The 55,051-nt window shown below is 62.8% G+C and carries 61 protein-coding genes (1 of these 61 cut by a window edge); 20 read left to right on the top strand and 41 right to left on the bottom strand.

Annotated features, from left to right (window positions below; genetic code table 11):
- The 5 genes from Q1J79_RS17670 to Q1J79_RS17650 all read left to right on the top strand — a co-directional run.
- Positions 1–394, top strand: the 3' portion of a protein-coding gene (locus tag Q1J79_RS17670) for a cytochrome b N-terminal domain-containing protein (protein ID WP_300302973.1). Its footprint begins 830 nt before the window's first position; 394 of the gene's 1,224 nt are visible here — the last part of the coding sequence; the start codon falls outside the window, past its left edge; it ends in the stop codon at positions 392–394.
- Between the two features lie 22 nt (positions 395–416).
- Positions 417–1,175, top strand: coding sequence for a cytochrome c1 (locus Q1J79_RS17665; RefSeq protein WP_367183008.1), 759 nt, complete (start codon positions 417–419; stop codon positions 1,173–1,175).
- 138 nt (positions 1,176–1,313) lie between these two features.
- Entirely contained in the window at positions 1,314–2,426 is a 1,113-nt protein-coding gene (locus Q1J79_RS17660; protein WP_300302970.1) for an S-methyl-5'-thioadenosine phosphorylase, read from the top strand.
- Between the two features lie 23 nt (positions 2,427–2,449).
- A complete protein-coding gene (locus Q1J79_RS17655; protein WP_300302968.1) occupies positions 2,450–2,980 on the top strand; it encodes an adenine phosphoribosyltransferase in 531 nt (176 codons plus the stop codon).
- A 1-nt stretch (position 2,981) separates the two neighbouring features.
- The gene (locus tag Q1J79_RS17650; RefSeq protein WP_300302966.1) at positions 2,982–3,836 is read left to right on the top strand and encodes a VOC family protein; all 855 of its coding nucleotides are present in this window, start codon (positions 2,982–2,984) and stop codon (positions 3,834–3,836) included.
- A gap of 9 nt (positions 3,837–3,845) precedes the next feature.
- Here Q1J79_RS17650 and Q1J79_RS17645 read toward each other — a convergent pair whose 3' ends face one another.
- The 12 genes from Q1J79_RS17645 to lysS form a co-directional block, all read right to left on the bottom strand.
- Complete coding sequence (locus Q1J79_RS17645) at positions 3,846–4,511, bottom strand: dienelactone hydrolase family protein (protein WP_300302964.1); 666 nt, start codon at positions 4,509–4,511, stop codon at positions 3,846–3,848.
- Between the two features lie 10 nt (positions 4,512–4,521).
- Complete coding sequence (locus Q1J79_RS17640) at positions 4,522–4,968, bottom strand: MaoC family dehydratase (protein WP_300302962.1); 447 nt, start codon at positions 4,966–4,968, stop codon at positions 4,522–4,524.
- Positions 4,969–4,979: 11 nt separating this feature from the next.
- Positions 4,980–5,429 (bottom strand): MaoC family dehydratase, encoded by a 450-nt coding sequence (locus Q1J79_RS17635; protein ID WP_300302960.1) that lies wholly within the window; start codon positions 5,427–5,429, stop codon positions 4,980–4,982.
- A gap of 8 nt (positions 5,430–5,437) precedes the next feature.
- A complete protein-coding gene (ychF, locus tag Q1J79_RS17630; RefSeq protein WP_300302958.1) occupies positions 5,438–6,538 on the bottom strand; it encodes a redox-regulated ATPase YchF in 1,101 nt (366 codons plus the stop codon).
- A 1-nt stretch (position 6,539) separates the two neighbouring features.
- Positions 6,540–7,133 carry an aminoacyl-tRNA hydrolase gene (gene pth / locus Q1J79_RS17625; protein WP_300302956.1) on the bottom strand — a complete coding sequence of 198 codons (594 nt, stop codon included), beginning with the start codon at positions 7,131–7,133 and terminating at the stop codon, positions 6,540–6,542.
- Between the two features lie 84 nt (positions 7,134–7,217).
- Positions 7,218–7,898 carry a 50S ribosomal protein L25/general stress protein Ctc gene (locus Q1J79_RS17620; protein WP_300302954.1) on the bottom strand — a complete coding sequence of 227 codons (681 nt, stop codon included), beginning with the start codon at positions 7,896–7,898 and terminating at the stop codon, positions 7,218–7,220.
- A 94-nt stretch (positions 7,899–7,992) separates the two neighbouring features.
- Positions 7,993–8,925 carry a ribose-phosphate pyrophosphokinase gene (locus Q1J79_RS17615; protein ID WP_300302952.1) on the bottom strand — a complete coding sequence of 311 codons (933 nt, stop codon included), beginning with the start codon at positions 8,923–8,925 and terminating at the stop codon, positions 7,993–7,995.
- 96 nt (positions 8,926–9,021) lie between these two features.
- Positions 9,022–9,906, bottom strand: coding sequence for a hypothetical protein (locus Q1J79_RS17610; RefSeq protein ID WP_300302950.1), 885 nt, complete (start codon positions 9,904–9,906; stop codon positions 9,022–9,024).
- Positions 9,907–9,980: 74 nt separating this feature from the next.
- Positions 9,981–10,751 carry a peptidoglycan editing factor PgeF gene (gene pgeF / locus Q1J79_RS17605; RefSeq protein ID WP_300302948.1) on the bottom strand — a complete coding sequence of 257 codons (771 nt, stop codon included), beginning with the start codon at positions 10,749–10,751 and terminating at the stop codon, positions 9,981–9,983.
- 20 nt (positions 10,752–10,771) lie between these two features.
- A complete protein-coding gene (locus Q1J79_RS17600; RefSeq protein WP_300302946.1) occupies positions 10,772–11,884 on the bottom strand; it encodes an SAM-dependent methyltransferase in 1,113 nt (370 codons plus the stop codon).
- Positions 11,857–12,669, bottom strand: coding sequence for a prolipoprotein diacylglyceryl transferase (lgt, locus tag Q1J79_RS17595; RefSeq protein ID WP_300303116.1), 813 nt, complete (start codon positions 12,667–12,669; stop codon positions 11,857–11,859). Before lgt ends, Q1J79_RS17600 begins: the two co-directional genes overlap by 28 nt.
- The gene (gene lysS, locus Q1J79_RS17590) at positions 12,669–14,192 is read right to left on the bottom strand and encodes a lysine--tRNA ligase (RefSeq protein WP_300302944.1); all 1,524 of its coding nucleotides are present in this window, start codon (positions 14,190–14,192) and stop codon (positions 12,669–12,671) included. The genes lgt and lysS overlap by 1 nt, the downstream gene beginning before the upstream one ends.
- A 191-nt stretch (positions 14,193–14,383) precedes the next feature.
- On the opposite strand from lysS, the gene Q1J79_RS17585 reads away from it, so the two are divergent.
- From Q1J79_RS17585 to Q1J79_RS17555, 7 genes are all read left to right on the top strand, one after another.
- Positions 14,384–14,632: an accessory factor UbiK family protein gene (locus Q1J79_RS17585; RefSeq protein WP_300302942.1), complete on the top strand. Its 249-nt coding sequence runs from the start codon at positions 14,384–14,386 to the stop codon at positions 14,630–14,632.
- Between the two features lie 266 nt (positions 14,633–14,898).
- Positions 14,899–15,402 (top strand): YbjN domain-containing protein, encoded by a 504-nt coding sequence (locus Q1J79_RS17580; RefSeq protein WP_300302940.1) that lies wholly within the window; start codon positions 14,899–14,901, stop codon positions 15,400–15,402.
- Positions 15,403–15,499: 97 nt separating this feature from the next.
- A complete protein-coding gene (gene proC, locus Q1J79_RS17575; RefSeq protein ID WP_300302938.1) occupies positions 15,500–16,303 on the top strand; it encodes a pyrroline-5-carboxylate reductase in 804 nt (267 codons plus the stop codon).
- Positions 16,304–16,365: 62 nt separating this feature from the next.
- A complete protein-coding gene (locus Q1J79_RS17570; RefSeq protein ID WP_300302936.1) occupies positions 16,366–17,037 on the top strand; it encodes a TetR/AcrR family transcriptional regulator in 672 nt (223 codons plus the stop codon).
- Positions 17,038–17,162: 125 nt separating this feature from the next.
- Entirely contained in the window at positions 17,163–17,579 is a 417-nt protein-coding gene (locus Q1J79_RS17565) for a phasin family protein (RefSeq protein WP_300302934.1), read from the top strand.
- Between the two features lie 94 nt (positions 17,580–17,673).
- The gene (locus tag Q1J79_RS17560) at positions 17,674–18,012 is read left to right on the top strand and encodes a tRNA-binding protein (RefSeq protein ID WP_300302932.1); all 339 of its coding nucleotides are present in this window, start codon (positions 17,674–17,676) and stop codon (positions 18,010–18,012) included.
- A 61-nt stretch (positions 18,013–18,073) separates the two neighbouring features.
- Positions 18,074–18,505 carry a DUF2914 domain-containing protein gene (locus Q1J79_RS17555; RefSeq protein ID WP_300302930.1) on the top strand — a complete coding sequence of 144 codons (432 nt, stop codon included), beginning with the start codon at positions 18,074–18,076 and terminating at the stop codon, positions 18,503–18,505.
- Positions 18,506–18,514: 9 nt separating this feature from the next.
- On the opposite strand, the gene Q1J79_RS17550 is transcribed toward Q1J79_RS17555, so the two are convergent.
- The 3 genes from Q1J79_RS17550 to Q1J79_RS17540 are packed head-to-tail and all read right to left on the bottom strand — an operon-like array spanning position 18,515 to position 21,039.
- On the bottom strand, positions 18,515–19,825 hold the full coding sequence (locus Q1J79_RS17550; protein ID WP_300302929.1) for an ATP-binding protein: 1,311 nt from the start codon (positions 19,823–19,825) through the stop codon (positions 18,515–18,517).
- Positions 19,826–19,844: 19 nt separating this feature from the next.
- Positions 19,845–20,534: a response regulator gene (locus Q1J79_RS17545; RefSeq protein ID WP_300302927.1), complete on the bottom strand. Its 690-nt coding sequence runs from the start codon at positions 20,532–20,534 to the stop codon at positions 19,845–19,847.
- A 10-nt stretch (positions 20,535–20,544) separates the two neighbouring features.
- Positions 20,545–21,039, bottom strand: a complete 495-nt coding sequence (locus tag Q1J79_RS17540) for a MarR family transcriptional regulator (RefSeq protein ID WP_300302925.1) — start codon at positions 21,037–21,039, stop codon at positions 20,545–20,547.
- A 189-nt stretch (positions 21,040–21,228) separates the two neighbouring features.
- Here Q1J79_RS17540 and Q1J79_RS17535 point away from each other — a divergent pair, with 189 nt between their 5' ends.
- Positions 21,229–22,113, top strand: a complete 885-nt coding sequence (locus tag Q1J79_RS17535) for a branched-chain amino acid aminotransferase (RefSeq protein ID WP_300302923.1) — start codon at positions 21,229–21,231, stop codon at positions 22,111–22,113.
- A gap of 36 nt (positions 22,114–22,149) precedes the next feature.
- Here Q1J79_RS17535 and Q1J79_RS17530 read toward each other — a convergent pair whose 3' ends face one another.
- From Q1J79_RS17530 to uvrB, 8 genes are all read right to left on the bottom strand, one after another.
- Entirely contained in the window at positions 22,150–22,719 is a 570-nt protein-coding gene (locus Q1J79_RS17530; protein ID WP_300302921.1) for a PAS domain-containing protein, read from the bottom strand.
- Between the two features lie 142 nt (positions 22,720–22,861).
- Positions 22,862–23,323, bottom strand: coding sequence for a molybdenum cofactor biosynthesis protein MoaE (locus tag Q1J79_RS17525; protein ID WP_300302919.1), 462 nt, complete (start codon positions 23,321–23,323; stop codon positions 22,862–22,864).
- 3 nt (positions 23,324–23,326) lie between these two features.
- Positions 23,327–23,578 (bottom strand): molybdopterin converting factor subunit 1, encoded by a 252-nt coding sequence (moaD, locus tag Q1J79_RS17520; RefSeq protein ID WP_300302917.1) that lies wholly within the window; start codon positions 23,576–23,578, stop codon positions 23,327–23,329.
- Positions 23,578–24,183, bottom strand: coding sequence for a CDP-diacylglycerol--glycerol-3-phosphate 3-phosphatidyltransferase (pgsA, locus tag Q1J79_RS17515; protein ID WP_300302915.1), 606 nt, complete (start codon positions 24,181–24,183; stop codon positions 23,578–23,580). Before pgsA ends, moaD begins: the two co-directional genes overlap by 1 nt.
- Positions 24,184–24,236: 53 nt before the next feature.
- Complete coding sequence (gene uvrC / locus Q1J79_RS17510; protein WP_300302913.1) at positions 24,237–26,132, bottom strand: excinuclease ABC subunit UvrC; 1,896 nt, start codon at positions 26,130–26,132, stop codon at positions 24,237–24,239.
- Between the two features lie 325 nt (positions 26,133–26,457).
- On the bottom strand, positions 26,458–26,886 hold the full coding sequence (folB, locus tag Q1J79_RS17505) for a dihydroneopterin aldolase (protein WP_300302910.1): 429 nt from the start codon (positions 26,884–26,886) through the stop codon (positions 26,458–26,460).
- Between the two features lies 1 nt (position 26,887).
- On the bottom strand, positions 26,888–27,679 hold the full coding sequence (locus Q1J79_RS17500) for an SDR family oxidoreductase (protein WP_300302908.1): 792 nt from the start codon (positions 27,677–27,679) through the stop codon (positions 26,888–26,890).
- Positions 27,679–29,913 (bottom strand): excinuclease ABC subunit UvrB, encoded by a 2,235-nt coding sequence (uvrB, locus tag Q1J79_RS17495; protein WP_300302906.1) that lies wholly within the window; start codon positions 29,911–29,913, stop codon positions 27,679–27,681. The genes Q1J79_RS17500 and uvrB overlap by 1 nt, the downstream gene beginning before the upstream one ends.
- 148 nt (positions 29,914–30,061) lie before the next feature.
- On the opposite strand from uvrB, the gene rfbB reads away from it, so the two are divergent.
- A complete protein-coding gene (gene rfbB, locus Q1J79_RS17490) occupies positions 30,062–31,132 on the top strand; it encodes a dTDP-glucose 4,6-dehydratase (RefSeq protein WP_300302904.1) in 1,071 nt (356 codons plus the stop codon).
- Between the two features lie 16 nt (positions 31,133–31,148).
- On the opposite strand, the gene Q1J79_RS17485 is transcribed toward rfbB, so the two are convergent.
- The 6 genes from Q1J79_RS17485 to Q1J79_RS17460 form a co-directional block, all read right to left on the bottom strand.
- Positions 31,149–32,099, bottom strand: a complete 951-nt coding sequence (locus Q1J79_RS17485; protein WP_300303114.1) for a branched-chain amino acid ABC transporter permease — start codon at positions 32,097–32,099, stop codon at positions 31,149–31,151.
- 13 nt (positions 32,100–32,112) lie between these two features.
- Positions 32,113–32,994, bottom strand: coding sequence for a branched-chain amino acid ABC transporter permease (locus Q1J79_RS17480; protein ID WP_300302903.1), 882 nt, complete (start codon positions 32,992–32,994; stop codon positions 32,113–32,115).
- A 145-nt stretch (positions 32,995–33,139) separates the two neighbouring features.
- Positions 33,140–34,351 (bottom strand): ABC transporter substrate-binding protein, encoded by a 1,212-nt coding sequence (locus Q1J79_RS17475; protein ID WP_300302900.1) that lies wholly within the window; start codon positions 34,349–34,351, stop codon positions 33,140–33,142.
- A 22-nt stretch (positions 34,352–34,373) separates the two neighbouring features.
- Complete coding sequence (locus Q1J79_RS17470) at positions 34,374–35,084, bottom strand: ABC transporter ATP-binding protein (protein WP_300302898.1); 711 nt, start codon at positions 35,082–35,084, stop codon at positions 34,374–34,376.
- On the bottom strand, positions 35,077–35,832 hold the full coding sequence (locus Q1J79_RS17465; protein WP_300302896.1) for an ABC transporter ATP-binding protein: 756 nt from the start codon (positions 35,830–35,832) through the stop codon (positions 35,077–35,079). The genes Q1J79_RS17470 and Q1J79_RS17465 overlap by 8 nt, the downstream gene beginning before the upstream one ends.
- 130 nt (positions 35,833–35,962) lie before the next feature.
- A complete protein-coding gene (locus tag Q1J79_RS17460; RefSeq protein ID WP_300302894.1) occupies positions 35,963–36,910 on the bottom strand; it encodes a DMT family transporter in 948 nt (315 codons plus the stop codon).
- Between the two features lie 63 nt (positions 36,911–36,973).
- Here Q1J79_RS17460 and hrpB point away from each other — a divergent pair, with 63 nt between their 5' ends.
- Complete coding sequence (hrpB, locus tag Q1J79_RS17455) at positions 36,974–39,505, top strand: ATP-dependent helicase HrpB (protein ID WP_300302892.1); 2,532 nt, start codon at positions 36,974–36,976, stop codon at positions 39,503–39,505.
- 43 nt (positions 39,506–39,548) lie between these two features.
- Positions 39,549–40,538: a response regulator gene (locus tag Q1J79_RS17450; protein ID WP_300302890.1), complete on the top strand. Its 990-nt coding sequence runs from the start codon at positions 39,549–39,551 to the stop codon at positions 40,536–40,538.
- 3 nt (positions 40,539–40,541) lie between these two features.
- Here the strand turns inward: Q1J79_RS17450 and Q1J79_RS17445 are convergent, their stop codons facing one another.
- From Q1J79_RS17445 to Q1J79_RS17395, 11 genes are all read right to left on the bottom strand, one after another.
- Positions 40,542–42,086: a fused MFS/spermidine synthase gene (locus tag Q1J79_RS17445; RefSeq protein WP_300302888.1), complete on the bottom strand. Its 1,545-nt coding sequence runs from the start codon at positions 42,084–42,086 to the stop codon at positions 40,542–40,544.
- Between the two features lie 9 nt (positions 42,087–42,095).
- Entirely contained in the window at positions 42,096–42,701 is a 606-nt protein-coding gene (locus tag Q1J79_RS17440) for a thioredoxin family protein (protein ID WP_300302886.1), read from the bottom strand.
- A gap of 14 nt (positions 42,702–42,715) precedes the next feature.
- The gene (locus Q1J79_RS17435; protein ID WP_300302884.1) at positions 42,716–43,174 is read right to left on the bottom strand and encodes a DsrE family protein; all 459 of its coding nucleotides are present in this window, start codon (positions 43,172–43,174) and stop codon (positions 42,716–42,718) included.
- Positions 43,175–43,176: 2 nt separating this feature from the next.
- Positions 43,177–43,836 carry a cytochrome c gene (locus Q1J79_RS17430; RefSeq protein ID WP_300302882.1) on the bottom strand — a complete coding sequence of 220 codons (660 nt, stop codon included), beginning with the start codon at positions 43,834–43,836 and terminating at the stop codon, positions 43,177–43,179.
- A complete protein-coding gene (soxC, locus tag Q1J79_RS17425; RefSeq protein WP_300302880.1) occupies positions 43,820–45,097 on the bottom strand; it encodes a sulfite dehydrogenase in 1,278 nt (425 codons plus the stop codon). Before soxC ends, Q1J79_RS17430 begins: the two co-directional genes overlap by 17 nt.
- Before the next feature lie 25 nt (positions 45,098–45,122).
- Positions 45,123–46,832, bottom strand: coding sequence for a thiosulfohydrolase SoxB (soxB, locus tag Q1J79_RS17420; RefSeq protein WP_300302878.1), 1,710 nt, complete (start codon positions 46,830–46,832; stop codon positions 45,123–45,125).
- A gap of 102 nt (positions 46,833–46,934) precedes the next feature.
- Complete coding sequence (soxA, locus tag Q1J79_RS17415) at positions 46,935–47,801, bottom strand: sulfur oxidation c-type cytochrome SoxA (RefSeq protein WP_300302876.1); 867 nt, start codon at positions 47,799–47,801, stop codon at positions 46,935–46,937.
- Between the two features lie 10 nt (positions 47,802–47,811).
- Positions 47,812–48,141 (bottom strand): thiosulfate oxidation carrier complex protein SoxZ, encoded by a 330-nt coding sequence (gene soxZ / locus Q1J79_RS17410; RefSeq protein WP_300302874.1) that lies wholly within the window; start codon positions 48,139–48,141, stop codon positions 47,812–47,814.
- A gap of 45 nt (positions 48,142–48,186) precedes the next feature.
- Entirely contained in the window at positions 48,187–48,663 is a 477-nt protein-coding gene (gene soxY, locus Q1J79_RS17405) for a thiosulfate oxidation carrier protein SoxY (RefSeq protein ID WP_300302872.1), read from the bottom strand.
- A gap of 32 nt (positions 48,664–48,695) precedes the next feature.
- Positions 48,696–49,160: a sulfur oxidation c-type cytochrome SoxX gene (soxX, locus tag Q1J79_RS17400; RefSeq protein WP_300302870.1), complete on the bottom strand. Its 465-nt coding sequence runs from the start codon at positions 49,158–49,160 to the stop codon at positions 48,696–48,698.
- 127 nt (positions 49,161–49,287) lie between these two features.
- Positions 49,288–49,587 (bottom strand): thioredoxin family protein, encoded by a 300-nt coding sequence (locus Q1J79_RS17395; RefSeq protein ID WP_300302868.1) that lies wholly within the window; start codon positions 49,585–49,587, stop codon positions 49,288–49,290.
- Between the two features lie 157 nt (positions 49,588–49,744).
- Here Q1J79_RS17395 and Q1J79_RS17390 point away from each other — a divergent pair, with 157 nt between their 5' ends.
- Positions 49,745–50,659, top strand: a complete 915-nt coding sequence (locus tag Q1J79_RS17390) for an alpha/beta fold hydrolase (protein WP_300302866.1) — start codon at positions 49,745–49,747, stop codon at positions 50,657–50,659.
- 3 nt (positions 50,660–50,662) lie between these two features.
- On the opposite strand, the gene Q1J79_RS17385 is transcribed toward Q1J79_RS17390, so the two are convergent.
- Positions 50,663–51,319: a TerC family protein gene (locus Q1J79_RS17385; RefSeq protein ID WP_300302864.1), complete on the bottom strand. Its 657-nt coding sequence runs from the start codon at positions 51,317–51,319 to the stop codon at positions 50,663–50,665.
- 199 nt (positions 51,320–51,518) lie between these two features.
- On the opposite strand from Q1J79_RS17385, the gene hutG reads away from it, so the two are divergent.
- From hutG to pstS, 3 genes are all read left to right on the top strand, one after another.
- Positions 51,519–52,331 (top strand): N-formylglutamate deformylase, encoded by an 813-nt coding sequence (gene hutG / locus Q1J79_RS17380; RefSeq protein WP_300302862.1) that lies wholly within the window; start codon positions 51,519–51,521, stop codon positions 52,329–52,331.
- A 72-nt stretch (positions 52,332–52,403) separates the two neighbouring features.
- Positions 52,404–53,792 carry an ATP-binding protein gene (locus tag Q1J79_RS17375; protein ID WP_300302860.1) on the top strand — a complete coding sequence of 463 codons (1,389 nt, stop codon included), beginning with the start codon at positions 52,404–52,406 and terminating at the stop codon, positions 53,790–53,792.
- 387 nt (positions 53,793–54,179) lie between these two features.
- A partial coding sequence (gene pstS / locus Q1J79_RS17370) for a phosphate ABC transporter substrate-binding protein PstS (protein ID WP_300302858.1) occupies positions 54,180–55,051 on the top strand: 872 nt, incomplete at its 3' end.

Raw genomic sequence — 55,051 nt, 5'->3', positions numbered from 1 at the left:
CAATCCGCTGGTGACCCCGGAGCATATTGTGCCGGAATGGTACTTCCTGCCGTTTTACGCGATCCTGCGCTCGGTGCCAGACAAGCTGGGCGGCGTGCTGCTGATGTTTGGTGCGATCCTGATCCTGTTCGTGCTGCCTTGGCTGGATACCAGCAAGGTGCGGTCGGCCAAGTTCCGCCCGATCTACAAGCAACTGTTCTGGGTTTTCCTGATCGCCTGCATTGGCCTGACCTATGCTGGCGGTCAGCCGCCGGAAGGCCTGGCGCTGGTGATCGGTCGCGCCTGCACGATCTATTACTTCGCCCATTTCATCATTCTGCTGCCGCTGGTCGGCTGGTTCGAGAAGCCGCTCAAGCTGCCGGCCTCGATCAGCGAACCGGTGCTGAAGGCTTAAGGCGGGGGATCGGACAATGAAAATGACAACCATGCGTGCGATCCTCGCAGCCCTGACGCTCGGCCTTGCCGCGCCGGCTTTTGCCGCCGGCGAACAGCCGGCGCCGCCGGCGGTGAAATGGAGCTTCAACGGCCCGTTCGGCACCTTTGATCGCGCGGAACTGCAGCGCGGCTATCAGGTCTACAAGGAAGTCTGTGCCGCCTGCCACGCCATGAAGTATGTGGCGTTCCGCAACCTGCGCGACCTTGGTTTCAGCGAAGCCGAGGTGAAGGCCCTGGCGGCCACCTTCCAGGTAAACGACGGCCCGAACGATGCCGGTGAAATGTTCCAGCGCGCCGGTCAGCCGCAGGACAAGTTCCCGTCGCCTTTCCCGAACGAGAAGGCGGCGCGGGCCTCCAATGGCGGTGCCTATCCGCTCGACCTGTCGCTGATTGCCAAGGCCCGTGCTCAGGGCCCGGACTACATCAAGGCGCTGCTGACTGGCTACAAGCCTGCCCCGGCCGGCTTCGCGCTGGGCGAGGGGTTGCAGTACAACGAGTATTTCGCCGGCCATCAGATCGCGATGCCGCAGCCGCTGAACGACGACCAGGTCACCTATGCCGACGGCACCAAGGCCAGCGTCGAGCAGATGGCGCATGACGTCTCGGCTTTCCTGATGTGGGCTGCCGAGCCGAAGCTGGAAGACCGCAAGCGGATGGGACTGAAAGTCATGATCTTCCTGATCGTGCTGACCGGCCTGTTCTTTGCCGCTAAGAAGCGCATCTGGCGCAAGCTGCACTGATCGGGATACCTCACCGACACCACGGAAAAGGCCGCCATTCCGGCGGCCTTTTTTGTTGCACCCCGACAGGCGGTTTGCTTAAGTCGCGCGCGGCATTCCGGCCCGTCAGGGCCTTTCCAATCAGCGGGAGCAGCGGTAATGGCGCTCAAGACGAAGAAATCTGGCAAGGCAAGGAAGAAGGCCGTGGCCCGCAAGCCGGCAGCCAAGGCGAAGCTGCCCATGAAAGCTAAAAAAGCGGTCAGGAGCAAGAAGCGCCGTCCTGTCGAACTGGAAGGCGCCAGCGCGGCGGCCATCGGCGTTGCCCGGGCGGCGGCGCGTTCGGTCCGTGGCGGCGCAAAGGCAGCCGGCATTCCCAAGCCCTATATCGTCAAGCATGGCGAGCCGGTGCGGATCGGCGTGCTGGGCGGCAGTGGCATCTATGGCATGGCTGGGTTGAAGAATACCAAGTGGCGCAAGGTCGCGACGCCGTGGGGTGACCCATCCGACGAATTGCTGTTTGGTTCGCTGGATGGCGCCGAACTGGTATTTCTGCCGCGTCATGGCCGGGGCCATGTCCATTCCCCCTCGGAAGTGAATTACCGCGCCAATATCGATGCTCTGAAACGCGTCGGCTGCCATGACGTGATTTCGGTTTCGGCCTGCGGTTCGTTCAAGGAAGCGCTGGCGCCGGGCACCTTCGTCATTGTTGACCAGTTCATCGACCGCACCTTCATGCGGCAGAAAAGCTTTTTCGGCACCGGTCTGGTGGCTCATGTCTCGGCGGCGCATCCGGTCTGCCACCGCCTGGGCGATGCGCTGGAGGCGGCCGCGAAAGATGCCGGCATCACCGTCCAGCGCGGTGGGACCTATCTGTGCATGGAAGGCCCGCAATTCTCCACCCAGGCGGAAAGCTTCCTGTACAAGAGCTGGGGCTGCGACGTGATCGGCATGACCAATGCACCTGAGGCCAAGCTGGCCCGCGAGGCCGAGCTCTGCTACGCCTCGGTCGCCATGGTCACCGATTACGATTGCTGGCACCCTGAACACGACCATGTCGATGTCGCGTCGGTGATCCGGGTGCTGCTCGACAATGCCGAGAAAGGCCAGAGCCTGGTCGCCAAGGCCGTGCCGTATCTGAAGCAGCGGCCCGAGCATTGCCCCCAGGGCTGTGACAGGGTGCTGGACACGGCGCTGATCACGGCGCCGGAAAAGCGTGATCCCGCGCTGCTGAAGAAACTCGACGCGGTCGCCAGCCGCATTCTCAAGGCCTGAGACGAAAAGGATTTCGAAACGCCATGCAGGGCATCAAGGACAAGATCCGCACCATCCCCGATTACCCCAAGCCGGGAATCATGTTCCGCGACATCACCACGTTGCTGCAGGATGCGCGCGGCTTCCGCAAGACCGTCGACGAGATGGTGCAGCCCTTTGCCGGCACCCGGATCGACAAGGTGGTGGGTATTGAGGCGCGCGGCTTTATCCTGGGTGGCGCCATCGCGCACCAGCTCTCAATCGGCTTCGTGCCCGTGCGCAAGCGCGGCAAGCTGCCGTCCAGGACGCTGTCGCAGGAATACCAGCTTGAATATGGTACCGATGCAATGGAAATCCATGTCGATGCCATTCAACCCGGCGAGCAGGTTCTGCTGGTGGACGACCTGATCGCCACTGGCGGCACGGCCGAGGCGGCGGTCAAACTGATCCGCGCCCATAAGGGCGAGGTGATCGGCTGCTCGTTCATCATCGACCTGCCCGAGCTCGGCGGCCGCAAACGCCTGGAAGCCCTGGATGTGAAAGTGTTGTCGCTGTGCGAGTTTGAGGGGCACTGATTTGGCGCACCGCATCACCGGCCTGGACCATACCGTTCACGCAGTCGCCGACCTTGAGGCGGCAAAAGCCAACTGGCAGCGGTTGGGCTTTACGCTCACGCCGCGTGGCCGGCATATCGGCTGGTCCACCGGCAATTACTGCATCATGTTTCCGCGCAACTACCACGAACTACTCGGTATTGCCGAGCCAGGCGGGTATACGGCCGGACTGGAAGATGCACTGAAGGCCCGGGGCGAGGGAATGCAGAAGGTGGCTTTCGCTACCGATGACGCCATGGCGGCGGCGGCCGAGATGAAGGTGTCGGGCCTCAATCCGCCCGAGCCGCAAAGCCTCAAGCGCGAACTGGAACTGCCCGAGGGCACAGTGTTGCCGTCCTTCACGCTGCTCATGCTGCCTGCCGAGGCATCGCCGCAACTCCCGACCTTCCTGTGCCAGCATCTGACGCCGGACCTGCTGCGCCGGCCGGAATGGCTGCTGCATCCCAACGGCGCGGAGCATGTCAGCGGCATCGTCGTGGTGACTGACGATCCGCCGGCGCTGGAACTGCCCTATGAAACCCTGATCGGCGCCGGCAGCGCCGTGCGCACCGACCGCATGTTGGCGGTGCGTACCGGCGACGAGTCGATCCTGTTTGTCACGCCTGACGATCTCGACACGCTGTTCCCCGATATCGAGCATCCGGTCCGGCCGACGCCGTATATCGCCGGGCTGCGCCTGCGCGTGCACAACACCGAGGCTGCCGCGGCCTATTTCAGCGCCGCGGGCATTGACCACGCACGCAGCATGGACGGCACCGTGCTGGTGCCGGCTGCGGCCGCCAATGGCTGCTTCCTGGAATTCTCCAGCCGGCCCTGAGCTGGAAGATCACAGAATCGCGTCAAAGAAGGCCAGCGTGCGGCGGCGGGCAATCGTGGCTGCGCGGGCATCATAGCTGGCGCGCTGGTCGCAATTGAAGCCGTGGTCGGCGTCGTAGATATGCGTCGTGATGGTCGGGTGCCGGGTTTTCATGCCATCGGCCAGGCTGAGCGGGATCATCGAATCCCGGGCGCCGAAATGCAGCAGGGCAGGGCAGAGCGGGGCACGTTCGATCAGCTCGGCCCAGGGGCCGCCATAATAGCCTACCGAAGCCGCCAGGCCGGGCACCAGGGCGGCCGCCAGCCAGGTTACGCCACCACCATAGCAATAGCCCACGGTGCCGACGCGGCCAGCGCTGCTGGCTGCCGTCACAGCAGCGGTGACATCCTTCATGCAGTCCGACCAGTTCATCTTGCCGCGCCATTCGCGGCCCTTGGCCACATCTTCAGGCGTATAACCCAGGTCGATGCCGGGCTGCAGACGGTCAAACAGAGCAGGCGCGATGCTGTAATAACCATCGGCGGCGAAGCCGTCAGTCACAGCCTTGATATGGCTGTTGACCCCGAAGATTTCTTGGATCACCACGATGCCACCCTTGGCCGTGCCTTTCGGCTCGGCGACATAAGCGCCGAAACGGTGGCCGTCGGCGGCGGTCAGGCTGGTCATTGTACCCATGGCGGTCTCCTCAGGCAGGATTGCGGAAGCGCATGATGCCGATGCTGGTGTAGCGCATCACCATCTCGTCATTCTGGTTGAAGGCTTCGACCAGGAAGCGGGCAGAGCCAATGCCGGGGCGGCTGCGCGAGGGCGCCTTGTCGAGGCAGGTCATGCGGGCACGGATGGTGTCGCCCGGCCGCACCGGTTTCAGCCAGGCTAGGTCATCGAAACCCGGTGAACCGAGGCTGGCATCCAGCTCGACGGCGGAATCCACCAGCAGCCGCATCACGGTGGCTGCCGTATGCCAGCCCGAGGCGATCAGGCCGCCGAAGGCCGAGCCTTTCGCAGCCACTGGATCGATATGGAAGGGCTGTGGATCGAACTGCTTCGCAAAGGCGATGATCGCCTGTTCGGTGAAGGTGTGGCTGCCGATATCGCGGACGGCGCCGATCTCGATATCCTCGAAATACTGCATGGCAGCGTTCCTCAGCCCTGCACCGGCCGGCGGCCATACATGCCCTTGGCCTGCATGGTCAGCACGATGTCGCCATTCTGGTTGCGCATTTCATAGCGCGAAGTGACCACGCCACGGTCGGGTTTGGACTGCGAGGGGCGGACGTCAAGGATTTCGCCGCGCAGATGCAGCGTGTCGCCCGGGAAAACCGGTTTGACCCAGCGCAACTGGTCAACACCGGGTGAGCCCATGCTCGCATATTTGCCGATCATGTTGTCAACCAGCATGCGCATCATCATGCCGGCGGTATGCCAGCCCGATGCGCAAAGGCCGCCAAACAGCGACTGCTTGGCGGCCTCCTTGTCGAGATGAAAGGGCTGCGGATCGTAATCGCGAGCGAAGGCGACGATCTCTTCCTCGCTGACCTGGCGGGGCGGGAAGTCCAGCGCCTGCCCGACGGCGAAATCTTCCAGATATTTCATGTCGTGTCTTATGTATTGAAGCGGAAATGCATGATGTCGCCATCCTGCACGATGTAATCCTTTCCTTCCAGCCGCAATTTTCCGGCATCACGGGCGCCGGCTTCGCCCTTGCCGGCGACATAATCGGCATAGGCAATGGTTTCGGCGCGGATGAAGCCTTTCTCGAAATCGGTATGGATCGCGCCGGCCGCTTCCGGCGCCTTGGCGCCCTTACGCACGGTCCAGGCGCGGGCTTCCTTGGGGCCAATGGTGAAGAAAGTAAGCAGTTCGAGCAGGCCGTAGCCGGCGCGGATGACCCGGGCCAGGCCGGTTTCTTTCAGGCCCAGATCGGCCAGGAAGGCCTGCTTTTCCTCATCAGAGTCAAGCTGCGCCACCTCGGCCTCAATGGCGGCCGAGATCACCACCATGGCCGCGCCCTCGGCATCGGCCTTGGCCTTCACGCGGGCCGAGAAGGCGTTGCCTTCCGCCGCGGAAGCTTCCTCGACATTGCAGACATAGAGCACCGGCTTGGCGGTAATCAGCATCAGCTCCTTGTAAAGCTTCTTCTCGTCCTCGGTTGGCACCACGGTGCGGGCAGGTTTGCCGTCGCGCAGGGCGGCCAGCACCTTTTCCATCACGGCCAGCCGGGCCTTTTCTTCCTCGTTGCCCTGCTTGGCGCGTTTGGCCGTCATGTCAACGCGGCGCTCCAGGCTTTCCAGGTCGGACAGCATCAGCTCGGTCTCGACCGTTTCGGCATCGGCGACCGGATCAACTCGGCCTTCCACATGGGTGATGTCGCCATCCTCGAAGCAGCGCAGCACATGGCAGATCGCGTCCACCTCGCGGATATGGGCGAGGAACTGGTTGCCGAGGCCTTCGCCCTTGGAGGCGCCACGCACCAGGCCGGCGATGTCGACGAAGGTCAGCTGGGTCGGGATGATCTTCTGCGAACCGGCGATCTGGGCCAGCACGTCCAGGCGATCATCCGGCACGCCGACCAAACCGGTATTCGGCTCGATCGTGCAGAAGGGGTAATTCGCCGCCTGAGCTGCCGCGGTCTGCGTCAGCGCATTGAACAGGGTCGACTTGCCGACATTGGGAAGGCCGACGATGCCGCACTTGAAACCCATTTTAACTTTCCTTCGTTTTCTCTGCTTTGGGCGGTTGCAGGCGCAGCGCCACCTTGGTCATGAAACCCGCGTCGTCATCGCGGGCCAGGAAGCCTGCCTCGGCGGCCATGGCGGCCAGCAACGGGTCGAGCCAGTCGTGTTCCTCGGCCGCGAAATTCTGCAGCACATAACCCAGCACGCGATCCTTGCCGGGATGGCCGATGCCGATGCGCAGGCGGCGGTAATTCGGGCCGATGGCGGCATCCACTGATCGCAGGCCGTTATGGCCGGCATGGCCGCCGCCGGTTTTCATGCGGATCTTGCCAGCGGCCAGATCCAGCTCGTCATGCACCACCACGATCTGGGCCGGTGGAAGCTTGAAGAAATGCGCCGCCTCGCCAACCGATTTGCCCGACAGGTTCATATAGGTCTGAGGCTTCAGGATCAGGGTTTTCGTGCCATTCAGCACGCCCTCAGCCAGTTCACCCTGGAAACGCTTCCGGTAGGGCTGGAAATTATGCTGCTCGGCAATGGCATCGACAGCCATGAAGCCGACATTGTGGCGCTGGCGCCTGTGTTCGCTGCCCGGGTTGCCCAGTCCGACGAGAAGCAGCATGGCGTTTCAGCGTCCGGAATGAAGTATCGTGAGTGGGCGGAAAGGGGCGGGCGGCGCACCAGCGATGCGCCGCCCGGGTCAGCGTTACTTCTTGGCGGCCGGCTTGGCCGCAGCAGCCGGGGCTGCCTTGGCGGCCGGGGCCGCAGCGCCAGCGGCCGGTGCCGCCGCAGCTTCGGCCTTCGGCGCGGTCTCGTCTTCCTTGGTCGGGGCCGCGATGGTCGCAACGGTGAAGTCGCGATCCTGGATCACCGCCTTGATGCTGGCAGGCAGCTCGAAAGCCGAGATGTGGATCGAGTGGCCGATTTCCATGCCGGCCAAGCTGATCGAGATGCTTTCCGGGATATTGTCCGGCTGGCAGAAGAACTCGACCTCGTGGCGCACCACGTTCAGCACGCCGCCCTTCTTGATGCCCGGGCTCTGATCCTGGTCCTGGAAGAGCACCGGAATGAAGATGCGGACCTTCGAGTCCTTGCCGATGCGCTGGAAGTCGACGTGGATCGGCCGGTCGCTGACCGGATCGAGCTGCACGTCGCGCGCCAGGACGCGCTCGGTCTTGCCGCCGATATCGATGGTGAACAGGCGCGAGAAGAAGCTGCCCTTGTGCATCTCCTTCAGCAGTTCGCGACTTTCGACCGAAATCAGTTCCGGGGTCTGCTTTTCGCCATAGATGACCCCCGGCACGCGACCCTTCAGTCGCGTTGCACGGGCGGTCCCCTTGCCAGCCCTCGACCTCGCCTCGGCGGCGATGGTGTTTACGTCACGCATGATTGCGCTCCTTGCTTAGATACGGCGCCGGCACCGTGCCAGCTCCGTTTCCGACGCCGGCCTCCAGGGGTGCCGCGCGCCGAAACTCTGAAACTTAATCGAACAGGCTCGAGACCGAGGTCTCCTCACTGATCCTGCGCATCGCTTCGCCGATCAGCGGCGCGATCGACACCTGACGGATATTGCGCGCCAGGCGGACCGCTTCGGTCGCCAGGATCGAGTCGGTGATGACCAGACCTTCCAACTGGCTGGCGGTGACGCGGGCGACCGCGCCGCCCGACAGCACGCCATGAGTCACATAGGCATAAACCGACTTGGCGCCGTGCTTCTTCAGCGCCTCGGCGGCGTTGCACAGGGTGCCGGCGGAATCGACGATGTCATCGACCAGGATGCAGCGGCGGCCTTCGACATCGCCAATAATGTTCATCACTTCCGACACGCCAGCCTTCTCGCGGCGTTTGTCGACGATGGCAAGGTCTGCTTCCAGGCGCTTGGCAATGTTGCGGGCGCGTACCACGCCACCGACGTCGGGCGAAACCACCATCAGGTCATCGCCCTGCAGATGCTGTTTGATGTCGGCGGTCAGCACCGGGCCGGCCATCAGGTTGTCAGTCGGAATGTCGAAGAAGCCCTGAATCTGGCCGGCATGCAGGTCCAGCGTCAGAACGCGGTTGGCGCCGGCGGCGGTGATCAGGTTGGCGACCAGCTTGGCCGAGATCGGCGTGCGCGGACCCGGCTTGCGGTCTTGCCGGGCGTAACCGAAATACGGCAGCACGGCAGTGATGCGGCGGGCCGACGAGCGCTTGAGCGCATCGATGCAGACCAGCAATTCCATCAGATGGTCGTTCGCCGGATAGGAGGTTGACTGGATCACGAAGACGTCCTCGCCGCGGACATTTTCATGTATCTCGACAAACACCTCCATGTCGGAGAAGCGGCGCACGCTGGCTTTGGCGAGCGGGACCGACAGATAAGCCGCAATGGCTTCCGCCAGCGGACGATTGGAATTACCCGCCAAAACTTTCATGACAGAGCTCTGTGGATGCGCCGGAGCAGGGGAGAAAAACCGCGCGGACTATAGCCGCCGGCCCGAGCGCTGTAAACCCGGAATTATCCTTTAATTTCAGGATTTTGTGGGTGGCAGTATGGGGCGGGCGCGGCGTCGGGTCTCGATGATCTCGCTCAGGCCCTGCCAGCCACCCTGGGCCACGATATGGGCGGTGTTGCCCCAGGCCTGGCTGAGTTGGCCCTTGGGGATGCGATTGGCCTGTTTCACCTCGCCCAGCCGGCTGCCGTCGCTCGCCAGCAGGGCCCATTCGATGGTCACCCGCTCTGACGCCGGGCCGTCGGCCCAGACCTGTACCTTGCAGGTGATGACGAAATCCGCCCCGGCCGGATCGGGCAGCGGCGGCTGGCCGCCCAGGATCAGCAATTCCCGCATGGCCTGGCGCAAGCTGCGGTTGCCGTCGCCAGGGGCGCCTTCGCATTCCTGCACGGCCAGTTTGGCGGGGCCGGCATTGGCTCCCTGGGCGGCGGCAATGGTGCTTTCATTCAGCCGGGCGGCAATCGCCGCAGCCATGGTTGTCGCGGCCTGTTTCATGGCACCGGCATCGCCGGCGGCCAGCCGGTCGGGTGAAATCCCCAGTGGTCGGCCGCCATCCTGCGGTTGGCCGCCATTGAACGAGCTTTCAGTCCAGCGCCACACCGTCTCGTTGCCGCGCGGCTCCACGACAACCGTCAGCACCGAGGACAGCCGGCTGCGCGCCGAAGCGCTGGCCGCTACTTCCTTCTCGGCAAGGGCATCGGCCAGAATGCTGGCCAGAGCGGTTCCCTGGCCAGCCGGCAGGCCGGCGACAGGTGGCACGAAGATGCTGGTCTCGCCGATCGGGCGGACCAGCGGGCTGCTCGCCTTGGTGCGGGAATCAGCCTGGAAGGGCTGCGGCAGCGGTTGGCAGGCGGCAAGGCCGGCCAGAATCAGCATCAGGGACAGGGCTTTAACCGAGGACACAGCTCACCATCATGGCCAGAATGAACATCGCGAGAAAAATAAACAAATGCGGCATGGCTGTTCAGCCAGAAGGATCAGACCGGCAAGGCAATGGCCGAAACCTGCCGACCGTAATCGGTCTCGCCCGCCAGCGTCATGCGGCGATAGCTGAAAAAACGAGCCGGATCGCTGCAGGTATCGAGGTCGAGATTCTCGGTGGTTATACCCGCGCGGCCCAGGCGTTGCAGCAGATAGCGCGGCAGATCGAACTGCCAATGGCCTTCCCGTTTCCCATCGGTGAAGAACCGCGCATTGTTCTTGTCGGCCTTCAGGAATTCCTCGTGGAACGGCGCGCTGACCTCGTAGGATGACTGGCTGATGCAGGGGCCGATCGCGGCGCGGATACGGCTACGGCTGGCGCCGAGCCGTTCCATCGCGGCCACCGTGGCATCGGTAATGCCGGCGAGGGCGCCGCGCCAGCCGGCATGGCAGGCGCCGATCACCGCCGCGTCGCTGTCCGCAAACAGTACCGGCGCGCAATCGGCCGACAGGATGCCGAGGGCAATGCCGCGCTGCGCGGTGACCATGCCATCGGCTTTCGGGCGGTGCATGATGTCATAGCCGGCATCGACGGTGACGACCTCATTGCCATGCACCTGATAGAGCGAAGCGAGGCCATGCGGGGCGATAAGGTGCATCGCCACGCGACGGCGGTTTTCCTGCACGGCGGCAGGGTCATCGCCCGAGCCCGGCCCGCAATTGAGCGAGGCGTACAGGCCGGTCGAAACGCCGCCGCGCCGGGTAAAGAAACCATGCGGCGTATCGCCCAGCGTCACGGCCGTAACGGGCGTGATATCGTCAGGCATTCCTTCTGACGCGGGGCGGATCATGCAAAACCTGCTGGTATCGGCGACTCGGGCGGCAGCAGTGCCAGTGCCTTGAACAGGGTGCCCATCGCTTCTGGCGCGGTCAACCGCTGCAGGGCGCGGTCGACGTCACCCTGTATCGCCGGATTCGCCTGTTTCAGCGTGGCCGCGCGCTGCCCGATGCCCAGGGCTTCGAGGAAGGCGCCCTGGCCGACCGGGCCATAGGCGGCAGCGCCGGCGCGAGTCGCCGCAAGTGCGAATGAGGCGAAATCGACATGCGTGGTGAGATCGGCCAGTCCCGGATCGCTTAATGGGTCGGCATAGGCGTGGCGATATACGGCCTGTAGGGTTTCACCAATGCCGGGCACGGCATAGCCGTAATCGACGAACAAGGCAGCGCCACCTTGCAGGCGCAAGCGTGCCGCGATGTCGGTGGCAACGGCGCGCACAGTAGGGCTCGATTCGACGATGGCGCCGGGCGGTGCGTCGCGCAAGGCCAGTGGCAGCAGGTCGTCGAAGGGCAGGGCGCGCGGATCGAGCAGGAAGCAGAGATTGCCGGAATCGTCGAGGCCGACGCATCGTTCATGCCACGCGCCGTCATCGCCACGCTGGAACTGGCGCACTGGCAAGGCATCGAGAAATTCATTGGCCAGAACAAAGATCGGCGCATCCTTCGGAATCGCGGCGAGACTCTCGTGCCAAACTGCGTCCTCGCCGACCAAAACTTCGGCCTGCATGCCGCGCAGCCGCGCCGAGGCCTCGATCAGCACCGGCTGTAATGCCTTGCGAAAAGGCGGCAGGGCGCGGATCGCGCGCAGGGCGTCGCGCATCAGGGTGCCACGGCCGGGGCCGAGTTCGACCAGATAGCATTTCGACGGACCACCCTGCTTTAGCCAGCAGTCGGCTGCCCACAGGCCGAGCAATTCGCCAAACATCTGGCTGATTTCCGGCGCGGTGGTGAAGTCGCCGCCCAGACCAATGGCCTGCTGGGTACGGTAATAGCCATGTTCAGGATGCAGCAGGCAGTCGGCCATGTAGGCCGCGACCGTAATCGGCCCCTCGGCGGCGATGCGCTGCCGCAGGATGTCGCGCAGCGGCGCGACGGTCATGCCACCCGAGGCCTGCGCGTCCACCAGACGACACCGATGCCGACCAGCACCATCGGCAGCGACAGCCACTGCCCCATCGTGGTGCCGCCGACGAGATAGCCGATCTGCGCATCGGGCTCGCGGAACAGTTCGCCGATGATGCGCGCCATGCCATAGCCGATCAGGAACAGGCCCGACAGCAGGCCGGGCCGATCCATCGCCTTGCTGTTCCAGCGCATCAGGTTGAGCAGCAGGAACAGCGCCACGCCTTCCATCGCCGCCTGGTAAAGCTGGCTGGGGTGGCGCGGCAGGGGGCCCCCGGTGGGAAACACCATGGCCCAGGCGACATCCGGCGCGACGCGGCCCCAGAGTTCGCCGTTGATGAAATTGGCAATGCGGCCGAAGAACAATCCGATTGGCGCGACGCAGGCAATTGCATCGGTGAAGGCGAGAAAGCGGATGCCGGTCCAGCGGCAATAGCCGATCATGGCGATGATCACGCCCAGCATGCCGCCATGGAAGGACATGCCGCCCTGCCAGACTGCGAAGATTTCGGCTGGATGCTGAATGTAGTAGCCGAAATTGTAGAACAGCACGTAGCCGATGCGGCCACCGAGTACGACGCCCAGCGTGGCCCAGAGCAGGAAACCGTCAATCTGTTCCGGTGCCACCGCGCTGCCCGGCCGCCTGGCGATCCGCATGGCCAGCCGCCAGCCCGCGACCAGACCAACGATATAGGCCAGAGCATACCAGCGCACCGCGAACGGCCCGATGGCGAAGATTACCGGGTCGATCACCGGAAAGGCGATGGCAGGCAGGGTGGCGAACATCATTCGTCCTGAGCTTCACCCGCTGCGCCCGCTTCATCGGCACGGGGGCGCAGCGTGGGGAAGGCGATTACCTCGCGGATGGTCGCCGAGTTGGTCAGCAGCATCACCAGACGGTCGATGCCGATGCCAAGTCCGCCCATCGGCATCATGCCGGCCGACTGCGCCTTCAGGAAATCCTCGTCGATGCGGTGCGCCTCGTCGTCGCCGCCGTCGCGTTGGCTTTGCTGATCCTCGAACCGGGCACGCTGCTCCAGCGGGTCGGCCAGCTCGGAAAACGCGTTGGCGATTTCCCAGGTGTTGCAGAAGGTTTCGAACCGCTCGGCGATCTCGGGGTTTGCATGGTTGGCCTTGGCCAGCGGCGAGATCGCCTTGGGCAAGGCCACCACGTGCGTTGGCTGGATCAGGTTGGGCTCGACGAAATGCTCGAAGCAGGCTTCCACCACCTTGCCCCAACTGACGCCATCGGCGATCGCGACGCCGGCCTTTTTCGCAGCTTCACGGGCCTGAGCATCGTCCAGGCCGTCCAGCTTCACTCCGCCGTGCTCCTCGATCAGGCCGAGCATGGTGGCGCGGCGGAAGGGCGGCGTGAAGTCGATTTCGTGTCCGCCGAATTTTACCTTGGTACTGCCGGTCGCCAGGATTGCCGCATTGGCAATGGTGCGTTCGGCGATATCCATCATGTCCTCGTAATCGGCATAGGCCTGATAGAGTTCCATGGTGGTGAATTCGGGATTATGGCGCGGTGAGATGCCTTCGTTGCGGAAGCAGCGGTTGATCTCGAACACCTTCTCGCTTAAGCCCCCGATCACCAGCCGCTTGAGATGCAGCTCGGGTGCGATGCGCATGTAGAGCGGAATATCGAGCGCGTTATGATGCGTCACGAAGGGCCGCGCGATGGCGCCGCCCGGGATCGTGTGCAGCATCGGCGTCTCGACTTCCAGGAAGCCTTCGCCGCTGAGGAAGTTGCGCACCGCCTGGATCACGCGGAAACGCGTGCGCAGGGTGACGCGGCTTTCGTCGTTACCGATCAGGTCGTATTCGCGGTGGCGGTAGCGCTGCTCGATATTCTTCAGGCCGTGCCATTTCTCCGGCGGCGGCTCCAGCGCCTTGGCCAGCACGACGATCTCCCTGGCATCCACCGTGATCTCGCCACGCTTGGTGCGGCGCACCATGCCGCGTACGCCGATAATGTCGCCCAGGTCCAGCGCCTTCATCACCGTGGCGAACTGGCCCTGCACGTCTTCCTTGGCGGAATAGACCTGCAGTTTCACGGTATCGTCGACCAGGTCGATGAACATGCCGCTGTTGCGGATCGCCATCACGCGGCCGGCAACCGCCACGCTGTCTTCGGTGCGCTCGTCTGGCTGCAGATGGGCATAGGCCTCATGCACCGCGGCATTCTTGTGTGATTTGGGGAATTTTGGCGCGGCATAGGGATCAAGGCCGATCTGGCGCAACTGCGCCAGCTTGGCTTCACGGTTGGCGCGTTCGCCGGACACGTCGACGGGTGTTTGCTCGGTCACGATAATTCTGCCGCTAAATCTGGACGTTGGGGGCGGAACCTAGCACCCGCCCCCCGGCTTTCCAACACTTCGGGGGCGGCCTTTCAGGGGCTTCCGGGGGTGGAATAGCTGTGGAAAAGCACGCCGGGTGCTTGCGGCTCCTGCCATCCCCCGCCATATCGGAAAGACTGCTTTTGCCACGGAGTCGCACCATGCAGACCGATAACCGCCTGCTCGACGATCTCAGCCGCATCGCCACCGGCGCGCTTGGGGCGTTGCAGGGGGTAAAAGGCGAGGTGGAGCAGGCGTTCCGCCAGAGGCTGGAAAAGGGGCTGGCCGAGATGGATCTGGTCACCCGCGAGGAGTTCGAGGCGGTGAAGGCCATGGCCGAGGCTGCCCGGGAAGAGAATATCCGCCTGGCTGAACGTCTGGCCGCGCTCGAATCCAAACAGAGTGGCTGATTCGGTGAGCTGTCCTAACTCTCGCCCGGATCAGGCGAATTTCATGAATTTTTCGTAAATCCACCCTTGCACAGTGGGATTCCACCGCATACTCTAAATCTATGGTGCCTACTGTTTCGCGACACCTATATATGGTCAGCCGAGAGGAGGGGGCTTACTCGGCCGGGGCGGTTTCCGCCTCCGCTTGGGGTCAAATTCCCAACCTTATCAGCCGTTTCGGGATACCTGCCGAGAACCGGCACGCCGCAGAGGGGGAGCGCTAGCGCATGCGGACACTGATCGAAGCCGAAACCACCAGCCGCCTCAACCCGCTCGACCTAGTCGAACAGATCGTCGGCGAGCATGAATGGCCATTCGACCGGCAGGGTTCCGATGAACTCACCGTCGGCGTTTCCGGCCGCTATTGCGAACAGCAGATGTGGTTTTCCTGGCGCGACGAACTTGGCGCGCTCAGCTTCACCTGCGCCTTCGACATGAAAGTGCCGGCCAATCGCCGGCGCGACCTGCATTCCCTGCTGGCCTATGTGAATGAGAAGGCCCTGATCGGCCATTTCGATTATTGGGTCGAAGAAGGCATGGTGGTGTTCCGCCAGGCCCTGCTGCTGCGCGGCGGGCATGGCGCCACCACCGAACAGATTGAAGACCTGATGGAAATCGGCCTGTCGGAATGCGAACGCTTCTATCCGGCCTTCCAGTTCCTGGTCTGGGGCGGGCGGACGCCGGAAGATGCGGTCGCGGCCGCCATGTTCGAGTGCGTCGGCGAAGCCTGATTTTCACGACCTGATTTTCAGGGCCAACCCTTAACCCGGCCCCGGCATCCGGCTACTTTCCTGCGGTGTTTCTGAGTATGCAGGCGAGGAGAGCAGGATGAGCCGGGGCATTCTTTTGGTTGGTTGCGGCAAAATGGGCAGTGCGCTGCTGACCGGCTGGCTGCGCCAGGGCGTTGCCGCCAGCGATATCGTTGTCGTTGAGCCCAACCCGGTTTCCGATCTGCCCGCCGGGATTCGTCAGGCGGCATCGGCCGATGCGGTTCCAGCCGGGTTCTCTCCCGCTCTCGTGATGCTGGCGGTCAAACCGCAGATCATGGACGCCGTGGCCCCGGCCTATGCCGCCTATGCCGGCAAAGGCGCCTGCATCCTGTCCATCGCCGCCGGCAAGACGATCGCCACGCTCAATCGCCTGCTGGGTGGCGGAGCTGCCATCGTGCGCGCGATGCCGAACACGCCGGCAGCCGTAGGAGCCGGCATCACCGTTTGCTGCGCCAATGCAGGCGTCACGGCGGAGCAACGCGCTTTCTGCGGCGATCTGCTTGCTGCCGTTGGCGAGGTCGCCTGGGTCGAGGATGAAAGCCTGATCGATGCCGTCACAGCCGTATCCGGCTCCGGACCGGCTTATGTGTTCTGGCTGGCCGAATGCCTGGCCGCGGCCGGAGAAAAAGCCGGCCTGGCTGCGGATCTGGCGGCCCGTCTGGCTTCGGCGACAGTCAGTGGCTCTGGCCTGTTGATGCGCCAGAGTACGGACGGCCCGACGCAATTGCGTAAGAATGTTACCAGTCCGAACGGCACGACCCAGGCGGCATTGGATGTTCTGATGGCTCCGGATGGCTTGGCGCCATTGATGGAGCGGGCCGTGGCGGCGGCGGCAAGGCGTTCGAAAGAACTGGCTGGCTGAACCAATCTTGTCGCCGGCGCGTTGCACACCAGATTAGAGCAATCCCAACCCGGGAGACGGTCATGGCCAAGGCAGCGAAACAGACGGCGAAAAAACACCCTGCAGGGAAACGCAGCCGCAGCATGATGGCCGGTGGAGATCCGGTGGATGTCATGCTGGCGCTGGTGACGGAACATGGCTGGCGCAGCGTCACCCTGGCGCAGATCGCCGAGGCCGGTGGCCTGTCCCTTGGCGCCCTGTACCAGAAATATACATCGAAAGCCGATATGTTGGCCGAGTTTGCCCACCGCATTGATGCGGCGATGCTGGCGGCCGTGGGGGAGGTCCCCCAGGACAATGGCGGCGAGGATGTCGCCGTTGCCAAAGACCGGTTGTTCGAGGCGATCATGGCCCGGCTTGACGCCCTGACCCCGCACAAAGCGGCGATTCGGGTGCTGATGCGGGAATTGCCGACCGACCCGCCGGCCCTGGCCTGCTTTCTGTATGGCGGCCTGCGGCGCGGCCTGGACTGGACGCTGGCCTCCGCCGGCCTGGATCGGCCGGGTTTCGCCGGCCTGCTGCGCCGAAAGGTGCTCGGCGCCATCTATCTGGATACCCTGCGGGTTTGGCTCAGGGACGAATTGCCCGACCTAGCGACTACCATGGCGCATCTGGACAAAAGGCTTGGCCAGGGAATGCGGTTTCTGGCGGCGCGAGGGCCCATCTCGCATTTGCGAGAAAAAACCGTTAGGTAAGCATATAATGTATTGATAAGTATTGATAATAATTAATTGTGCACTGCACAATAAATGCCTTGACGCCTGCCTTTGTCACGCGTACGCTTTAACCGATGTCATGACATGCAACCCCGGAGCCAGGTATGAGCAAGACCGCTGAAAATCCGTTCGCTGCTTTCGATCCGACCAAGATGTTCGCCGATCTCAAGCTGCCGGGCATTGACCCGATGGCGCTGGCGGCGACCCAGCAGAAGAATCTCGAGGCGATCAGCGCTGCCAATAAGCGGGCGCTGGAAGGCTATCAGGCTGTTGCCAAGCGTCAGGCCGAGATTTTCCAGCAGGCGGCCGCTGAAGCGGCGACGCTGATGAAGGGTGGCGTTTCGACAGGCATGCCTGATCCGACTGTGGCCAAGCAGGCGGTGGAAAAAGCCGTCGCCAACCTGCGTGAACTGGCCGAGATGATGTCGAAGACCAACAGCGAGGCCTTCGAGCTTATCAACCAGCGGATGAACGAGAACCTCGAGGAATTCCGCAAGGCGTTCTCGGCACCGAAAAAGTAAACCGGCGCCTCAACCGGCGATTTGCCAGACATGCAACGGGCGGGTACAAATCCCGCCCGTTTCGTGTTGAGCAATGGCCGTGAGGGCAGCAGGCGTGGGCGAGATATCGATAGACGATTTCCACCAGGTTGATATCCGGGTCGGGACCATTGTCCGCGCCGAACCTTTCCCGGAGGCTCGTAAGCCGGCCATAAAGTTGTGGGTCGATTTCGGCGCGTCGTTCGGGATCCGCAAATCCTCCGCCCAGATCACCCGCCATTACAATCCTGACAGTCTTCCGGGCCGGCAGGTCCTGGCCGTGGTGAATTTTCCGCCGCGCCAGATCGGCTCCTTCATGTCGGAAATCCTGGTTCTGGGCCTGCCCGACCCAGACGGCCAGGTTGTGCTGATCGGGCCGGACCAGCCGGTGCCGAATGGCGGCCGGATGTATTGATGCGCTGTGTATTGACCCTGGCGCGGCCCTCAGCCGACAATCCCGCGAACGGACCAGCCCAATGACAAAAAAAACCTGTTTCCTGGCCATCGCGCTGTTCGCGCCTCTGCTGACCATTACCCGGCCTGCTGTCGCGCAGGATCACGATTGTGTCGTGCGGCAATTCGCCATGACCCGCAACGTGATCAATCTTGAGCCGCAGGGACTGGTGGAGGGTGATTATCCGCCTGGCACCGAACGGGCTTATGCCTTTGCCCGGCTCGATTGCACCCAGGTCGGGGCTGGCGAAACCTTCTGGTTTCACTGGCTGCGTAATGACCAGGAGGTTGGCCGCTCCAAGGCACGCGTCGATGTCAGCCGCAATTGGCGCATCTGGTCCCAATCGCGCATTTTTCCGGGCGATTGGGCCGTGCTGCTGAAAGACGGCAGCGGCCGGCTGCAGGCCGAGCGCCGCTTCACCGTCGCCGATCCGAAAAAGCCGGCCGAGGATTAAGCCACAGGGTCAGCCAGGCAGGCGGATTGTGACCCGCAATCCACCAAGCGGGGATTTGTTCAGGGCAATCTCGCCGCCATGGGCCAGCACCGCATCGCGGGCGATGGTCAGGCCCAGCCCGACATTGCCGCTGCCATGTCGGGCCTGGTCGAGGCGATAGAATGGCCGGAACACCCGGTGGCGTTCCTTTTCCGGCAATCCGGGGCCGTCATCGTCGACATTGATCTCAACCCCTCTGGCGGTGCGAACCACACTGAGACGCACCTGACGTCCGAACCGTAGGGCATTTTCGATCAGATTGGCCAGCGCGCGTTTCAGACTGAGGCGGCGCAATGGCAGGGTCAGGTGTTCGGGCATCTCGACCTGCAATTCGCGCCCCCGCCGCCGCACGTCGTCGGCCAGTTCGCTGACCAGATGGCCCAGATCGGTCGGCTCTGCCGGCTGCTCGCTCTGGCCCCGCGCGAAAGCCAGATAGGCACTGACCATCTTGTCCATTTCATCGACATCGCGCTTCAATTCGTCGATTTCACCATTCGGTGGCATCAGCGACAATTGCAGTTTCATGCGCGTCAGCGGCGTGCGCAGGTCATGGCTCACACCGGCCAGCATATCGGTGCGTTCGCGGATATGGCGGCGGATACGGTCGCGCATCGCGAGAAAAGCATGGGCCGCGGCCCGAATCTCATTGGCGCCGCTGGGGCGGAAATCCTTGATCTCGCGCCCCTTGCCGAAAGCATCGGCAGCCTCTGCCAGACGGCGGATGGGCTTGATCTGGTTGCGCAGGAATAGCAGTGCGATGCCCAGCAGCAGCGCCGAAGCAGCTGTCATCCAGATCATGAAGGCATAGGTGCTGGCCGAGAAAACCCGGCTCTCCGGGGCAGTCACCGTTAGCAGCCCATCAGTCAGTTGCACATAGACCACCACAGTGCGGTCGCTGCGCTGCGCATCGATTTGGTAGGGCTGGCTAAGCCGCTCGCCCAGAGCTTGGATCAGCATGCGGTCAAGGATGGAAAAACGGCGCGGCGGCGGGATATTGAGGGGGAAATTCGCACCAGCCTCAAAACTGATATCCAGCTCCAAGGTGCGGGTCATCCGGATCGCCAGATCGGTCAGCGTTGCCGGATCGACACCGGCGTCGCGCATGTCGATCAGCAGAGCGATTTCGCCGGCAAGGCCCAGGCCCAGTCGCCGTGTCACCGTGTCCCAGTGCCGTTCATAGAAAATATAGGCCAACAGCGCCTGCAGCATGACCATCGGCGCCACGAGCAGCAGCAGCCAGCGGCCAAACAGACTGCGGGGCAGGAATCGCTTGAGCCACATGCAGATGGCCTATTGTGATCTATTCCGTCCAGAGCACATAGCCTTCGCCCCAAACGGTTTGCAGATAACGCGGGTTACGGGGATCAGCCTCGATCTTGCGGCGCAGACGGGTGATCTGAACGTCGACGGCGCGGCTTTCGCCGCCGCTGGCGGGATCGGCCAGGGCGGCGCGCGGCACGGTCGTGCCAGGACTGCGCGCCAGAATACGAAGCAACTGGGCTTCGCCGGTGGTCAGCGGGATGAGATCATCGCCGCGTTTCAACTCACCGCGGATGGCATCGAAGGAGAAATCGCCGAACCGGACCGCTGCGCTGGCCGGCACGGGTGCCGGCCGGGCCGCGCGTTTCAGAATGGCATTGATGCGCAGGGTCAGTTCGCGTGGCTCGAACGGTTTGGGCAGATAATCATCGGCACCGGTTTCCAGCCCCGCGATGCGGTCTTCCGCCTCGCCACGGGCGGTCAGCAGGATGACGGGGACGTGGTTTTGCTTGCGCCGCAACTCGGCCACGAATTCGAAACCGTTCTGGCCTGGCATCATGACGTCGACGATCAGCAGGTCGAAGCTCACCGAGGCAAGTTTGGCGGCGGCATCCGCGGCATCTTCGGCGCCAGTGACACGGAAATTCTGTCCGGCGAGATACCGCGTCAGCAGGCTGCGGATGCGCTCGTCGTCATCGACGATCAGGATGTGGGGTTCGGCGATATCCATGAGGAGCGGCTCAGCGGCGCTGGATGGCGCGCAGAATGGCCGGACGATCCTGTTCATCGATCAGGCCGGCCAGAACCTTGCGGTAGCCGGCGACCGCCTCGGCACCGGCCTCGCGATAGGCTTGGGCCACCTTGGCCTGCTGCAGCATGCTGATCTGCTTTTCCAGGTGCTTGCCCTGGTCGGTGAGAAAAAGCTGACGCTGACGCCGGTCGCGAGTGCCCTGCTGCTGACGCACGAAACCGCCCTCGATCAGAGCGGACAGCACACGCGACAGGCTCTGTTTGGTAATCCGCAGGATCGCCAGCAATTCTGCGACTGTGATGCCGGGATTGCCGCTGATGAAATGCAGGGCGCGGTGATGGGCGCGCCCGAAACCATAGCGCTCAAGAATCTCATCGGGGCCGCGGGTGAAATCACGGTAGGCGTAAAAAAGAAGCTCAATGCCCTGGCGAAGTTCGTCCTCGCGCAGGAACAGGGGATTAGCCAGCGATTTCAGGTCAGTCATGATGATCTATATGGCGCAAAGGGATAGCCGGCATCAAGGCAACCTTTTGCCCGGGGGGGCGGAAAGATTGCAGACCCCGGTGCGATAAATATGGCAGCAGTATTGACATATATTGATCACATTGTTACTTCTAAGGTCAGAAACGGGTAATAATAATACCTTGTTCCGTTTTCGCCACAGGAGCAGCCGATGTCACTCATCCCTTATGACGACCGTGACGGCCATATCTGGCTCGACGGTAAACTGGTCCCTTTCCGGGACGCCAAACTGCACGTCCTGACCCATGCTCTGCATTACGCATCCTGCGTTTTCGAGGGCGAGCGGGCTTATGATGGTGAAGTGTTTCGCCTGACCGAACACAGCCAGCGGCTCTACGACTCGGCCAAACTGATGGATTTCACCATCCCCTATTCGGTGGAAGAAATCGACCGGGCCACGCGGGAGACCATTGCCGCCAACAAGATGCCGAATTGCTATGTCCGTCCGGTCGCGTGGCGCGGTTCCGAAATGATGGGCGTATCGGCGCAGCAGAACAAAATCCACCTCGCCATCGCAGTGTGGGAATGGCCGAGCTATTTCTCACCCGAGGCCAAGATGAAGGGCCTGCGGTTGCAGATCAGCGACTGGCGCCGTCCCGCCCCGAACACCGCCCCGACCAAGGCAAAGGCAGCGGGCCTTTATATGATCTGCACGCTGTCCAAGCATAAGGCCGAGCGCGAGGGCTATCAGGATGCCCTGATGCTTGACTGGCGTGGCCAGGTCGCGGAGGCCACCGGCGCCAATATCTTCTTTGCCAAGGATGGTAAGCTGCATACGCCGACGCCGGATTGTTTCCTAGACGGCATCACCCGCCGGGCCGTGATCGCCATGGCCAAGGCGCGTGGCATCGAGGTGATCGAGCGCGCGATCATGCCGGAGGAAATGAGCGGATTCCAGGAATGCTTCCTGACTGGCACGGCTGCGGAGGTTACGCCGGTGTCGGAAATCGGCCCCTACATGTTCAAGCCGGGAAGTATCTGCCAGGCCTTGCTGGCTGATTTCGATGCCGCCACGCGGCGTAAGGCGGCCGCTTAAGCCGCATAAATCAGGAATTTCCATGCACGGCCGCGCTTAAAGCGCGGCCGTTTGCATGATGGAAGAGTAATAATCGTACTGGAAGCCGCAGATCTGTTCGTCACGCTGAATGCGCTCGCCCACCAGGCCGCCCAGCAGCATGTCGATGGATGCGCCATCGCTCGATAGCGGCAGCAGCAACGTCTCGAAAGCCAGCGTCCGTCCGTTTGGGGCTACGGTATACTGCCCGGTAGCATAGGCGGGTCCGCGACTGCTGAGTGGAATGCTGAAGAAGTTTTCGACATTTGGGGTGTTCGCACCGAACAGCGCCTCGTCAACGCTACGATTGGTGGTTTCACGCCCCATGGCGCTGACAATGCCAGTGCCAATCAGGCGGAACTGGAATCGCGGCGCCGTATTCTGCACGTTGATGAGTGCGACGAATGGCAGGAACGGTACCATTTCGTCAGGCTGCAGATCGGCTCGTGCCGGCAGCCGCTGCAGGTAGTCTACTTTGGCGTTCCAGTAACTCAGCAGGTTTCTGAGCGACTTGCTGCGGATACGATCAGACGCAACCGGCACGACACCATCGGGCTGTAGAGCATTCGGATCACTGGGTGTTACCATGAGCAGCAACGCAATCGTGAAAAGATATGCTTCAAATATGTGCGGGATGGCGTCGTGGCATTGGCGCCGGACCGGACATAACTACGACATGCCACACGGTCAGGCGGTAGTAAACTGCTATTGTTGAGGCACCGGTAGTATATCAGCCCTGCCAGCGGGCGGCGGCATCGTCATCGCTGGTTTTGGCTTCCACCCAGCGTCGCCCGCCCCCGGCCTGCTCCAGTTTCCAGAATGGGGCCTTGGTTTTCAGCCAGTCGATCAGAAAGGCATTGGCTTCAAAAGCGGCCTGCCGGTGTGCCGAAGCCGTTACCACCAGCACAATACGGTCTCCTGGGGCCAGTTCGCCGTAGCGGTGGATGATCAGTGCGCTTTCCAGTGGCCAGCGGCTTTCCGCTTCGGCCAGAATCGCGGCCAGCTGGCGCTCGGTCATGCCTGGATAATGCTCCAGAACCATGCTCTGCTGAGAAGAGGCGGATTGCTCCGACGTAAAATCCCGCACCAGCCCGGTGAAGGTCACGACGGCGCCAATCCTGGGGTTCCCTGCCGACAGCCGTTCCAGTTCGGCTGCGGTATCAAAATCCTCGCGCTGCACTCGGATCGTCATGGCTCACCCTCCGGTCACCGGCGGGAAAAAGGCGATTTCATCATCAGGCCCGATCGCGTGGTCGGTCCTGGCGTAATCCTGGTTGACCGCGATGCGGACCATCGCCGGATCGGCCAGGGCGTAATCGTGCTGGGGGCTTTTCTGTCGCAGCCAATGCACCAGATCGCCCACGGTGCGAATCTCGGCCGGCGGGCTCACGGTTTCCTCTGCCAGGCCAACGCGTTCGCGCAGCAGGGCGAAATACAGCACGCGCATCACTCGGCTCCCTTGGCCGTGGCTTTCTGGGCCGTAGCTTTCTGGGCCGGTTCCGCTGCCATATGGCGCAGCCCGGTCTGCAGATAATCCCAGCCGGTATAGATGGTCAGCACGGCGGCCAGCCAGAGGCCGATTTCGCCCAGCAGGCGAACCGGCAGCTCGGCGGGGCCGTAATCGCCGACGATCAGGATGGCCAGCGCGATCAACTGCACCGTGGTTTTCCATTTTGCCAGCCGTGATACTGGTACCTTCACCCGCAGTTCGGCCAGGAATTCGCGTAGACCGGTCACGGTAATCTCGCGGCACATGATCACCACTGCAGCCACGCAAGTAATGCGGTCAATCCGCTCAAAGGCGATCAGCATCAGGATCACGGCGGCGACCAGCAGCTTGTCGGCCACCGGATCGAGAAACCGGCCGAGATCCGACATTTGGCCCCATTTCCGCGCCAGATAGCCGTCAAACCAGTCCGTGATGCCGGCGGCGGCGAACAGGGCCAGGGGGACCCAGGCGCTCCAGGCGCCGGGCAGGAAAAACGCCGCGCAGATCGCCGGAATCGCCAGGATGCGCGAGACGGTCAGGATATTGGGGAGGCCGTTCAGCATATCTTTTTAATTATCGCATGAGCCGCTGCGCAGGGCCAGAGTCCGGCCGGGGTTCAGCCGCCATTGAAGTGATCGTAGATGCGTTTGGCGACGGTCTTGTTAACCCCTGGCACCGATTCCAGGTCAGCCAGTCCGGCCCGGGAAACAGCCTTGGCGGAGCCGAAATGCAACAATAGCGCCTTTTTGCGGGCGGCGCCGATGCCGGCAATCTCATCCAGCGGAGAGCGGATCTGGTCCTTGGCCCGTTTGGCCCGATGCGTGCCGATGGCAAAACGATGCGCCTCGTCCCGCAATCGCTGCAGGAAGAACAGCACCGGATGGCGGGGTTCCAGCATGAAGGGTTCGCGGTTTGGCAGGAAGAACTGTTCTCGGCCGGCATTGCGGTCCGGCCCCTTGGCGATTCCGACCACCGGCACGTCGTCGACCCCCAGTTCCTCCAGAACCTGCAGGGTGGCGCTGAGCTGGCCTTTACCCCCGTCGATCAGCAGTAGATCGGGCCAGTCGGCGGCATTTTCCTCCTCGGCATCTTCTTTCAGCAGGCGCTGAAACCGACGGGTCAGCACCTGTTTCATCATCGCATAATCATCACCCGGCTCGATATCCTCACCTTTGATATTGAACTTGCGATAGGCATTTTTACGCAGGCCTTCCGGACCCGCTACGATCATGGCACCGACGGCATGGCGTCCCATGATATGGCTGTTGTCGTAGACCTCGATGCGTTGCGGCGGCGCTTCCAGGCCGAACAACTCCGCCACGCCGGCCAGCAATTGCTGTTGCGTGCTGGTCTCCGCCATGCGGCGATGCAGGGCGTCGCGCGCATTGCCGGCGGCGAGCTCGACCAGGTGGCGCTTGATGCCGCGTTGCGGGCAATGCAACTCCACGCGATGGCCGGCATGTTTGCTCAGCGCCTCTTCGATCAACGGCGCATTATCGGCGGCATGATTTACCAGGATCAGGCGCGGCGGTTCACGGGTGGCATAGAACTGGCCGATGAAGGCATCCAGCACCTCGCCGATTTCCACATCGCGTGCATGGGCCGGGAAATAGGCGCGGTTGCCAAAATTCTGTCCGGCGCGAAAGAAGAATATCTGCACGCAGACCAGCCCGCCTTCCGCATGGATGGCGATCACATCGGCATCTTCGATCTCGGACAGGTTGATGTCCTGCTTCTGGGTGATATGGGCCAGGGCACGGATGCGGTCGCGCAGTTCGGCGGCGGTTTCGTAATCGAGGGCGTCGGAGGCAGTCTGCATGCGCCGGCCCCAATCCTCCAGCACATCACGATTGCGGTTGCTGAGGAAATCTCGCGCCTCGCCTACGATGGCGGCGTAGTCGGTCTCGCTGATGCGGCCAACGCAGGGAGCCTTGCAGCGCTTGATCTGGTATTGCAGGCAGGGCCGGGTGCGGGCTGCAAATTCGCTGTCGGCGCAACTCCGCAGGGGAAAGGCGCGTGACATCGCATTCAGCGTCACATGCACGGCACCCGTTGAGGCAAACGGCCCAAAATAATCGCCTGGCACGTCCCGGGCTCCGCGATGCTTGGTGATGCGCGGGAAGGGGTGGCCGCGTTCCACCAGGATATAAGGGAAGGATTTGTCGTCCTTCAGCAGTACGTTGAAGGGCGGCTGCAGACGTTTGATCAGATTGGCTTCCAGCAGAAGCGCTTCGGCCTCGGTATGCGTGGTGGTGATCTCCACCGTCGCCACCTGCCGCACCATCCGCTGGATGCGGATACTCAAAGCCTCGGTCTTGGTATACGAGATTACCCGCTTGCGCAGGGAGCGCGCCTTGCCGACATACAGCACCTCGCCCCTGGCATCGATCATCCGATAGACGCCTGGTCCTAGCGGCAGGGTCGGCAGATGACGAGCGATCACGGCCGCGCCTATTTCAGCCGGGGAAGCACCCGTTTGAAGTGGGTCGGCCTGCGGATCAAGCTCAGTCATTCGCGTCACCATACTGACAAAAACTCAATGATTACACAGCGTTGACAAAAGCGTCCCAAGGCTGTGGATAACTTTGTGGGGAAACTTCGGGCAGATTGTCGCATCGCGCAATGCCACCGGAATACGCGTATAAACACAGCAGGCTACTTCTCGAGTAAAGCATTCAAAATAAATAATAATATAAGTTATCCACAGGCTAGATGCTGATGCCGGTTGTTTTCCGCCAATTATCGATTCGCTTCCGGCGCCTGTGTACAAATCGACCCGGAAAAGAAGGCGGTTGCGAAAGTCAAGGCTTAATCGCCAAGCTGCAATAATTGCAACCTCAGCGGCGCTGGCGCTCGATTTCCACCCCGACTCCGGCAGCTTCGGCTATGGCATCGGGCTTTTCCACGCGAACCCGCGCGCGCAACACTCGCGCGTCAGCCAGGCAGAGCACTGCCAGCCGCTCGGCCAGTGTTTCCACCAGATCCACATGACCCTTGGCCAGCAGCATCTTGGTGTGGTTCACCAATTGCTCATAGCACACGACCTCGGCATAGGAGCGGGGTGGCTCGCCCGGTGTCTCAGCGACCCAGAGCTCCAGATTAATTAGGATCTTCTGTGGTTTAATTCGTTCTTCCGGGTAAATGCCGATCAAAGCGTCCAGCAGCAGGTCTCGGACGAAAACGCGCCGCGCCGGCTGACTGGCCTCGGTGATGGCCGGAACCGGAATTTCGGCCCAGACGGCACGAGCGCGGGCATGGATTGTCATGTCACTCCTCCGGCTCGCCGGTACCTGCAGCGAAGGGCCGGCCGCTCTGCTGCCAGGGCAGGTGCTGGCCGCCATCCAGGGCGATCATCTGGCCGGTCATGGCCGGGGCGTCAAGCAGGAAACCGACCGCTGCGGCAATCTCGCTCGGCTCGGCACCCCGTTGCAGGGGGGTGTTGTCCCATTGTTTGCGGAATTGTTCTTCGGTCTGCCGTGGACTTGGCAACACCGGCCCCGGGCCGATGCCGTTGACCCGGATCTGCGGCGCAAGCGCCATGGCAAGGGTCTGGGTCAGGGTCCATAAGCCGGCCTTGGCGATGGTGTAGGAGGCAAAATGCGGAGTCAGGCGCCAGACCCGCATGTCGATCAGGTTGACGATATTGCCCTGGACCTGTTCCGGCAGCTGGCGGGCGAAAGCCTGGGACAGGAAGAAGGGGGCTTTCAGGTTGATGTCGAGATGGCTGTCCCAACTCTGCTCGGTCGCCGTTTCGATATGGTCATAGTCGAACAGCGATGCATTGTTGATCAGTACGGACAATGGCCCGAGCAAAGCTGCGGCCTGCTCGACCATCCCGGTTACATCATTATGCTTGGCCAGGTCGGCCTGCACCACGGCGGCCCGGCCGCCGGTGGCGGCAATTTCGGCCAGCAGGGCTTCGGCCTCGGCGCGAGAACGGTTGCAATGCAGGGCTACGGCATAGCCGCGACCGGCCAGATGCAACGCAATAGCACGGCCAATGCGATGGGCGGCGCCGGTAACCAGTGCGGTTGGGGCGTGGGAAGGAATGGTCGGCATCAGCGTTTACGCCCCCGATAGGCCCGGCGCGAGCCGGCGCGGCCTGCCGTCGAACGTCCGGCCGGCCTTGGCGCCGCCGCGGCATCCTCGGCCAGACCGAGCGGCTTGCGCGTGATCGTGCCCGGCAGCTCCAGTTCGTTCAGTTCAAGCCGCTTGATCTCGTCGCGCAGGCGGGCGGCCTCCTCGAATTCCAGGTTGCCGGCCGCCTCATGCATACGCTTCTCCAGCTCGGCGACATAGGCTTTCAGGTTATGGCCAACCAGATGGCCTTCGCTGGCGGCGCCGGCATCTACCGTGTAGTGATCCTGCTCGTAGACCGATTGCAGGATGTCGCCGATCTGCTTCTTCACGCTTTCCGGCGTGATGCCATGCTCTTCGTTATAGGCCTGCTGTCGGGCGCGGCGGCGGTCGGTTTCGGCCAGGGCGCGGATCAGGCTGTTGGTCATCTTGTCGGCATAGAGGATGACGCGGCCCTCGACGTTGCGGGCGGCGCGGCCGATGGTCTGCACCAGCGAGGTTTCCGAGCGCAGGAAGCCCTCCTTGTCGGCATCCAGGATGGCGACCAGCGCACATTCCGGAATGTCGAGGCCCTCGCGCAGCAGGTTGATGCCGATCAGGATGTCGAATACGCCCAGCCGCAGGTCACGGATAATCTCGATGCGCTCCAGCGTATCGATATCGGAATGCAGATAGCGCACCTTCAGGCCGACATCGGTCATGTATTCAGTCAGATCTTCGGCCATGCGTTTGGTCAGCGTGGTGACCAGTACGCGATGCCCTTTGCGGATCACCTCGCGACATTCGGCCAGCAGGTCGTCGACCTGGTGCTCGACCGGGCGGATTTCGGTCATCGGGTCGATCAGGCCGGTGGGGCGGATGATCTGTTCGACGAACACGCCGCCGGTGCGCTCCAGCTCCCATTTGCCCGGCGTGGCCGAGACAAACACGCTCTGCGGCCGCAGGCGATCCCATTCGCGGAAGCGCAGTGGCCGGTTGTCGATGCAGGAGGGCAGGCGGAAGCCGTATTCGGCCAGCGTGGCCTTACGCCGGAAGTCGCCACGGAACATGCCGCCAATCTGCGGCACCGTCACATGGCTTTCGTCGACGAACAGCAGGGCATTGTCCGGCAGGTATTCGAACAGGGTGGGCGGCGGTGCGCCCGGGCCACGGCCGGTCAGATAGCGCGAGTAGTTCTCGATGCCGGCGCAGGCCCCGGTGGCGATCATCATCTCGATGTCGAAACTGGTACGCTGTTCCAGGCGCTGGGCCTCCACCAGACGTCCCATCTTGGTCAATTGATCGAGGCGAATCTGCAGATCAACCTTGATCTGGTTGATCGCCTGGTTCAGCGTTGGTTTCGGCGTGACATAGTGGCTGTTGGCATAAAGCTTCACGGCAGTCATGTCGCCGGTCTTGTGGCCGGTCAGCGGATCGAATTCCACGATGCTTTCCAACTCGTCGCCGAACAGCGAGAGCCGCCAGGCGCGATCTTCCATATGCGAAGGGAAGATTTCCACGCCATCGCCACGCACCCGGAAAGCGCCGCGGGCGAAGGCGACATCGTTGCGCTTGTATTGCAGGTCGACCAGGCGGCGCAGCAGGGCGTCGCGCTCGATCATCTGCCCGGCCTGCAGCGGCAGGGTCATTTCCGAGTAGGTCTCGACCGAACCGATACCGTAGATGCAGGACACCGAGGCGACGATGATGACGTCGTCGCGCTCCAGCAGGGCGCGGGTGGCCGAATGGCGCATGCGGTCGATCTGCTCGTTAACCGCCGAATCCTTCTCGATATAGGTGTCGCTGCGCGGCACATAGGCTTCGGGCTGGTAATAGTCGTAATACGAGACGAAGTATTCCACCGCGTTGTTGGGGAAGAAGGCCTTCATTTCGCCGTAGAGCTGGGCGGCCAGCGTCTTGTTCGGCGCCAGGATCAGGGCCGGACGGCCCGAGCGCGCGATGATCTGCGCCATGGTGAAGGTCTTGCCCGAGCCGGTGACGCCGAGCAGCACCTGATCACGCTCGCCACCCTGGACTCCCGTGGTCAGTTCAGCGATGGCCTGGGGCTGGTCGCCTCTGGGCTCATAGGGCGCCTGCAGGTCATAAGCGATGCCACCCTCGCTTTTTTCCGGGCGGGGCGGGCGATGGGGCACGAAATCGGGGAAATTGGCGTCCGCGAAGCGGTCGGGATCCTCGATCTCGCGTTCCATGCTCTGGGGGGCGGGGGACTGGCTCATGGCTGCCAATATGGGGTGGGACGGGGCTGCCGCCAAGCGGCATGGCCGGGCTGGCTGCCACCCTGCTGCCATACTCTGGCAGCACCATGGAGCAAGACCTTCCGACCAGCCCAGCGCTCCGGTATACAAGGCTCAGGGAGACCCATCCATGACCGTTATTGTCACCGGCGGCGCCGGTTTTATCGGCTCGGCTCTGGTGCGCCGGCTGAATGCCCAGGGACGCCGCGTCGTTACCATCGACAAGCTGACCTATGCCGGCAATCCGGACAATCTGGCCGGTTTGCCGCAGCCGGATTTGCATCGCTTCGAGCAGGTCGATATCTGCGACCGCGCGGTGATCCGGCGCATCTATGCCGAAACCCGGCCGGTTGCCGTTTATCATCTGGCGGCGGAAAGCCATGTCGACCGTTCGATCGACAGCCCGGCGCCGTTCATCGAGACCAATGTCACCGGCAGCCTGGTGCTGCTGGAGGCGGCGCTGGAGCATTGGCGCGGCCTGGACGCCACGGCCCAGGGCCAGTTCCGTCATCTGCAGGTTTCGACTGATGAGGTTTATGGCGAACTGGGCGCCACCGGCCTGTTCGACGAGAACAGCTCCTATAAGCCGAATTCGCCCTATGCCGCCAGCAAGGCAGCGGCTGACCATCTGGCGCGCGCCTTCGGCCGCACCTACGGTCTGCCGGTGCTAGTCACCAATTGCGGCAACAATTACGGGCCGTACCAGTTCCCGGAGAAGCTGATTCCGCTCACCATCCTGAACGCCCTGGAGGGCAAGGCACTGCCGATCTACGGCAAGGGCGAGCAGGTGCGCGACTGGATCCATGTGGACGATCATGCCGCGGCCCTGCAGATGGCCGTCGAGAAGGGGCGGCCGGGCGAAACCTATCTGGTCGGCGCCCGTGGCGAGCAACGCAATATCGACCTGGTGCACCGGCTCTGCGCCATTCTAGACGATCTGGTGCCGCGTCAGGGCAGCAGAAAATATGCCGAATTGATTACCTTCGTCACCGATCGGCCCGGCCATGACGCGCGCTACGCCATCAATCCGTCGAAATGCGAACAGGAACTGGGCTGGCGGCCGCAATATGATCTGGCGTCCGGCCTGAAGGCAACGGTGCAGTGGTATCTTGATAATTCCGCCTGGTGCCGACGGGCCAGCCAGGCTTACGACCGCGGTCGGATCGGCCTCGGCAGCCAGGGTTTGGGCAAGGCCGGTTGAAGCACCGGCCGAGCCGTTAGGCCTGGTTGCGGCTACGCCGCTGCCACCAGGCCTGGATTTCGCCCACGATGCCTTTGCGGAAGGCCATCACGACCACCACGAAGATGGCGCCCTGGATCACCAGCACCCATTCGCCGAAGCCGGCTAGGTAGTTCTGCATGGTGATGATGACGCCGGCGCCAATGATCGGGCCGAACACCGTGCCCATGCCACCGACCAGGGTCATCAACACAACTTCGCCCGACATCTGCCAGGCGACATCGGTCAGCGAAGCCAACTGGAACACCAGCGCCTTGGTGGCGCCGGCCATGCCAGTCAGCGCCGCCGAGAGCACGAAGGCGAGCAGCTTGTACTGGTCGACGCGGTAGCCGAGCGAGATGGCCCGCGGTTCGTTCTCACGGATCGCCTTCAGCACCTGACCGAAGGGCGAGTGGATGGTGCGCCAGATCACCAGGAAACCAAAAGCGAAGATACCCAGCACCAGATAGTAGAAGGCCCTGTCATCCGACAAATCGAAAAGGCCCAGAACCGGCCGGCGGGGAATGGCCTGTATGCCGTCTTCGCCTTTGGTGAACGGGGCCTGCAGGCAGAAGAAGAACACCATCTGGGCCAGTGCCAGGGTGACCATGGCGAAATAGATGCCCTGGCGCCGGATCGCGAGGCTGCCGGCGGCAAGGCCAAGCAGGGCGGCGCAGGCGGTGCCGGCAATGATGCCCATCTCCGGGCTCCAGCCCCATACCTTGACCACGTGGCCACTGATATAGGCGGCGCCGCCAAAGAACATGGCGTGGCCGAATGAGAGCAGGCCGACATAGCCAATCAGCAGGTTGAAGGCCAGCGCGAACAGCGCAAAGCACAGCACCTTCATCAGGAAGACGGGATAGATCGCCAGCGGTGCGATCAGGGCAAGGGCCATCAGACCGGCAAAAATCTGCAGGTCGCGGTTCTTGGTTGTACCGGCTTTCATCATGGTCCGACTCTCATTTCGGCGTGCCGAACAGGCCGGCGGGCTTCAGCATCAATACAATGGCCATGATGATGAAGATGACGGTGTTGGAGGCTTCCGGGTAAAACACCTTGGTCAGGCCCTCAATGACGCCAAGACCGAAACCGGTGACGATGGCGCCCATGATCGAGCCCATGCCACCGATCACCACGACGGCGAAGACAATGATGATCAGATTCGAGCCCATCAGCGGATTGACGCTGTAGATCGGCGCGGCCAGAACGCCGGCCAAGGCGGCAAGGCCGACGCCAAAGCCGTAAGTGAGCGTGATCATGCGCGGCACATTGATGCCGAAGGCCTGCACCAGATCGGGACGTTCGACCGCCGCGCGCAGATAGGAGCCCAGTTTGGTGCGTTCGATCAGGAACCAGGTGCCGAAACAGATCACCAGCGAGGCGACCACCACCCAGGCTCGGTAGTTGGGCAGGAACATGAAGTCGAGCCGCGTTCCGCCCGGCAGCGGGTTGGCATAGGGCAGGCCGGAGGAGCCAAACTGCTTGCGGAACACGCCCTCGATCATCAGCGCGAGGCCGAATGTGAGCAGCAGGCCGTACAGATGATCGAGATGGTAGAGGCGCTTGAGGAACACTTTCTCAAGCAGGACGCCAAACGCGCCGACAATGATCGGCACCAGCACCAGAGCTCCCCAATAGGGAACGCCAACCCATTCCAGCAGCATCCAGGCGACGAACGCGCCCATCATGTACTGCGCGCCGTGGGTGAAATTGATCACATTGAGCAGGCCGAAGATCACCGCCAGGCCCAGGCTGAGCATGGCGTAGAAGGCTCCATTGATCAGACCAAGCAGCAGCTGGCCGAACAAGGCCTGCGGCGCTATGCCAAGCAGCTCGAACATCGCTGGAATGTCCCCTCTTTACGCTTTGTCTCTGTCAGATATCAATCCGGCAGTCTTTGAGATTGCGGCCCGGCGGGCCGCAATCTGCAAGGCTGCGGGCCGCAACCCGAGCCGCCCTGCGGCGGCTCCGGGTTGCGGGTTACGCTCAGCTCTTGACCAGCGGGCACTTGCCTTCGGCCAGCGGACGGAAGGCTTCCGCCGCCGGGATGGTCTTCTTCACCGTCATGTAATCCCAGGGCTTCTTCGAATCGCCCGGCTTCTTCACCTCGACGAGGTACATGTCGTGGATGTGGCGGCCATCCACGCGAACGCTGCCCTTGCCGAACAGCTTATCCTCGCTCGGCATTTCCTTCATCTTGGCCACCACCTTGGCGCCGTCGGCATCGCTCTTCAGCGCTTCCACGGCCTTCAGATAGTGGATCACCGAGGAGTAGATGCCGGCATGTACCATGGTCGGGTACTTGCCGCCGTTGGCCGCGGAGAAGTCCTTGGCGAAGGCACGGTTGTTGTCGTTGGCATCCCAATACCAGGCGGTGGTGAAGTTCAGGCCCTGAGCAGTCTTGAGGCCCAGCGCATGGATGTCGGTGTCGAACATCAGCATGCCCGCAAGCTTCTGGCCGCCCTCGACGATGCCGAATTCAGCCGCCTGCTTGATCGAGTTGATGGTGTCGCCGCCGGCATTGGCCAGGGCGATGATCTGCGCCTTCGAGCCCTGGGCCTGCAGCAGGAACGACGAGAAGTCGGTGCCCGGGAAGGGGTGGCGGACGGCGCCGACCACCTTGCCGCCATTGGCCTCGACCACGGCCTTGGTGTCGCGCTCCAGCGCATGGCCGAAGGCATAATCGGCGGTCAGGAAGAACCAGCTCTTGCCGCCGGTCTGCACGATCGCCTTGCCGGTGCCGTTGGCCAGCGCCCAGGTGTCGTAGGTCCAGTGCACGGTGTTGGGCGTGCAGGCCGGTCCGGTCAGGTCGGCGGTTGCCGCGCCGGAGACCAGGAACACCTTGTTCTTTTCCTTGACGATCTGGTTGACGGCCAGCGCCACCGACGAGGTCGGCACGTCGACCACGACATCAACCTTGTCGACATCCAGCCACTGGCGGACAACGTTGGAGCCGATATCGGGCTTGTTCTGATGATCAGCGAAAACCACTTCCACCTTCATGCCCTTGGCGGCGGCACCGTAATCCTCGACCGCCTTCTTGGCCGCCCAGGTGCCGCCCGGGCCGGACACGTCGGCATACAGGCCCGACTGGTCGTTCATCACGCCGATCTTGATCACGCCGTCAGACATCTGGGCATTGGCTGCCCCGGCCGCCAGCACGGCCGCCGTCGTCACAAACAAATGCTTGAATCGCATGGTCGCTTCCTCCTGGTTGAACTTATACCCCGAGATATGACTCGAGTTTCTGGGTATTGGCGGCGATCTGATCGTTCGCAATCATGTCGATCACCTTGCCGTGCTCGACCACGTAATGGCGGTCGGCAACGGTACTGGCGAAACGGAAATTCTGCTCCACCAGTAAAACGGTATAGCCCTTGGATTTCAGCAGCCGAATCATGGCTCCGATCTGCTGCACGATCACCGGCGCCAGACCCTCGGTCGGCTCGTCCAGCAGCAGAAAATTCGCACCCGTGCGCAGGATGCGGCCAATGGCCAGCATCTGCTGCTCACCGCCCGACAGTTTCGTGCCCTGGCTTTTCAGGCGTTCCTTCAGGTTGGGGAAGATCTGATAGATATCATCCAGGCTCATGCCGCCCGGCCGCACTGCCGGCGGCAGGGTGAGATTCTCATAGACATTGAGGCTGGAGAAAATGCCGCGCTCTTCCGGGCAGAAAGCCAGGCCGCGCCGGGCGATCTTGTTGGAGGGGAGAGCGATCAGTTCCTCACCCTCGAACAATACCGAACCCTTGCGGCTCGGGATCATGCCCATGACGGCCTTCATCGTCGTGGTTTTGCCGGCACCGTTGCGGCCCAGCAGGGTCACCACTTCGCCCTTGTTTACCTCGAACTGCATGCCGTGCAGGATGTGGCTTTCGCCATACCAGGCATTCAGGTCGCGGACGGCCAGTTCACTCGCGCCATTATGCATGGCCGGTCCCCATATACGCCTCGATCACTTCCGGATTGCGCGACACCGTCTCGTAATTGCCTTCCGCCAGCACTTCGCCACGCCGCAGCACCGTGATGGTGTCAGACAGTTTGGCTACCACGCTCAGGTTATGCTCCACCATCAGCACGGTGCGATTGGCCGAAACCCGCTTGATCAGGTCGGAAATCTTTTCGATGTCTTCATGGCCCATGCCAGCCATCGGCTCGTCGAGCAGCATCATTTCCGGCTCCAGCGCCAGGGTCGTGGCGATCTCAAGCGCGCGCTTGCGGCCGTATGGCAGCTCGACGGCGGTATGCTTGCGGTATTCGATCAGGCCCACGTCCTGCAGCAGCTCTTCCGCGCGGGCATTCAGGTCATTCAGGCTGTTTTCCGAGCGCCAGAAATGGAACGAAGTGCCTAGCGGCCGCTGCAATGCGATCCGCACGTTTTCGAGCAGGCTTAAATGCGGGAACACCGCCGAAATCTGGAACGAGCGGACCATGCCGCTGCGGGCGATGGCAGCCGGATTGTGGCCGGTGATGTCGCGGCCGTTATAGGTGATCCTGCCACGGCTGGGGATCAGGAACTTGGTCAGCAGGTTGAAACAGGTTGTCTTGCCGGCGCCATTGGGGCCGATCAGCGCGTGGATGCTGTGCCTGCGGATTTTGAGATTGACATTTTTGACGGCGACAAAGCCGGCGAATTCCTTCGTCAGGCCTTCAGTCGCAAGAATATATTCTTCGGCCATGTCCGGACGCTTGTTGTTTGCTCCCTGGCGCCGGTATTCCGGACGCGGTGCAAATCAAACGGGATTCGACCGGACTTGTAAATAGTCCTGCACTGACAACATTTTGAAGTCGAATTAACGAAATTAATGCCTAACTTGGTGGCATTTCGGCTCCAGATGCGGTCTCGGCTGCGGCCCGGGCCTTGCGCCGGGCCAGCTGGTGCTCGCGATAGGATATATAAGTGGCGCTCGCAAAAATGACGGTGCCGCCCAGCCAGGTCCACAGATCGGGGGTCTGGCCGAATATCAGGAAGCCGATGGCCGACGCCCAGATCAGCTTGGTGAAGTCCAAAGGCATCAATACGGTGGTATCGGCGTGCCGGAAGGCTTCGGTGAAAAGCATGTGGCCGGCCGAACCGCAGGCGCCAAGCAGCAATAGCCAGCCGAGCTGCTCCCAGGTAGGCCATTGCCAGACGAACAGGGCGGCCACCAGGGTGATCGGCATCAGGAACACCGTCATATAGGTGGCGATGGTCAGGCTGGAATCGGTGCGGGCCAGAATCTTGATGTCGATCATCGAGCCGGCCCACAGCACGGTCGAGCCCAGCACCAGCAGCGGCCCCAGCCCAATCGGCACCATACCGGGGCGCAGCACGACCAGCGCGCCGATGAAGCCGATCACCAGGGCGGCGATACGCCGGGCATGCAGGGTTTCGCCCAGCACCACAACCGCGCCGATGGTCATGAACAGTGGCGCGGTGTAGGACAACGCGGTGGCCTCTGCCAGCGGCGTGATGGCCAGCGCGGTGAAGAACATCATCATCGAGGTGCTGTTGAGCACGCCGCGCACCGCATGCAGATGCAGTTTGGTGGTGCGGAATGCGGTGAACCGGCTGCGGGCGATGGCGGGAAACAGCACCAGGAAGCCAAACAGATTGCGGAAAAACGCCACTTCCACCGGCGGCAGGCCTTGCGACACCTTGGCGACCAAGGCATGCATGATGACGAAGCAGAGGGAAGATCCCGCCATCATCGCCATCGCTTTCAGCAGCGTCGAGGAACTGGAATCGGCGGCGGCGGGGAGGGGAATTTCTGACATTGCTCTGGAATGGCTCTAAAGCGTTAACATTTCAGGTTGCTGGACTCGCGAACATTGCAAAAATTGCAACTCACCCATGCGCTGCCCATCGAGGCCGTACTGCCGGCGATCTCTGCCGCCCTGGCGCAGTCGACCAATCTGGTGGTGCAGGCGCCGCCGGGGTCAGGCAAGACCACGCTGCTGCCTCTTGCCCTGCTGGACGAGCCATGGGCCGGGCAGGGCCGCATCATCGTGCTGGAGCCGCGCCGGCTGGCGGCAAGGCTGGCAGCGCGGCGCATGGCCAGTCTGCTTGGCGAAACCGTGGGGGAAACCGTCGGGTATCGCGTGCGGCTGGACAGCAAGGTTGGTCCTAGGACGCGCATCGAACTGAATACTGATGGCGTTTTCCTGCGCCGGCTGCAGCGCGATCCTGAGTTGAAGGGCATCACGGCTGTCCTGTTCGATGAATGCCATGAACGTGGCTTGGAATCCGATGTGGCCCTGGCTCTGTGTCTGGAGGCGCAGGGCGCGCTGCGGCCGGATCTGAAGCTGATTGCCATGTCGGCCACGCTGGATGCCGCGCCATTTGCCCGTTTGATGGGCAAATGCCCGGTTGTCACCGGGGAGGGGCAAAGCTATCCGGTTGAAACGCGCTGGCGGCCAACCCCGCCACAGGGCCGGCTGGAACCGGCCATGGCCGACGCCGTGCGTGCCGCCCTGGATGAAACCGAAGGCGATATCCTCGTCTTCCTGCCTGGCACGGCGGAGATTCGCCGGGTGGAAAACCTGCTGGCCGAGGCGCGGCTGCCGGTGCAGACCACAGTGATGCCGCTTTATGGCGATCTGGCCGGCGAACAGCAGGATGCGGCGCTGCAGCCGAGCCCGCCCGGCTGGCGCAAGGTGGTGCTGTCGACCTCGATTGCGGAAAGCTCGCTCACCATCGAAGGCGTGCGCGTGGTGATCGACAGCGGTTACATGCGCCAGCCGCGGTTTTCCCCGGCCACCGGCATGGCGAAGCTGGAAACCCTGCGCGTCAGCCAGGCCTCCGCCGACCAGCGCCGTGGCCGCGCCGGGCGCCTTGGCCCGGGCATCTGTTATCGCCTGTGGGGGGAGGCCGCCCATGGCGGCCTGGCCAAGTTCACCGCGCCGGAAATCGCGGTCACCGATCTCACGCCGCTGGCGCTCGATCTGGCGATGTGGGGCGTACGCGATGCGAAGACCCTGCCCTGGCTCGATCCGCCGCCCGATGCTGCCATGGCCTATGCGCAGGAACTACTGCGCGAGCTGGGGGCGATCGACAAATCCGGTTCGATCACCGCCCACGGCAAGGCCATGGCCGAGCTGCCACTGCATCCTCGGCTGTCTCATATGGTGATCCGCGGCAAGGACCGTGAGCTTGGTGGCCTGGCCTGCGCGCTGGCGGCTCTGCTCGGCGAGCGCGACATTGCGCGGGCAGCCAAGGGCGTGCCACGCGATGCCGATCTGCGCTGGCGCCTCGAAATCGTTGCCGGCGAGAGCGAGAGAGACGCGGCCCCGCACGGCCTGCGCGTCGACATGAATGCCGTGCGGCAGATCCGACGCCTGGCTTCCGACTGGCGCCGGCAGATTGGTGTCCCGCCGCATAAAGGATCGGTCGAGGATGCCGGCCAGCTTGTGGCGCTGGCCTATCCTGACCGCGTGGCCAAGAAACGCGGCGGCGCGGCGGGCAGTTTCCTGCTCAGCGGCGGCCGCGGCGCGAGACTGGATCCGCTCGACCCGCTTAGTGGTGGAACCTATCTCGCCATTGCCGAGGTGGATGGCGCCCAGGCCGATGCGCGCGTTTTCCTGGCCGCTCCGATTGCTGAAAATGAGATCGAGGGTGTGTTCGGCGATCTGATCGAGACGACAGACACGGTGGAATGGGACGAGCGCAGCCAGACAGTGGCCGCCCGACGGCAGAAACGTCTGGGGGCGCTGGTGCTGCGCGAACAGCCGCTGAAGGATCCGCCACAGGATGCGATCCGGGATGCGCTCATCCGCGCGATCCGTAAAACCGGTCTGGATGTGCTGCCATGGACGCCGGCCCTGCGGCAATGGCAGGCCCGTATTGCCCTGCTGCGCCGGCACCTGCCGACAGCGGCCGACTGGCCTGATATGAACGACGCTGCATTGCTGGAGCGCTTTGAGCAATGGTTGGCTCCCTATCTCGATGGCGTGACCAAATTTTCACAATTGGCCGGGATCGATCTGCATGCGGCCCTGACGCATCAGCTCGACTATGCGCAGCAGAAGGTGCTCGAAACCGAAGCTCCCACCCATTGGCGGGTCCCCACGGGTTCGAACATCCCGCTCGATTACACCCAGGGTGACGTGCCGGTCTTAGCCGTCCGGCTGCAAGAGATGTTCGGGCATGCCGATACTCCCGCGATCGCCGGTGGGCGGGTGAAACTTGTGTTGCATCTGCTGTCACCCGCGCGGCGTCCGTTGCAGGTGACCAGCGATCTCGCGGGATTCTGGCAGACGAGTTATCGCGCTGTGCGGGCAGAAATGCGCGGGCAGTACCCCAAGCATGACTGGCCGGAGAATCCCCTGGCGGCGCAGCCGACCAGCAGGGCCAAGCCACGCCCGAAACCCTAAGCTGACTCTTGTTGCAACCGCGAAGGCTCCGTAGGATCGCGGCATGATATCTGAACGGCGCGCGGATGTGCGGATACTATATGGCGACCCCGCATTGGGCACCCGGCGGCTGTACCGTCAGGCCCTGGTGGGGTCTGGTTATAACCACCTGCGCGAATTCGAGAGCCTGGAAGGCTTCGCCGACCTGCTCCATGTGGCCCAGCCCGACCTGGTTTTCATGGCTGTCGAGATGCCGGGCGGCGACCCCATCGCGCTGACCAGCGATCTGCGGCATGGCAGGCTTGGGATCAATCCCTATCTGCCGGTGATCCTTACCACTTGGGAGCCGCAGCAATCCACGGTTCGCCGGATCATCGATTCCGGCGCTGACGACCTGCTGGTCAAACCGCTTTCGACCCGGTCCCTGCTGGAGCGGGTGGAGGCCGTTGGTCTGAACCGCAAGCCGTTTGTCGTTACCTCGGACTATATCGGCCCAGATCGTCGGCGCAGCGATGCGCGCGGCAACAGCACGGTACAACTGATCCATGTACCGAATCCGATGCGAGCCAAACTGGCAGGCGAGCAGATCGATCCGCATGGACTGCAGCATGAGATCATGGTGGCGAATGAGGAGATCAATCGCCAGCGTTTGCGCGCATCGGCTTTTCGCATCGCCTTCGTTGCCGAACAGATCGTGCCGATCTATCGCTCTGGCTTGTCGCCGGATGAGGGCAGTCTGGCCATGCTGAACGATCTGATTGCCTCCACCGAAGATATCCAGCGTCGCGTTGCCAATACCGAATTTGCCCATGTAGGCCAGATCTGTGACCGGCTGTTGCAGGCAGCGCGGCAAATCGCCGAACAGGGCGCGAGCTTTATCTATACGCCGGACTGGCAGAAGCCGCTGGATCTCATGAAGACGCTGGGCGAGGCCGTGCTGGCGTTTTTCAATCCCGATCGCGATGCCTCGGCGCTGGCTGGCGAAGTGGCCGAAGCGATCGACCGGTTTCGCGCCCGCAAGGCGGCGCAGACTGCGGGCGAAATTCCGGCCTGACTGTCAGCGCAGCATCTCGTCAGGACGCAGCACGAAACCGGCCATCAGGCGGTCGACCGGTGCGAAATCATCGGTCAATATCGGCAGGTCTGCGGCAGCAATACGCGTGTCGAGGTCGTTCTGCGGCCAGCGTAGCCAGGTGCGGCGGAATGGTTCGATCGCGCGCAGCACGGCCGCGTCGCTCGCCTCACGCAGGCCCAGCACCACGAAGGTGACCCGGCCACCGCGCCGGCGGCTTTCATCGTCGAGCCAAACCTCGACGACAGGGAAGTCGCGTTGCATTGTTTTGACCAGCGCGAAGGTGAAACGCGGATTCTCGCTCTGGTCGATCACGTTGATCGCATAAGCCCCGCGCGGCGCCAGCCGACGCAGCAGCAGCTGATGGAATTCACGCGTCACCAGATGCGGCGGGATGGCGTAATCATGGAAGGCATCGCCCAGGATCAGGTCGAAACGCCGGTCCTCAGGCAGGATGTCCAGCGTACGCCGCGCATCGGCATGGCGGATATCCAGCGCCGATGCGGTGGGATCGAGCCACATGGCCTTTGCGGCCATGGCGGTGACGACGGGGTCGATCTCGGCCACCGTCAGTTTCGCCTCGGGAAATCTTGCGGCCCAGGCCCTCGGCAAAGTGAAGGCGCCGCCGCCGATGAAATAGGCCTGCGGTGCGCGGCCCTGCAGCAGGCGTTCGGTGCGCAGGGCGACGAAATGCAGATAGGGGCTGTAGAGCAGGCCGGGATCGTCGCGGTCGTTGATGCTGTGCGCCAGGTGGTCCAGCACCATGGCGGCCGATGGCCGGCCGCTCTGGGGCGCAAAATCGACGATGCGGATGCAGTAATAATCGCTTTCCCGCTCGCATGGCGCAGCAAAGCCCGGCAACTGCGCCAGTCCGAAACTGCCGAGCAGCACCAGGGTGGCCAGCGGCAGGGTGATCTTCACCTTGCCGGCGCCAGTCCAGAACAGGATGGCAAACAACAGATACAATGCGGTCACCGCCAGCAAGGTGCCGGTCGAGCCGATCCAGGAGATGAACACATAGCCGGCGCTGAGCGTGCCGAGGATGCTGCCGGCGGCGCCCAGCGCGAACATGCGGCCGATGATGGGGCCCTGGTGATGTGGCGCGTCGTCGATCGCCAGCTTGGTCAGCACCGGCGAGACGATGCCGACGAACAGGCTGGGCAGCAGGAAGACGCCGGCGGCCAGCAGAGTGATCAACAGCAGCGGGGGCGTGTCACTGCCGCCGAGCAGGGCGGCCAGCCCCTTCAGCAATGGCGCGGCACCGCCGGCCGTCAGGCCGGCCAGCAGCAGGGCGATGGCGATGCCGCGCAGGGCGGTCTGATGCGCGACCTGTGGCGCCGCCAGCCGGCCGCCGATCCAGTGGCCGACCGAAAGTCCGGCCAGCACCACGGCGATGATGGCTGTCCAGGTGTAGAGCGACATGCCGACATAGGGCGCCAGCATGCGCCCGGCGACGATCTCGACGATCAGCGCGGCGGCCGAAGTGAGGAAAAGGGTGAGGCCGTAACCGGCCTGTCGCGTCAGGGTCACGCCGCCAGTCTAGTTGATCGGCGTGCCGGCGGCGATGGCCTTGGCCAACTCGGCTTCATGCTGTCGGGCATAGGCGGGGAACTCGCCCTTCTCGTAGGCGCGCTCGGCCACATAGCGGAACATGGCCAGGAAGGTCGGCGGCGGCAGCAGGCCACGCATGCGGGCCGAAGCAGCGTCTTTCACCGAGACAGCCCCGGCTGCCGGCGGCAGGAAGAACAGCGTCGGCGTGGTGGTCACCGCCCATTTGCGGGCCATGTCCTTCTCGGGCAGGACCTTGCCGTCCAGGTCGGTGATCTCGCGACCGCCGAACAGGTTGACCTGGATCATCTCGAAATGCTTGCGGATATAGCCACTGATCACCGGGCTGGCGAGATGCTTCTCATGCATCTCGGCGCAGTAGATGCAGCCGCGTTGTTCGAAGCTCAGCACGACGCGCTTGCCCTTGGCGGCGGCGTCCTCAATGTCCTGCTTGAGGTCGAGGAAGCTCTCCAGCCACCAGTCCTCCACATGCAGGCCGTCGTCGTTCAGTTTGGTGGCGCGGGCCGGGCCAGGCAGCAGCGCCGGAGCGATGCCGGCGGCGAGAGCAGAGCGGAGCAGGGTGCGACGGGTCAGCATGACGGGCCTCCGGATCACGGATGCAGGTAAATCCAGCCACGCAGGCCGCGCTCGACGATCTCGGGCAGGCCATTGGGCACCACGGCGATATCGGGCAGCAGGTCGGCTTGGGTTTTCTTCAGGGTTTCCAGTGTAGCGCCGCAGGCCACGAATTCGACCTCCAGGTCCTGCAGGGCGGCAATGCGCTGCGCCACCGGGCTCTGGCCTTTCAGCACCGCGACGATGCCCGGACCATAGGCCACCACCGCCAGCTTTACCTGGGTGGCATCGTAATACTTCTGGATATTGACGATGTTGCTGATCACCGCGTTGATCCGTTTCGGATCATCTTCCGACAGGCTGAGCACGATCTTGCGCGGATTGTCGATGCTGGGCTGCGGGTCGGCGAATTTCTGCGCCACCGCCATGCCCGGCATCGCGGATAAGCCTGCCGCCGGCAGAGCGGCCAGCAGCAGGCTGCGTCGGCTCCACATGCTCAGTCGCCGGTTTTCTGGGTCGGCGTCACGCCCAGCCGGGCGGCCAGATCGCTGGTGATTTTCGGCGGAGCCTTGCGGCAATTGGTCATGCATGTGTCGGGCTTCACATCGGGTCGGGGATCGCCGCCGGCGATGAAACCGTCGCGGTTCGGCAGCTTGATCTGACGCAGGCCGGCGGCATCGAGGTCCTTGTCAGCGGGCCACAGGTCGGCCTGGTTCAGCAGCCAGGCCACGATGGAATAGACTTCATCCGGAGACAAGCTCTGTGGCGCGCCAAACGGCATGGCGCGGCGGATATAATCGAACACGCCGGGGCCGTGCGGCCAGTAGCTGTCGACGGTCTTGCGCGGGTCTTCCGATTTCAGCGTGCCCCGGCCGCCGACCAGTTCTGGATAGCGCCCGGCACCCTCGGCGAATTCGCCATGGCAGGCGGCGCATTGCGCCATATACAGCTCCTCGCCGGCGGCGACCGTCCCCTTGCCGGGCGGCAGGCCGGCGCCGTCGGGGCCACGCACATCGATATCCCAGCCGGCGACCTGCTCCTTGGTGGCAGGCTTGCCGAAGCCGAAAGGCTTGGGTGGCGCCTTGTCCTGCGCCAGGACGGGCAGGGCAATGCTGCAGACGAAAACGAGAGAGAGCAGCTTAAGCGACTTGGACATTCTGCACCTCGCCGGTCGGCAGCACACGCCAGGTATGGACCGAATTCTTGTGGTAGATCGAATTGAGGCCGCGCGCCTTGCGCAGCGCCTCGATGGTGGGCTGCACATAACCGCTTTCGTCCATTGCGCGGCTCTGCAGCAGCATCGGTCGCCCGTCCCATTGCAGCGGCAGGCGGAAACGCGTCAGGCTCTTGGAGAAGACCGGCGACTGCAGTTCGGCGGTTTTCCAGTTCATGCCGCCATCGATACTGACATCCACCTTTTTGATCTTGCCATAGCCTGACCAGGCGATGCCGCGAATCTCGTAGAAACCCTTGCCGAATTTCATCGGCTTTTCTGGGCAGGGTGAGGTGATCACCGAATTGGCTTCCTGCACGAAGGTGAACTGCCGTGCTTTGCCGTCCGGCATCAGGTCGGTGTATTTCGAGGTCTCTTCGCGGTGATGCCAGGGCTGGTCACCGACCTTGATGCGGCGCAGCCATTTGACATTCACGTTGCCTTCCCAGCCCGGTACCAGCAGGCGCAGCGGATAGCCGTTCTCCGGCCGGATGCGCTCGCCGTTCTGCGAATAGGCGACGATAATGTCGTCCATCGCCTTGTCCAGCGGGATGCTGCGCGTCATCGCGGCGGCATCGGCGCCTTCAGCCAGCAGCCATTTCGCTGCCTTCTGGACGCCCACTTCGGCCAGCAGGGTAGACAGCTTGACGCCGGTCCATTCGCAGCAATGCACCATGCCATGGCTGAACTGCACGCCGGCCATCTGCGCGCCTTTCCATTCCATGCCGCCATTGGCCGGGCATTCCAGGAAGTGGATGCGGCTGACCGAGGGGAAGCGCATCAGTTCATCCATAGTGAAGATCAGCGGCCGGTCGACCAGGCCGTGGATCATCAGGCGATGCTGCTCAGGGTCGATCTCGGGCACGCCACCGTGATGGCGCTCGAAGCACAGGCCGCTCGGCGTGATGATGCCGTCCAGCTCGTGGATCGGGGTGAAATTGATCGACGATTCTTCCGTGGCGGTGAGCCAGCCGACATTGCGGCGGATCACGTTCTTCTCATAGGACGATGGCGAGCCATAGGGATTGGCGGTGACGCCGGAGCCCAGCGTCTTCATCCATTCCGGCACATTCGGCGGCAGGTTGTCCTCGCCAGCCGCCATCGCCTCGCCTACGCCAGCGCCGGCCAGTAGGGTAAAACCGCCAGCGGCTACGGATTTCTTCAGGAAGCTGCGCCGTGAAGGCTTGTCTTTCGTCTCGGTCATTGTCGTTTCCTCCTCCGGGGTCCGTTCAGCCGGCAATACCGCGCTGATCGGCGCCGACAACTTTCACGCTGCGGTTTTCAGGAATCTTCACCGTCTTTTGCGTGGCGATGTATTTGCCGACCAGATCGTAGATCGGCGGTCCTTCGGTCCCCTCGTTGATCGAGGCCCAGCCGGCCACGGCATAGGATTTGGCCGGATCGATCGGCTGGCCGGTCCGCAGCAGCGTCATGTTCGAGATGCGCTGGCCGATCGGCTTGGCGATATCGATGGTGTAGGCCAGCCCGCCAACCCGCACCATGTCGCCGCCCTGCTGGTAATAGGGATCCGGGTTAAACAGGTTGTCCGCGACGTCCTCCAGTACGGTCTTGAGGAATTCGCCGGTCATCTGGTTGCGATAGACATTCGGATAGGTAATCGCGGTCTGCGAATAGAGGATGTCGCCGGTGATATCCTGGCCGGGCAGCAGGGTCGCGCCCCAGCGGAAGCCGGGCGACAGCGCGATTTCCGCCTCACGCTCGGCGATCATCGCCTGGCAGATCAGGTCGTCGAAGGTGCCATTGAAATTGCCGCGACGGTATAGCAGCGAGTCGGCGCGGCCATAAACCTTGTCGAGCACCGCCCTGTGTGGCGCGCGTACCTCATCGACCAGTTTCGCCATCGCCGGGTCAGGCGCAATGGCATCGGAGAAGACCGGAATCAGACGGAAGCGGTAATCGGTGACGCGCTTGTCCTTCACCTGCAAATCGAGGCGGGCGAGGAACTTGCCATGGCTGCCCGGCGCGATCAGCAGGGTGTTGCCGACCTTCACCGGCGCGGGGATGGCGTCATGGGTGTGGCCGGTAAGGATGACGTCAATGCCCTTGACCCGGGCCGCAAGCTTGCGGTCGACATCGAAACCATTATGGCTGAGCAGCACGACGAGCTCGGCGCCTTGGGCGCGCGCCGCCTCGACATGCTCCTGCACCTTTTCCTCTTCGATGCCGAACGACCAGTCCGGGATCATATAGCGCGGGTTGGCAATCGGCGTGTAGGGGAAGGCCTGGCCGATCACGGCGATCTTGACCCCGCCGCGCTCGAACATCTTGATCGCGTCGAATACCGCGTCACCGAAGCTGTTGTCCTTCACGTTGCCGCACAGGAACGGGATTTTCATCCCTTCGGCCAGCTCTTTCACGCGCTCGGCGCCGTAGGTGAATTCCCAATGCGCCGTCATGGCATCGACGCCCAGGGCCTCCATCACCTTCACCATGTCGGCGCCCTTGGTCGCCAGCGAGGTGTAGCTGCCCTGCCAGGTATCGCCGCCATCCAGCAGCAGCGTGTTGTTCGGCCGTTCGGCGCGGATTGCCTTGATCAGCGTGGCCATATGAGCCACGCCGCCCAACCGGCCATAGTCCTTGGCCAGCTGCACGAAATCGGGATAGGCCAGCGCATGAGCTTCCGGCGTGCCGGCCTTGATGCCGTATTGATCCAGCAGGTATTTGCCGACCAGGTGCGGCGGCAGGCCAAGTGCTTCGCCAACGCCGATATTCACGCTTGGCTCACGGAAATACAGCGGAACCAGCTGGGCGTGAATATCGGTGAAATGCAGCAGCGTGACCTGGCCGACCGGCTGGAAGCGCAACAGATCGGCCTGATTGATCTTCTGCGTGGCGGCAGCGGCGCCGACGCGCATACCGCTGCCAAGCAGAACGGCAGCGGCGGCGGACGCCTGGAGGATATCGCGGCGGCTCAACATGGGGGCTCTCTGTTCCTCTTTATAGCAGCTGAATTTTTCAGCAGTTTTTTTATGTACAAAATACGCAAACGGCCACTCCGAAACCGGAGTGGCCGTGACGACTTAGCGGCGGACGCTGGGAGCTTCGGACTTCAGCCCGTTGCCGCGCCAGGCGACGTAGAGTTCAAGGTTTGTGTATTCGTCGGAACCGCGCGGATAGGGCTCGGCGCGGACTTCCTGATTGCAGCCTTCGAAGCGGCGATGCAGCGATCCGAAAGACTGCCATTTCAGGCGATAGGTCGGATACCCGTTCGACTGGCCCTGGCTCAGATTCTCGACGCCGATATTCATGCCGGGATTCTGTTCATGGCATTGCGCGCAGGCGATATCCATCTGGCCGCGTCGGGTATAGTAGAATTTCTTGCCCTCCTCGAAGAAGGGGGCTGCCGGACCATCGACCTTCACGCTGATCGGCAGGCCACGCGACTGATGCTCGACATAGGCGGTCAGGCCGAGCAGGGGCTTGGATTCCCATTTCAGCTCTGGCGCCTTCATATGCTCGGTGCGGCAAAGATTGATGCGGTGCTCGATATTGGCCAGCTTACCGCGCTTGGGCTCGAATTTCGGATAGCTGACGGCGACGCCCTTCATGCTTTTCGCCGCATCCTGGTGGCAGGAGGCACAGGACTTTCCGGCGGCGCCTTCCACCTTGCTCCATTCTTCCTCGCCATCCTGTACGGCCAGCATACCGGGATTCTCGAAGTCGTCGTCCTGCATCGCCTGGGTCTCGGGCGAGGCGAAAACATAGCCCGACATCTTCTCGCCGGCCATGAAGGCCTTGTATTTCGGGTTGGCGCGGTATTGCGCCAGCGGATCGCCGGAATCGGCCATCGCGGCCGATTTCGACTTGTCACCATCGCAGGCGGCCAGGCTGCCAAGTACAGCCAACGCCGCTGCGGCGGTGAGCAGGGGGGAGCGCAGGCGGGGCATGCGCGGCACCTCAGGCCACCGTAATGGCTTGCGTCGCCTTGTAGACGCTGCCGTCGTCATCCGTCCACGTGAAATCCAGATTGCCGCTGGCGCTGCATTTCAGAAAGAACGACAGGTACGGGTTCGCCGAGATCGAGGGCTCCAGCTTGGCCTCGAAAACCGGCTTGCCGTTGAAGGCAACCGTCATCTTGTTGATGATCTTGCGCGGGATGATTTTACCTTGCGAATCCTTGCGCTGGCCGGATTCCATCGGATGCGAGATCAGCGTCTTGATCTCGATGATCTCATCCTTCTTGGCGGTCTGCGGTACGCGGATACGCGGTTTGATGTCTGCAGCCATGGTTCGATCCTTTCCTGTGTCTCTGCCTGCCCGTTGCGCGACCGATCAGCCGCCGCAGCCGCCGATGGTGACCTTGACCTCGCGGGCCGCGGTCCAGGCGCTGCCGTCGCTCATCACCGCGACCGCAATGACATTCTGGGTTTCCGCCATGCGCATGCGGAACTGCACTTCCGCCTTGCCATTGGCCGGGGTCAGCATGAAGCTGGCGACGCCCGGCTGCGGGTTCTTGTCGGACACGACATGGATTTCCTTCACGTAGTCCTTGTCGGTCATCGGGCTTTCGACCGAGATGGTGACCGGCACGGTGTTGCCATTCTCGGCGATTTCCTGAGTCTTGATCTGCACCTTGCCGGCTTTCGGCGCGGCCTTGACCAGATCGCCAAGCATCTTCTTGGCGCTTTCCGGCGTTGCCTCGGCGCTGAGCGGGACCAGGGTGACGACGACGCTGCCAAGCCCGAGGGCGGCGACGGCCTGGCGGCGGCTGAGGCCGCGGCGGTTGAGGGATTGAGACGATGCGGTCATGTCGGGCGCTCCTGTTCCAGATCCGGGGATGTTTATTTCAGCGTCGAAAGATAGGCGACCAGGTCTTCGACCTGCTCGGCGCTCAGCATCGGCTTGCCCTGGGCTTTTTTGTCGACGCGGTTGAGGCCGGTCACGCGGTAATAGGCCGGCATGATGGTCTCTTCGTTGAGCAGCTTGGGATTAACGATCCGCATGCGGATTTCGGCCGCTGTCAGGCGTCCGCCCACCTCGGTCAGGTCGGGGCCGACATTGCCGATGCGGAAGGCGACCTCGGGGATCGGCATCTTGTGGCAGATCACGCAGTTGCCCTGACCGCTGGTGGTGGCGATCTGCCGGCCCTTGGCCGGATCGCCGGGCTTGCCGGTCAGCGATTTCTCAATGGCGTAATCCTTCACCGCATAGGGGGTGAGGTTGGCATCGCGGATTTCCTGGGCGAACGAAACGGTCGCGGCCAGCATGGCGGCGGTGCCGGCAAGGCAAGCTGTAAGTAGGCGCATCTGGCGCATCATTCCTCCCGATCGTTCTCTGCCGGTCATCCGGTCAGGCCAGCCTGCAAGGCTGAAGGTTATCGTGTCCATAACAAACTCATTCCACATTTTGCAAGTGGTGTTTTGTCGCATCGCGTTAACCGCAATTTCCCGATGTTTTTCCATTGCCCTGCGATTGCTCGAGTAGAGCCTCAACCTTGGGATAAAAGAAATCCGCACCGGGATAGCCTACGAGTCGACCGATCTCGTGCCCACACGTCATCAGAACGAAGGTCGGCGTATAGCGGATGCCCAGCCGGGGCAGGTCGGCCGGCCAGTCCCTGTCAAGGTCGACGCGCCGCAGCGGCGCCTGCCGGCCTTCTTCGGACTTGTCGTAGCCCGGGCCGACTTCGCGATGCCAGGCCTTGCACCAGGAACAATCCTGGCGCTCGAACATGACAAGCTCCCGGGGCTGGGCATGGGCCGGCAGGGCCGCCCATAATCCAATCATTATAACACATATGAATTGTGCAACTTTAAAAAATATCATAGATTGATGTTATTTTATGGTCCGCCTGCGATCAATAGCCGGGCCTGCACAGGGAGAAAAACGCATGTCGCATAACCGTCGCCGGATGTTGGGGCTGAGCCTGGTCGCTTTGTTGTCTCTGACAGGGCTGGTCCGTGCCGAGCCGATACGGCTGGTGCAGGAAGGACGTGGGCTGGACGGCGAACTGAAGCTGGCCGGCGGCAAGGCGCTGCGCGACGGCGTCATGGTGCTGGTGCATGGCACGCTGGCGCATAACCGCATGGAGATCATGCAAGCGCTGCAGGAGACGCTGGCGGAACGCGGGCTTTCCACCGTGGCGGTGACGCTGTCGCTGGGCGTTTCCGACCGCAAGGGCATGTATGATTGCGCCGTGCCGCATCGCCACGGCAATGCCCAGGCCGCGGCCGAGATCGCCGCCTGGATCGACTGGGCCGGCAAGGCGGGCGCGGCGAAGATCGGCCTGCTCGGACATTCGCGCGGCGGCGCCCAGGTTGCCTGGTACGCCGCGCAAGCGGGAGAAAAGCTGCCGACGGCATTGCAGAAGATTGTGCTGGCAGCGCCGGCAACCTTTGACCGTGCCGCCGCGCCAGCCGAATACAAGGTGCGCTTCGGCGGCGATTTCAACGCGATTGCCGCAAAGGCTGAAGCACTGGTTTCTGCCGGCAAGGGCGCTGAGCTGCTGACCGGCACGGATTTCCTGTACTGTCCGAAAACCAGCGTGGCGGCCGCGACCTTCCTCGATTACCATAGCGGCGATGGCCGCAACGATACGCCGAGCCAGTTGGCCCGTATCAATCGCCCCGTGCTGCTGGCAATCGCCGGTGCCGATGAGGTGGTGAAGGATCTGCCGCAGAAACTGCAGTCAGCAAAGCGCGCAGAAAAAATCCGCACCATCACGATCGATGGCGCGGATCATTTCTTCAAGGATCTCTACGGCGAGGATCTCGCCGACGCAATCGCCAAATTCTGGGCTGAATAGCCTCTATTTGCCGGTCAGCATGGCCTGCAGGCCGGTGGCATCCATCACCTGGAAGCCGCCCTCCCAGATCATGCGCAGCGCCACATAGCCGATGATCAGCAGGCCGATATAGGCGATCCAGTGATAGCGGTCGAGCAGGCGGGCAATGAACTTCGAGGCGATCGCCATCAGGGCGATGGAGAGCACCAGGCCGAAGGCGAGGATATAGGGATGCTCGCGGGCAGCGCCGGCGACGGCCAGCACGTTGTCCAGCGACATCGACAGGTCGGCGATGATGATCTGCATCACGGCTTCGCGCTGCGTCTTCGGCGCCGGCTTGCCGGTGTCGCCGTCTTCGCCGCCGGCTTCCCCCTTGGCCTGCGCGCGCAGTTCGCGCCACATCTTCCAGGCTACCCAGAGCAGCAGGATGCCGCCGGCCAGGGTCAGGCCGATGATCTGCAGCAACTGCACGGCGATGCCGGCAAACAGGATGCGCAGCACGGTGGCGGCCAGGATGCCGTAAACGATGATCTTGTTGCGCTGCTGCGGCGCCAGGCCGGCCACGGCCATGCCGATGACGATGGCATTGTCACCCGACAGGATGACGTCGATCATGATGACTTGCAGGAACGCGCTGATATGGGAAGCGCTGATCGTATAGCCGAGCAGGGTAAGGTCCATCGAACTGCCTTGCGTTATGCGACTGGGGAGGTCGCTGAAAAAAGCCACCGCACTCTAGGGTAAAGCCCGGTCATCCTCAAATGTCGGCCTGGGCCAGGCGACTACCACCTGTGAAATATCCATGTCGGCGGTGATCGCGGCTTGGCGCCAGCGGTCCGCTTTGTTACCTATGTCGACCCCGCTTTTCCAGCCTTCGAGCATGACCGAAAACGCACCTCTGTTCACTCTTGTTCCCGGCGCCACGCCGTTACTGATCAATGTGCCGCATGCCGGCCTGGGGCTTGGCCCCGGCCTGCCGGAGCGCCTGACCGACACGGCCCGGCGCCTGACCGACACCGACTGGCATGTCGAGAAGCTGTATGCCTTTGCCACCGAACTCGGCGCCGGCCTGATGGTGGCGACCCATTCGCGTTATGTCGTTGACCTCAACCGCGATCCGGAAGGGCGCGCATTATACCCCGGCGCGGACAATACCGAACTCTGCCCGACCCGCGATTTCGATGGCCGGCTGCTCTATCGCGATGGGGACGGGCCTGATGCTGCCGAAGTGGCGGCCCGGGCGAACCGCTATTGGCACCCCTATCACCGCCGCCTGTCGGCCGAGCTTGAGGCTGTTCGCGCCCGCCACGGCTTTGCCGTTCTGCTCGATGGCCACAGCATTGCCGCCGAAGTGCCGCGTTTCTTTGCCGGTCGGCTGCCCGACCTTAATCTCGGCACCAATGACGGCGCCAGCTGTGCGGCCGGCCTGGCGGATCGTGCCTGTGACGTACTCAGTGCTGCCAAGGGCTTCACCCATGTGTATAACGGTCGCTTCAAGGGCGGCTATATCACCCGTCACTATGGTCGCCCGGCCGACGGCATCCATGCGCTGCAACTCGAAATCGCCCGCGACTGTTATATGGATGAGGGACGGCTGGAGCATTGGGATGCCGGCCGCGCCGCGCCGTTGATGGCCATACTGCGCAAACTGGTCGAAACGCTGCTGCACTGGCAGCCGGCAGACCGGGGCTGACGGACGGCAGCGGATAAGGGGCAGGATATGACCGAGCCAGCGAAAAGCCCTCAACCCGCCGCGGGAAATACGGTGGCCCGGTTCCCTGTCACCCGCTGGTTCGCCCTGTTCGTGCTGCTCGGCCTGCCGCAGGCCGCCATCATTCTACTGGCACGCCTGGCCGGTGCGCTGAGCGATGTCTCCGCCTGGATGATTATCGGCGCGTTGCTGGCGGTGTCGGCCCTGTTCGCTGCGTGGCATACCCATGCCGCCTGGCGGGTGCTGCGCCGCACCGACGAGATTCTGGGTGGCGCGCCGCGCCAGAGCGGCGAATGGGATGCGCTCACCATGATCGGCGAACTGGGCGCCACGGTGGAACGTCTGCGCCAGACCCTGCTGGACGAGCAGGGGCAGGTTGCGCTGCACAGCACCACCGCCGACGCCATTCTCAACGCGCTGCCAGATCCGGTTTTGCTGCTGGATGACGGGCGCAATATCGCGCGGGCGAATTTCGCCGCCCGCAAATTCTTTGGTAACGACATCATCGGGAACGACCTGGCGGTGGCGATGCGCCATCCGGCCGTGCTGGATGCCGCCGATGCGGTGCTGCGCGGCGAGACCGGCATGGCCTCGGCCGACCTGACCCTGCCGGTGCCCGATGGCCGCAGTTTCAGCCTGCGCGTGGTTGCCCTGCCGGCCAGCAGCGAAGGCTCGGCGGCGGTGTTGGCGCTACATGACCTTACCGCCTTGCGCAAGGCCGAGAAGATGCGCGCCGATTTCGTCGCCAATGCCAGCCACGAACTGCGTACGCCGCTGGCCTCGCTGGTCGGTTTTATCGAAACCCTGCTGGGCCCGGCACGCGATGACGAGGCGGCGCGGATCCGCTTTCTCGGCATTATGCGCGACCAGGCGGCGCGCATGGCCCGGCTGATCCAGGATCTGCTGTCGCTGTCGCAGATCGAGATGCGCGAACATGACCGGCCGTCGGAAACCATCGCCCTGGCGCCTTTGCTGCGCGATGCCGCCGCCGCCCTGGAGCCGCAGGCCAGGGCCAAGCAGATGCCGATCCGGCTGGTCCTGGACGAGAGCCTGCCGCCGGTGCGCGGCGCCCGCGACGAACTGATGCAGGTGTTCCAGAACCTGATCGACAACGCGATCAAATACGGCCGTGCCGAAACCCCGGTCGAAATCGCCCTGCGCGCGGTCGAGGCCGACTGGCTGGAGGTTGGGGTGCGCGATCACGGCGAGGGTATTCCCCGCGAGCATTTGCCGCGCCTGACCGAGCGGTTCTACCGGGTCGATTCGGCCCGCAGCCGCGACCTCGGGGGCACCGGCCTGGGCCTGGCGATCGTCAAGCACATCATCAACCGTCATCGCGGCCGGCTTGTCATCGAATCGGAATTGGGCGAGGGCAGCAGTTTTATGGTGCGACTGCCCCTGCCAGCCCGCTCCGGACTGCCGGCCGGACCGCCTGTGTCATAATCAGGCGCTGTCATAAAAGCTGCGGCTCGATCTATAATGCATAGATCTATTTTTTAAATCATAAACGAATCATAAGAATTATTTCAGTAATTATAGTTATCAAGTAGATTTAATAAGTAAATTTCTCATGTGAATGGTGAAGCAAAAAATAATGAATTCGAAATTATCCACATTATTTATTTTGAGGTATATTTTTTATTATAGTAAAAATCCGCATAAAGAATAATTATATACTTTCGAGTATTTTATGAATCTTGCAGGGGGCGGGCAATGATTCTTGCAACTGTCATATTCCTGCAAACTATCCGTCATATGCCCTCTCTATACCTGCCGGCGCGTCAGATCACCTGACCGACGTCTATACGTTTCAAGCAGAGGGAGAGACCCGTGCTCAAGTTCAAGCCAATCCTGCTCAAGGCTGCCGTTGTCGCGTTCGCGACCACGCTCGGTCTTGGTGCCGCCCAGGCCGCCGATATTTCGGGCGCCGGCGCGACCTTCCCGTATCCGATCTACTCGAAGTGGGCGGATGCCTATAAGAAAGAGACCGGCATCGGCCTGAACTACCAGTCAATCGGGTCCGGCGGCGGCATCAAGCAGATCAAGGCCAAGACCGTCACCTTTGGCGCCTCCGACATGCCGCTGAAGCCGAAGGATCTCGACGAAGCTGGCCTGATCCAGTTCCCCATGATCATGGGCGGCGTGGTCCCGGTGGCGAACGTCAAGGGCATCAAGCCGGGTGAATTGGTGATCGATGGTCCGACCCTTGCCAAGATGTTCATGGGCGAGATCAAGACCTGGAACGATCCGGCGATCAAGAAGCTGAATCCGAGCGCCAATCTGCCGGCCACCGCCATTGCCGTGGTGCATCGTTCGGACGGGTCGGGCACCACGTTCCTGTTCACTGACTATCTGTCGAAGGTCAGTGCCGACTGGAAGTCCAAGGTTGGTGCCAGCACGGCCGTGCAGTGGCCGACCGGCATCGGCGCCAAGGGCAATGAGGGCGTCGCCAACATGTCGGGCCAGACCGACGGTGCGATCGGTTATGTCGAGTATGCCTATGCCAAACAGAACAAACTGACCCACCTGCGCATGGTCAACAAGGCGGGCAAGGCGGTTCAGCCGGAATCGGATAGCTTCAAGGCTGCCGCCGCCAATGCGGATTGGGCTGGCACGCCGGGCTTCGAGGTCATCCTGACCGAGGAGCCGGGCGACAAGAGCTGGCCGATTACCGGCGCCAGCTTCATCCTGATGTACAAGAA

Origin of the sequence: Ferrovibrio sp., from assembly GCF_029255545.1 — a bacterium.
Classification (GTDB): domain Bacteria; phylum Pseudomonadota; class Alphaproteobacteria; order Ferrovibrionales; family Ferrovibrionaceae; genus Ferrovibrio.
Note: the sequence above shows the minus strand (reverse complement) of the source record. Positions and strands in the feature narration are given on the sequence as shown.

What these genes read in the sequence shown, in the direction of transcription:
- Q1J79_RS17435 (WP_300302884.1), bottom strand. Translation starts at nt 43,174, where the DNA reads ATGTGGAGCCGACGCAGCCTGCTGCTGGCCGCTCTGCCGGCGGCAGGC.
- soxB (WP_300302878.1), bottom strand. Translation starts at nt 46,832, where the DNA reads ATGTTGAGCCGCCGCGATATCCTCCAGGCGTCCGCCGCCGCTGCCGTT.
- ychF (WP_300302958.1), bottom strand. Translation starts at nt 6,538, where the DNA reads ATGGGTTTCAAGTGCGGCATCGTCGGCCTTCCCAATGTCGGCAAGTCG.
- Q1J79_RS17655 (WP_300302968.1), top strand. Translation starts at nt 2,450, where the DNA reads ATGCAGGGCATCAAGGACAAGATCCGCACCATCCCCGATTACCCCAAG.
- Q1J79_RS17450 (WP_300302890.1), top strand. Translation starts at nt 39,549, where the DNA reads ATGATATCTGAACGGCGCGCGGATGTGCGGATACTATATGGCGACCCC.
- Q1J79_RS17585 (WP_300302942.1), top strand. Translation starts at nt 14,384, where the DNA reads ATGCAGACCGATAACCGCCTGCTCGACGATCTCAGCCGCATCGCCACC.
- soxX (WP_300302870.1), bottom strand. Translation starts at nt 49,160, where the DNA reads ATGCGCCTACTTACAGCTTGCCTTGCCGGCACCGCCGCCATGCTGGCC.
- uvrC (WP_300302913.1), bottom strand. Translation starts at nt 26,132, where the DNA reads ATGACTGAGCTTGATCCGCAGGCCGACCCACTTCAAACGGGTGCTTCC.
- Q1J79_RS17565 (WP_300302934.1), top strand. Translation starts at nt 17,163, where the DNA reads ATGAGCAAGACCGCTGAAAATCCGTTCGCTGCTTTCGATCCGACCAAG.
- Q1J79_RS17615 (WP_300302952.1), bottom strand. Translation starts at nt 8,925, where the DNA reads ATGAAAGTTTTGGCGGGTAATTCCAATCGTCCGCTGGCGGAAGCCATT.
- Q1J79_RS17555 (WP_300302930.1), top strand. Translation starts at nt 18,074, where the DNA reads ATGACAAAAAAAACCTGTTTCCTGGCCATCGCGCTGTTCGCGCCTCTG.
- Q1J79_RS17645 (WP_300302964.1), bottom strand. Translation starts at nt 4,511, where the DNA reads ATGGGTACAATGACCAGCCTGACCGCCGCCGACGGCCACCGTTTCGGC.
- pgeF (WP_300302948.1), bottom strand. Translation starts at nt 10,751, where the DNA reads ATGCCTGACGATATCACGCCCGTTACGGCCGTGACGCTGGGCGATACG.
- Q1J79_RS17460 (WP_300302894.1), bottom strand. Translation starts at nt 36,910, where the DNA reads ATGTCAGAAATTCCCCTCCCCGCCGCCGCCGATTCCAGTTCCTCGACG.
- soxY (WP_300302872.1), bottom strand. Translation starts at nt 48,663, where the DNA reads ATGACCGCATCGTCTCAATCCCTCAACCGCCGCGGCCTCAGCCGCCGC.
- Q1J79_RS17430 (WP_300302882.1), bottom strand. Translation starts at nt 43,836, where the DNA reads ATGTCCAAGTCGCTTAAGCTGCTCTCTCTCGTTTTCGTCTGCAGCATT.
- Q1J79_RS17500 (WP_300302908.1), bottom strand. Translation starts at nt 27,679, where the DNA reads ATGCCGACCATTCCTTCCCACGCCCCAACCGCACTGGTTACCGGCGCC.
- soxZ (WP_300302874.1), bottom strand. Translation starts at nt 48,141, where the DNA reads ATGGCTGCAGACATCAAACCGCGTATCCGCGTACCGCAGACCGCCAAG.
- Q1J79_RS17475 (WP_300302900.1), bottom strand. Translation starts at nt 34,351, where the DNA reads ATGCGATTCAAGCATTTGTTTGTGACGACGGCGGCCGTGCTGGCGGCC.
- Q1J79_RS17465 (WP_300302896.1), bottom strand. Translation starts at nt 35,832, where the DNA reads ATGGCCGAAGAATATATTCTTGCGACTGAAGGCCTGACGAAGGAATTC.
- Q1J79_RS17525 (WP_300302919.1), bottom strand. Translation starts at nt 23,323, where the DNA reads ATGACGATCCGAGTGCAGCGCGAGGATTTTGATACCGCAGCCGAACTG.
- Q1J79_RS17395 (WP_300302868.1), bottom strand. Translation starts at nt 49,587, where the DNA reads ATGTTCGAGCGCCAGGATTGTTCCTGGTGCAAGGCCTGGCATCGCGAA.
- Q1J79_RS17385 (WP_300302864.1), bottom strand. Translation starts at nt 51,319, where the DNA reads ATGGACCTTACCCTGCTCGGCTATACGATCAGCGCTTCCCATATCAGC.
- Q1J79_RS17580 (WP_300302940.1), top strand. Translation starts at nt 14,899, where the DNA reads ATGCGGACACTGATCGAAGCCGAAACCACCAGCCGCCTCAACCCGCTC.
- lgt (WP_300303116.1), bottom strand. Translation starts at nt 12,669, where the DNA reads ATGTTCGCCACCCTGCCTGCCATCGCCTTTCCGGTGATCGACCCGGTA.
- Q1J79_RS17545 (WP_300302927.1), bottom strand. Translation starts at nt 20,534, where the DNA reads ATGGATATCGCCGAACCCCACATCCTGATCGTCGATGACGACGAGCGC.
- pgsA (WP_300302915.1), bottom strand. Translation starts at nt 24,183, where the DNA reads ATGCTGAACGGCCTCCCCAATATCCTGACCGTCTCGCGCATCCTGGCG.
- proC (WP_300302938.1), top strand. Translation starts at nt 15,500, where the DNA reads ATGAGCCGGGGCATTCTTTTGGTTGGTTGCGGCAAAATGGGCAGTGCG.
- Q1J79_RS17660 (WP_300302970.1), top strand. Translation starts at nt 1,314, where the DNA reads ATGGCGCTCAAGACGAAGAAATCTGGCAAGGCAAGGAAGAAGGCCGTG.
- Q1J79_RS17570 (WP_300302936.1), top strand. Translation starts at nt 16,366, where the DNA reads ATGGCCAAGGCAGCGAAACAGACGGCGAAAAAACACCCTGCAGGGAAA.
- Q1J79_RS17535 (WP_300302923.1), top strand. Translation starts at nt 21,229, where the DNA reads ATGTCACTCATCCCTTATGACGACCGTGACGGCCATATCTGGCTCGAC.
- soxA (WP_300302876.1), bottom strand. Translation starts at nt 47,801, where the DNA reads ATGCCCCGCCTGCGCTCCCCCCTGCTCACCGCCGCAGCGGCGTTGGCT.
- Q1J79_RS17470 (WP_300302898.1), bottom strand. Translation starts at nt 35,084, where the DNA reads ATGCATAATGGCGCGAGTGAACTGGCCGTCCGCGACCTGAATGCCTGG.
- Q1J79_RS17480 (WP_300302903.1), bottom strand. Translation starts at nt 32,994, where the DNA reads ATGTTCGAGCTGCTTGGCATAGCGCCGCAGGCCTTGTTCGGCCAGCTG.
- Q1J79_RS17635 (WP_300302960.1), bottom strand. Translation starts at nt 5,429, where the DNA reads ATGAAATATCTGGAAGATTTCGCCGTCGGGCAGGCGCTGGACTTCCCG.
- Q1J79_RS17640 (WP_300302962.1), bottom strand. Translation starts at nt 4,968, where the DNA reads ATGCAGTATTTCGAGGATATCGAGATCGGCGCCGTCCGCGATATCGGC.
- Q1J79_RS17550 (WP_300302929.1), bottom strand. Translation starts at nt 19,825, where the DNA reads ATGTGGCTCAAGCGATTCCTGCCCCGCAGTCTGTTTGGCCGCTGGCTG.
- Q1J79_RS17530 (WP_300302921.1), bottom strand. Translation starts at nt 22,719, where the DNA reads ATGGTAACACCCAGTGATCCGAATGCTCTACAGCCCGATGGTGTCGTG.
- hutG (WP_300302862.1), top strand. Translation starts at nt 51,519, where the DNA reads ATGACCGAAAACGCACCTCTGTTCACTCTTGTTCCCGGCGCCACGCCG.
- soxC (WP_300302880.1), bottom strand. Translation starts at nt 45,097, where the DNA reads ATGACCGAGACGAAAGACAAGCCTTCACGGCGCAGCTTCCTGAAGAAA.
- moaD (WP_300302917.1), bottom strand. Translation starts at nt 23,578, where the DNA reads ATGCGCGTGCTGTATTTCGCCCTGCTGCGCGAACGCGTTGGCCTGGCA.
- Q1J79_RS17485 (WP_300303114.1), bottom strand. Translation starts at nt 32,099, where the DNA reads ATGAAAGCCGGTACAACCAAGAACCGCGACCTGCAGATTTTTGCCGGT.
- Q1J79_RS17390 (WP_300302866.1), top strand. Translation starts at nt 49,745, where the DNA reads ATGTCGCATAACCGTCGCCGGATGTTGGGGCTGAGCCTGGTCGCTTTG.
- Q1J79_RS17665 (WP_367183008.1), top strand. Translation starts at nt 417, where the DNA reads ATGACAACCATGCGTGCGATCCTCGCAGCCCTGACGCTCGGCCTTGCC.
- rfbB (WP_300302904.1), top strand. Translation starts at nt 30,062, where the DNA reads ATGACCGTTATTGTCACCGGCGGCGCCGGTTTTATCGGCTCGGCTCTG.
- Q1J79_RS17440 (WP_300302886.1), bottom strand. Translation starts at nt 42,701, where the DNA reads ATGCTGACCCGTCGCACCCTGCTCCGCTCTGCTCTCGCCGCCGGCATC.
- folB (WP_300302910.1), bottom strand. Translation starts at nt 26,886, where the DNA reads ATGACAATCCATGCCCGCGCTCGTGCCGTCTGGGCCGAAATTCCGGTT.
- Q1J79_RS17540 (WP_300302925.1), bottom strand. Translation starts at nt 21,039, where the DNA reads ATGACTGACCTGAAATCGCTGGCTAATCCCCTGTTCCTGCGCGAGGAC.
- Q1J79_RS17620 (WP_300302954.1), bottom strand. Translation starts at nt 7,898, where the DNA reads ATGCGTGACGTAAACACCATCGCCGCCGAGGCGAGGTCGAGGGCTGGC.
- uvrB (WP_300302906.1), bottom strand. Translation starts at nt 29,913, where the DNA reads ATGAGCCAGTCCCCCGCCCCCCAGAGCATGGAACGCGAGATCGAGGAT.
- pth (WP_300302956.1), bottom strand. Translation starts at nt 7,133, where the DNA reads ATGCTGCTTCTCGTCGGACTGGGCAACCCGGGCAGCGAACACAGGCGC.